This window comes from Pseudomonas cremoricolorata DSM 17059 = NBRC 16634, from assembly GCF_000425745.1.
GTDB lineage: Bacteria > Pseudomonadota > Gammaproteobacteria > Pseudomonadales > Pseudomonadaceae > Aquipseudomonas > Aquipseudomonas cremoricolorata.
In genome coordinates this window covers 55,368-95,743 of the sequence record NZ_AUEA01000017.1, presented here as the reverse complement: position 1 = coordinate 95,743, position 40,376 = coordinate 55,368, and the positions used below count along the sequence as shown (strand labels likewise).

Below are 40,376 nucleotides of genomic sequence, written 5' to 3'. Positions count from 1 at the left end.
CCAGTGTTGAGGTGCGTAATGCTGCTGGCGCCGTCATCGGTACCGGCGTAGTCGGCGCCAACGGCGCGTTCGTCATTGCGTTGGACGGTGCAGTAGAAGCTGGCCAAGTCATCGACCTGGTGCAGACCGATGCGGCCGGCAATGCCTCGCCAGCTATCGATTTCACCATTCCCGCGACTCCTGCCCCTGCCACTCCAGCCGAGCTTGCACTGAGCGCCGACGGCTCCGAGCTGAGCGGCGTTGCAACGCCCGGAAACCGTGTCGAGGTACACGCTGCGGACGGCACTTTGCTAGGCAGCGCAATCGCCGCTCAAGACGGCTCCTTCACCCTCACCTTGGTGCCAGCACAGGCCAATGGCGAGGCGCTGGAAGTGTTCGCGGTTGATGTGGTCACCAATCAGGCCTCGATCCCCGCCAGCCTCACCGCTGCGGATATCACTCCGCCGGTGGCACCGTCTGAATTGGGCGTTAGCGCAGACGGCACTGTGCTCACAGGTCGCGGTGAGCCGGGCAGTACGGTGCGAGTCGTCGATGCCCAGGGCACTGCGCTGGGCACAGCAGTCATCAATGCGACGGGCAGCTTCGCCATCACCCTCGACCCACCGCAGACCGCAGGCCAGCGCCTGCAAGTCAGCGCCGAGGACGCTGCCGGCAACCTTTCCAACAGCGCGGCCATCACCGCGCCGAACCTGGAAGCCCCGGTCGACGACACGCCACCTGCGGCGCCCACGGGCCTGGTGATCAATGCCGGTGGCAGCCAACTCAGCGGTCGCGGCGAAGCGGGCACCAGCGTCAGCGTGCGTGATGCTCAGGGCAACCTGATCGCCAGCGCGACGGTCGCCGCCGATGGCAGTTTCTCGGTCACCCTCAGCCCTGCCGTCACCGATGGCAGCACGCTCGAGGTGCAACTGAGCGATGCGGCCGGCAATGTCTCCGAGGCCACTTCGATTACCTCACCCGACCTCATCGCGCCGGCGCAACCCACCGCGTTGACACTGCTCGACGGCGTGACGCTGACCGGCAGCGGCGAACCCGGCGCCACGGTGCAGGTGCGTGATGCCACAGGTGCGCTCATCGGCAGCGGCCAGGTCGGCGCCGGCGGCACGTTCAGCGTCACCCTCGATGCGCCGCAACGCAACGGCGAGCTGCTCGACATTCGCCTGGTCGACGCCGCCGGCAATAGCTCCACCCCGCTGCAATTCCAGGCGCCGGACACCACGGCCCCTGCGGCCGTCAGCGATGTGGTGGTCAGCGCCGACGGGCTGAGCGTGTCTGGCGATGGCGAACCAGGCGCCACGGTGCAAGTGCGTGATGCCGCGGGCAACCTGATCGGCAGCGGCACGGTCGGCGCCAATGGCAGCTTCGTGCTGGAGCTGGACAGCCCGCTCGCCGCTGGCCAGGTGATCAGCCTGGTTCAGACCGACGCGGCGGGCAATGCCTCGCCGGCCACCGACTTCAGCGTGCCGAGCACCCCAGCGCCCGCCACCCCCGGCGATCTGCTGCTCAGTGCCGATGGCAGTTCGCTCACTGGCAGCGCGACCCCCGGTACCCGCGTCGAGGTGCGCGGCGCCGACGGCACGCTGCTCGGCAGCGCCGTTGCAGGTGCCAATGGCGCGGTCGCCATCAGCCTGACGCCAGCCCAGCGCAACGGCGAGAGCCTGGAAGTGGTGGCGGTCGACCCGGCCACCGGACAGAACTCCATCCCCGCCACCCTCACAGCCCCGGACACCACCGCGCCGGACGCCCCGGCGCAACTGCTGGTCAGCGCCGATGGCAGCAGCCTCAGCGGCCGCGCCGAAGCGGGCAGCAGCATTCGTGTGACGAACGCCCAGGGCGAATTGATCGGCACCGCCCAGGCCGCCGCCAACGGCACCTTCAGCGTCACCCTCGACCCGGCGCAAACTGAAGGCCAGACCCTGCAGGTCAGCGCCGAGGATGCCGCTGGCAACGTTTCGAACAACGCCAGCATCACCGCGCCGAACCTGGAAGCGCCAACCGACGACACGCCTCCTGAAGCGCCGACGGGCCTGGTGATCAACACCGGCGGCAGCCAACTGAGCGGTCGCGGCGAAGCGGGCACCACGGTTACCGTGCGCGACGCCCAGGGCAATGTGATCGCCAGTGGCGTTGTCACTGCCGAGGGTGAGTTCAGCATCACGCTCGATCCGCCTGTGATCGACGGCAGTCGCCTGCAAGTGCTGCTCACCGATGCTGCGGGCAACGACTCCACCCCGGTGTCGTTGAGCAGCCCCGACCTGACCCCTCCGGCGCAGCCAGGCGACCTGCAACTGGTCGACGGCAGCGTGCTCAGCGGCACGGGCGAAGCCGGTGCGCAGGTGCGGGTGCGTGACGCCAACGGAATCCTCATCGGCCGCGGCCAGGTGGACGCCGATGGCCGCTTCGAGCTGGTTCTGGATGTGCCGCAGCTCAACGGCGAAACCCTGGACATCCGCCTGCTCGACGCCGCCGGCAACAGCTCGACGCCGCTGCTGTTCCAGGCCCCGGACATCAGCTCGCCCGACCCGGTCAGCGACATCGTGGTCAGTGTCGACGGCAGTCTGATCGGCGGGCGTGGCGAGCCGGGAGCGGTGGTGAGCGTGCGTGATGGCAACGGCCAGCTGCTGGGCACCGGCGTGGTTGGCATCGACGGCAACTTCGTCCTGACCCTGGACCCTGCGGTGCAGGCAGGCGCCACCCTGACGCTGGTGCAGACCGACGCGGCCGGGCTGACGTCGGACTTCGTCAACCACCTGGTGTCGGCAATCCCGGCCTTGCCGAGCCCTGGCGATCTGCTGTTGGCAGAAGACGGCAGCAGCCTCAGCGGCAGCGCGCCCGCTGGAGTGACCGTGCAGGTGCGTAACGCCAATGGCGAGACGCTGGCGAGCGTCGTGGTCGGTGCCGAGGGCACCTTCACGCTGCCGCTCAATCCGCCGATTGCCGACGGTCAGCCGTTGCATGTGGTGGCGCTGCACGCCAATGGCAGCAGCTCGCTGCCAACCCCCATTACCGCGCCCGACCTCACCGCGCCGGACGCGCCGGTCGAACTCAGCGTCAGCGCCGACGGCAGCCTGCTGATCGGCCGCGCCGAGCCTGGCAGCCAAGTGCAGGTGCGCGATGCCCAAGGCACTCTGCTCGGCTCCGGCACCGTCAATGGCACCGGTAGCTTCGTGGTGAGCCTCGAACCGGCTCAGGTCGACGGCCAGGCATTGCAGGTCAGCGCCACCGATGCGGCGGGCAATACCTCGCTCAGCGGCAGCGTCAGCGCACCGGACCTCAGCCTGCCGGTGGACATCACCCCGCCCGAAGCGCCGACCGCGCTGGCGATCAGCAACGACGGCAGCCGCGTCTCCGGGCGCGGCGAACCGGGCACCGTGGTGCGCGTGCTGGATGCCCAGGGCCAGGTGTTGGCCGAAGCGGCAGTCCCGGCCAATGGCGAATTCACCGTGCAGTTGCAGCCGCCGGTGATCGACGGCAGCCCGCTGCGCGTGACCCTCACCGATGCCGCCGGCAACAGCAGCAGTGCGCCGCTGACTGCGCCGGATTTGGTCGCGCCTGAGCCTGCCGCTGATCTGCTGCTCAGCGATGGCCAGACCCTCACCGGCAGCGCCGAAGCGGGCGCGCGGGTCGAGGTCCGCGACGCCGATGGCGAGCTGCTGGGCAGTGCCTTGGCCGATGGCGACGGACGTTTCAGCCTGACCCTGGACACGCCGCTGCGCAATGGCGAGACGCTGACCGTGCAGGTCATCGACGCCGCCGGCAATCGTTCGACCACGCTCGACTATGCAGTGCCCGATACCACGCCTCCAGCAGCCGTCAGCGAAGTGCAGATCGACCTCACCGACAGCGTGCTGGCCGGTCGCGGTGAACCCGGCGCCCTGGTGCAGGTGCGCGATGCCGACGGCGTGTTGCTGGGCAGTGCCGACGTGGCGGCCGATGGCAGCTTCCGGGTGACGCTCGATCCGCCGGTTACCGCAGGTGCGGTGCTGAGTGCGGTGCAGCAGGATGCTGCCGGTAACGTATCGACGGCGCTGGAGTTCAGCGTGCCGCCAACCGTACTGCCGGCCAGCCCCAGCGACGTGCAAGTCAGTGCCGACGGCAGCAGCGTCAGCGGCAATGCGTCAGCCGGCAGCGAGGTGCAGGTGCGTGATGCCGACGGTACGCTGATAGGCAGTGTTCAGGCCGGCGCCGATGGCCGCTTCGACATCCCCCTCGAGCCACCGCTGCGCAATGGCGAATCGCTGAGCGTGGTGGTGCTCGACGCTGCGGGCAACAGCTCGCTGCCTACCGCCACTCAAGCCCCGGACACTACTGCGCCGCTGCCAGCCAGCGACCTGCAGCTGAGCGCCGATGGCAGCACCCTGAGCGGTCGCGGCGAAGCCGGTGCCCGCGTCGAGGTGCGCAATGCTCAAGGCGAACTGCTTGGCAGCGCCAGCGTAGCCGACAACGGCAGCTTCAGCCTGACCCTGCAACCGGCGCAGATTCAGGGTCAGCAGCTGGATGTCAGCCTCACCGATGCCGCGGGCAACAGCTCGGCGCCCAGCAGCGTCACCGCGCCCGACCTGCTCGGCCCGTTGCAGCCCTCGGCCATCGTGGTCGATGCCAGCGGCAGCCTGCTCAGCGGCGTCGGCCAGGTTGGCTCGACCCTCACCGTGCGCGGAGCTGACGGCGAAGTGCTCGGCAGCACTACGGTCGGCGCCAGCGGCCGCTTCGAGATCAGCCTGGAACCTGTACAGCGCAACGGCCAGCAGCTCAGCGTCGAAGCCAGCGATGCCGCCGGCAACAGCGCTGAAGCGGTCACCATCACCGTGGCCGATACCCAACCGCCAGCGCCGGTCGAGGCGCTGCAACTGAGCGCCGATGGCCTGCAAGTCAGCGGCCAGGGCGAGCCGGGTGCCGTGGTCAGCGTGCGCGCCGCCGATGGCAGCGTGCTGGGCGCGGCGCAGGTGGATGCCGACGGCACCTTCACCGTGACCCTCGACAGCGCCCAGCGCAACGGCCAGGCGCTGACCGTGGAACAGCGCGATGCGGCGGGCAATGTCTCTGAGCAAGTGGCGTTGCAGGCGCCCGACCTCGAAGCGCCAGCGGCGCCGAGCGAACTGCGGCTGTCGGCCGATGGCACTACCCTGACCGGCCTCGGCGAACCGGGCACGAGCGTGACCGTGCGCAATGCCGAGGGCCTCGTCGGCAGCGCCGAAGTCGGCGCAGACGGCCGCTTCAGCGTGACCCTGACACCCGCCCAGCTCAATGGCCAGGCCCTATCCACCACCCTCACCGATGCTGCCGGGAACGTTTCGCCGCCCGTTGAGCTGACCGCTCCCGATCTGCAACCGCCGCTGGCTGCCGATGACCTGCAGCTCAACCCTGCCGGCACCCTGCTCAGCGGCAGCGCCGAGCCGGGCAGCCGGGTGGAGGTACGCGATAGCGCCGGCGCCCTGCTGGGCAGTGCCGTGGTCGATGACGACGGCCGCTTCAGCGTGAGCCTGCCCGCACAGACCAACGGTGAAGTGCTGGCCGTGCAGGTCATCGACGGCCAGGGCAATGCCTCGCCCAGCGCCAGCTACACCGCCGCCGACACCACCGCGCCCGATGCGCCAAGCGAACTGCAGATCAACGCCAGTGGCTCGCAGATCAGCGGCCGTGGCGAAGTCGGCAGTGTGGTCGAGGTGCGCAACGCCGCCGGCGTGCTGGTCGGCGAAGGCCTGGTACTCGAAGATGGCGCGTTCCTGATCAACCTCCAGCCTGCGCAAGACGATGGTCAGGCCTTGCAGGTGACCCTGCGCGATGCCGCCGGCAACACCTCCGAAGCAGCCGACCTGACGGCGCCCAACACCGCGCCGCCAGAGGCGCCCGCCAGCGCCACGGTAAGCCTGGACGGCAGCAGTGTGAGCGGCAGCGCTCCGGGCGCCAGCCTGGTGGTGGTGCGTGACGCGGCTGGCAATGAGCTGGCCAGCGCGCCGGTGGCGGCCGATGGCAGCTTCACTGTCACCTTGCCGAACCCACTGACCAACGGCGAAGCGCTCAACATCGTGGCGGTCGATGGCGGCGGCCTGAGCTCGGCCGAGTTGCCGGTCAATGCCCCCGACACCACCCCGCCGGCAGCGGCGCAGAATGTACTGGTCAGTGCCGATGGCAGCAGCATCAGCGGCAACGCCGAGCCTGGCAGCACGGTGATCGTGCGCAATGCCGGTGGTGATCTGGGGCAAACCACGGCGGCCAGCGATGGCAGCTTCGTGCTCACGGTAGAACCGCCGCTGCAACCCGGTGACAGCGCTGAGGTGGTGGTCATCGACCAGGCCGGTAACGAAACCCTCGAGCCGGTCGGCGTCAGCGTCCCACCTGCAGAAGTCATCGACACCCCCAGCGCCTTGCAGATCAGCCTCGACGGTTTCAGCCTCAGCGGCCAGGCCACTGCGGGTACGGTGGTCAGCGTCAGCGCCGGTGGGGTTGCCCTGGGCAGCGCCACGGTGGGCAGCGATGGCAGCTTCCTGGTGTTCCTCGAGCGTGCTCAGCTCAACGGCGAGGTGCTGCAGGTCAGCGCCCGTGCAGACAGTGGCGCGGTCTCGGAGCCTGCAAGCATCACCGCGCGTGACATCACCCCGCCGGATGCACCGCTGCAAATCGTCGTCGAGCGCGATGGCTCGGCCCTGACCGGGCGCGGCGAAGCCGGGGCGACGGCCAGCGTGCGCGACAGCGCCGGCAATCTGCTGGGCACCGGGTTGGTCGATGGCGACGGTGTGTTCCGCATCGACCTGCAACCGGCACCGGTCAACGGCGAAACCCTGCTGGTGCGCCTGAGCGATGCGGCGGGTAACGCCTCGCCAATCAGCAGCGTGCAGGCGCCGGACATCACCCCACCGCAGGCAGCCACGGCCCTGGCGCTGAATGACGCCGCCACCGTGCTCAGCGGTCGCGGCGAAGTCGGCGCCAGCGTCAGCGTGCGCGACGCCGACGGCGTGTTGCTGGCAACCGGCACGGTCAATCAGAGCGGGCAGTTCCAGATCACCTTGCCCAACGCGCAGATCAGCGGCGCGCGCTTGCAGGTCACCCTGACCGACGCTGCCGGCAATATCTCTGACCCTGCCAGCGTTGCCACCCCCGACCGTACGCCACCGGCTGCGGTCAGCCAGCTCAACCTCAGTGTCGACGGCAGCCAGCTCACCGGCACTGGCGAGCCGGGGGCCAGCGTGCGCGTGCGCAATGCCACAGGCGCGGTGGTTGGCAGTGCTACGGTCGATGCCGACGGTTACTTCAGCATCACCTTCACCCCGCCGCAGAACAGCGGCCAGCCCTTGGGTGTGACCCAGGTCGATGCTACGGGCAACGTATCCCCAGCGGTGACGCTGAGCACCCCCGACCTGCAAGCCCCTGCCGCACCGAGCAACCTGGTGCTCAACAACGATGGCCTGACCCTGCGCGGCGTGGGTGAAGCCGGCAGCCAGGTGAGCGTACGCAATGCCCAGGGCGCACTGATCGGCACTGGCCAGGTGGCCGCCAATGGCAGCTTCACCCTGACCCTGGACAGCGCCCAGCTCAACGGTGAGGCACTGAGCGTGGTGCTGACCGATGCCGCCGGCAACGTCTCCAACGCCACACCGCTGCTTGCACCCGACCTGACGCCGCCGGCGGCGCCCGATGACCTGCTGCTGGCAAGTGGCGGCCTGCAACTGTCTGGCAGTGCCGAGGCAGGCAGCACGATCACCGTGCGCACGGCCAGCGGTGACGTGCTCGGTACGGTCACGGTGGCCGGCAATGGCACCTTCCAGCTCACGCTGGACAGCGCCCAGACTAATGGCGAGCAACTGTCGATCACCGCCACCGATGGGGCGGGCAATGTCTCGCCGGTCGCCAGCCTGACTGCGGCCGATACCACGCCGCCGGCGCTGGTCACCCACCTGGCGGTGGCCGCCGACGGCAGCAGCCTGAGCGGTCATGGCGAGGTCGGCGCGACCGTCACCGTGCGCAATGCCAACGGCGAGGTGCTGGGCAGCGCCAAGGTCGATGCCGACGGCCACTTCCTCGTCACCCTCACGCCGGCAGCGGCACCGGGCACGACCCTGAGCGTGGTGCAGGCCGATGCCAGCAACAATGTGTCCCTGAGCGAAACCTTCACCCTGCCTGGCGTGCTCGCCCCCCAAGTACCTGAAGCGCTGCAACTGGCCGCCGATGGCCTGAGTGTCAGCGGCCAGGGCAGCGTCGGCAGCCGTATCGAGGTGTACGGCCCGACCGGCGTGCTGCTGGGCAGCGCCGAGGTGCGCGCCGATGGCAGCTTCACGGTGAACCTGCAACAGCCTCAGGCCAACGGCGAGCGGCTGGAGGTCAGCGCGCTCGGCGAGGACGGCACGCGCTCGCTGCCGGTGCTGCTGCAAGCGCCGGATACCACTGCACCGCAGCCGCTCAGCGAGCTGCGCCTGTCGGTCGATGGTCTGGTGGTTACGGGTCGCGGCGAAGCGGGTGCGCAGGTGAGCATCACCGGTAACGGTGGGGTCATTCTCGGCAGCGGCCAGGTGGGCGCCAATGGCCGCTTCAGCGTTACCCTCAACGGCGCGCAGATCAACGGCGAACGCCTCGATGCCAGCCAGACCGACGCCGCCGGCAATACCTCCGACAGCGTCAGCCTGCTGGCGCCCGACCTGCTGGCCCCCGAGCCTGCCGACAACCTGCAACTGAGCGCTGGCGGCAGCCTGCTGCAAGGTACCGGCGAAGCCGCCGCGCGGGTCACGGTGCTGGCCGCCGATGGCAGCGTGCTCGGCACTGGCACGGTACGCCTCGACGGCACCTTCCAGGTTGCGCTGCTGCCGCATCAGGCCAATGGCGAAACCTTCGACGTGGTGCTCACCGATGCCGCCGGCAACCGCTCGGCCGTCGCCGAGTTCACTGCCCCCGACACCACCCCGCCGGCCGCACTCAGCGAGGTCAGCGTCGCGGCTGATGGCGCCAGCCTCAGTGGCCGTGGCGAGGTCGGTGCGCGGGTGACGGTGCGCAATGCCGATGGTGAGATCCTTGGCAGCGCCACGGTCGATGCCAGCGGCAACTTCAGCCTGGTGCTCGACCCACCGCTGGGCAATGCCGAAGTGCTGAGCCTGAGCCAGGCCGATGCCGCCGGCAACGTCTCGCCGGTCATCACCCTGACCACCCCAGACTTCACTCCACCGGCGGCGCTCACCGAGGTGCGTATCAGCGCCGACGGCGCGGTGCTGACCGGCCGCGGTGAACCCGGCGCCAGCGTCACCATCAGCGACGCCGCTGGCGTGGTGATCGGGCGTGGCGTGGTGCAGGCGGACGAGACCTTCCGCGTCGAACTGACCCCCGCGCAGATCAACAACCAACAGCTCAGCGTGGTCCAGGCCGACCCACCGGGCAACCTCAGCGAGGCGGTGCTGATCATCGCCCCGGATCGCACCCCACCACTGGCGCCGCAGGAACTGCGCCTGAACGCCGCCGGCGACCTGCTCAGCGGTACTGGCGAAGCCAACACCACGGTGCGCGTCAGCGTCGCCGGGGTCGAGGTCGGTCGTGCCACGGTAGGGGCCGATGGGCGCTTCAGCGTTGCTCTGGACACGCCGCTGCGCAATGGCGAACAGCTGCAGGTGACTCTGGAAGACGCCAGCCAGAACCTGTCGCTGCCCACGCTGCTCGACGCCCCCGACCTCACCCCACCGGCGCAGGTCGTGGCCAGCCTCGACGCCGAAGGCACGCGCCTGAGCGGCAGCGGTGAAGCCGGCGCCCGGCTGACCGTGCTGAACAATTTCGGTGATCGGGTCGGGCAAGGCACGATCGACGCCGAAGGCCGCTTCGTCGTCGAGCTCACGCCAGCGCAGCGCAATGGCGAAGTGCTGAGCATCATCGCCCAGGATGCCGCGGGCAATCCGTCGCAGCCGTTGCTGCTGACCGCGCCTGACCTCACGCCACCTGCGCAACTGCAGGATCTTTCCCTCAACCCCACCGGCACCACCCTCACCGGCAGCGGCGAGGTGGGCAGCACGGTGCGCGTGCGCGGCGCCGACGGCAGCCTGCTCGGCGAGGCCGTGGTGCCCGCAGGCGGCGCCTTCGTCATCACCCTGCTGCCGCCCCAGGCCAACGGCCAGACCCTGAGCGTGAGCGCCGCCGACGCGGCGGGCAACACCTCGACGCTACAGACCGTGGTGGCCGCCGACACCACCGCACCTGACCCGGTCAGCAACCTGTCGATCAACAGCGCCTATGAGGTGCTGGTCGGTCGCGGTGAAGCCGGCGCCACGGTGCGTGTCGTGCAGGCCGGCGCCTTGCTCGGCAGCGCCGAGGTCGGTGCCGATGGCCGCTTCCAGGTCAGCCTCAGCCCGAAAGCCAACCCCGGCGTCGAGCTGGCAGTGACGCAGACCGATGCCGCCGGCAATACCTCAACGGTGGTGCCGTACACGACGCCACTGGAACCGGTGCCGGCCACACCGACCCTGGTGAGTCTCAGCGTCGATGGCCTGGTGGTCAGCGGACGCGCCGCGGCGGGCAGCGAAGTGCGCGTGGTCAACGCTGCCGGGACACTGCTGGGTTCAGCCCAGGCCAGCGCCGCCGGCACCTTCACGGTCGAACTCAACCAGGCTCAGCTCAACGGCCAGCGCCTGGACGTCAGCGCCCGCTCCAGCGGCGGCGAGTCGCAGCCCTTCGTGCTGATCGCCGCCGACGTCACTGCGCCGGCGCAACCGCTGGTCACCGCGCTCTCGGCCAATGGCCTGGTGCTCAGCGGCAGCGGTGAAGCCGGAGCCACGGTGACCGTGCGCAGCGCCAACGGCACCTTGCTCGGCACGGCAGTGGTCGGCCTGGCTGGCACCTTCAGCGTCGATCTGGCCAGCGCGCAGCTCAATGGCCAGGTGCTGAGCGTGCGCCAGACCGATGCCGCAGGTAATCCATCACCCGTGCTCAGCTATACCGTGCCGGACGTGCAGGCGCCCCTGGCACCGAGCAACCTGCAATTGCTCGACGGCGGTAGCCGCCTGAGCGGTGTCGGCGAAGCCGGCGCGCGGGTCGAGGTGACCGGTCGCGGCGGCGTGGTGCTCGGTTCGACCACCGTGGCCGCCAACGGGCAATTCAGTCTGGTGCTCAACGCGGTGCAGGCCGATGGTCAGGTGCTGACCGTGCGCCAGACCGATGCCGCCGGCAACACCTCGGCCAGCACCAGCCTGACCGCGCCCGATACCACGCCACCGGCATTGCCGAGTGCCACCTTGAATGCCGCCGGCACGCTGCTCAGCGGCAGCGGCGAAGCGGGTGCCCGGGTCATCGTGCGCAGCAATGGCAGCGTGGTCGGGCAGGCCGTGGTGGCTGCCAACGGCACCTTCGTGGTGACCTTGAGCGCCGCGCAGATCAACCACGAAACCCTCAGCGTCAGCCTCACCGATGCCGCTGGCAACGTCTCGCCGGTGCTGACCCTCACCGCGCCGGACATCACCCCACCGGCCATCGCCGGCAACCTGCTGGTCAACGCCACCGGCAGCGAGCTCAGCGGCACTGGCGAAGTCGGTGCCCGCGTCACCGTGCGCGGGGCCGATGGCAGCGTGCTGCAAAGCGGCGTGGTGATCGGCGCCGATGGCACCTTCCGCATCACCCTCAACCCCGTTCAGGACAACGGTCAGCGCCTGAGCGTGACCCTCACCGACCCGCGCGGCAATGTCTCGGGCATCGCCACGGTGGTGGCGCCGGACGTCGATGCCGACCGGCCAGTGGTGGCCAGCGACAACCTGGTCACCGCCGTGGTCAACCTGGCGCCGGTGACCAGCAAGCTGCCGACCATCAACGACAGCTACACCCTGCTGGTTGGCCTCAACACCACCAAGGCCTTCACCTGGAGCGTGGCCGCCGGCACCACCGTCAACCCGACCCTGACGCTGGCCGTGGACAATCTGGTGGGCGTGCTCAACAACCCCACCTTCACCTTGCAGGTGAAGAACGCCGCCGGCGCCTGGGTCGATGTTGCCACGGGCAGCAATTCGGCCCTGCTGACGCTGATTCTGCTGCCCGGCGTCGGTGTACGGGCCGAAATCGGGGCCCTGCGCGCCGGTGACTACCAGTTGCTGGTGACCTCGGGCGGGCTGGGCGTGGTGACCACGGTCAACACCCGGCTCGACCTCGAGGTCACCAGCCTGACCCAATTCACCGGCAGCGGCGTGGTCAAGAGCGGCAACGTCATCACCGACCCAGGCACCGATGGCACGCCGGACATTCTCGGCCCGGACGACGGCGCGGTGCTGCAAGTGCTCAAGGGCGGCGTGTACGTCAATGCCGGCGCCGCCACCAGCGTGCAAGGCCTGTACGGCACCCTGGTGATCAAGGCCGATGGCAGCTACACCTACACCCCAAGCGGCACTCCGGCCAGTGTCGGCAAGGTCGACGTGTTCAGCTATCAGCTCAGCCACCCCAACGGCAAGAGCGACACCGCCAACCTGTACGTGCGCATCGACAGCCCGCAGGCCACGGAAATCTGGAGCGACAGCAACCTCGGCGCTCCGGCCACCGTGGTCGATGCGGTGGACGATGTCGGGCGCAGCACGGTGAGCCTGACCAACAAGCTCACCCCTGGTAGCCAGGCGTTCGATCCGATCAGCCTGGCCGGCCTGGCAGGTACGCGGGTCGGCACGGTGACGCATACCGTGGCCAGCAATACCACTGCCGACCTTGAGGTCAACCTGACCACCAACAGTCTGCTCAACCTGGGCAACAGCATCACCTTGGAGCTGAGCAAGCTGGGCAGCAACGGTCGCTATACGGTGATGGAAACAGTCAGCGGTAGCCAGTTGCTCGACCTGCTCGGCAGTGGCGGCAAGAGCCACGTGTTCCGTAACCAGACGGCAGGCACTTATCAGGTGGCGATCAAGGCGGCCGTGACGCTCGGCCTGAGCGGCTCGGTGACAGCCAGCCTCAACACCACCACCAAGTCGCTCACCGAGTTCGTGGTCAATACCGCCACCACTGCCACCGGCAACCTGCTGAACGGCGACACCCTGGGTTCGAACCTCACCACCCTGAGCGTGCAAACCGCCGCCAACAGCTATGCCCTGCCCGGTTACAACGGCGTCAGCGTGGCCGGGCTGTACGGCACGCTGCTGGTGTTCGCCGATGGCAGCTACACCTACACCCTCAAACCCGGCCTCAGCGCCGCGGTGGTCGGCCAGGTGGACACCTTCAACTACGCCCTCACCCACCCCAACGGCAGCAGCGACACGGCGCAGTTGAAGATCACCATCGCTACCGGCGCTTCAGGGGCACGGATGCTCGAAGCCCAGGCCGACGAAGGTAGCGAGGCCGTGGTGCTGGCGGCCCTGGCCGATCAGCAGGACGACGGGCAAGACGCCGTCGCGTCCGCTGCTGCGACGCCGGACACGGATGATGAACCGGCGTCGGCCGCGCAAACCCTCGACGATGAGCAGTTGGCCGAGGAAACCGGCTTCGCCAGCATCGGTGCGGACAACGCCGACACCACGCTGCTGTGGCAAGGCGGCGATGCCAGCATCGACCTGGCCAGCCTGGTCGGGGAAGTGCACGACCTCGAAGTGCTCGACCTCAACGCCAGCAGCGCGGTGAGCCTGAGCCTGACCCTCGACGACGTGCTCGCCGTCACCCACGAGCAGGGCAACAACTTGCTGATCAAGGGCGACGACGCCGACACCGTGCGCTTCGGCGATGCCTGGACCCTTACCGGCCAGCAAGTCGCTGCTGGCATCGACTACAACCAGTACACGGCCGAGGAGGATCCGAGCCAACAACTGTGGGTACAGAACGGCATCCATGTGGTCTAGCGGATGCCAGCCGGGCCATCGATCGAGGGCGGCACGCTGCGCTCCGATGGCCCAGGCGAACTCAGCCCTGGCGGCACAGACTCCACACGACGCCCGCAGGAACATCGACAACGCCCATCAGCGCCGCCTGACTCCCCATCAGGGTGACAGAACGCCGACTTGCCACCTTACGCTCAGCCAAGGCGCCGGGTAGACTGCGGCACTTGGCCAGCCCTGCCTCAGCACTCGCCAAACGATCTGTAACAGGGCTGTTACCGGGCTGCCGCATGCTCACGCGCGTGCTCGCAGGCCATTGATCAACTGCCCATCCCCAAGATCAGCAGCCCCCCATCCAGCAGGAAGCGCTCATGGATAGCATCGTCGTCGCCGGAAAGAACACCGCCCAATCGTCGAACACTGCATGGGGGAACCTCACGCTGAGTCAGCCCAGCGTGGTGCAGTTGCCGGTATCGCCACAGTCTCTGGCTTCGGTCAGTCGCAGCGGGCAGGACCTGGTGCTCAACCTCAAATCCGGCGAGCGCATCACTATCGCCAAGTTCTTCGTCGTCGATCAGGACGGGCTGGGCAACGACCTGGTCTTCGCTGGCGACAATGGCACCTTCTGGAAGGCGTCCTACGATGCCGACGCCTTCAGCGGCTTCACCTTCGACGAGGTCAGCTCCCCTGACGCCCTGCTGGCAGACCCCGCCGAGTCCGGCGGTGGCCTGTCGGGCTTGGCCATCGCCGGCCTCGGCCTGCTCGGCGTCGGCGCTGCCGTGGCCGCTTCGCACAGCGGAGGCGGCGGCGGTGGTCATCATGACGAGCCCAGCGCCCCCCAGGCGCCCGCGCGGCCGACCGACCTGCTGGTGTCGGCCGATGGCCTGCGCCTGAGCGGCCGCGGTGAGGCCGGCAGCACGATCAAGGTGCGCGACGCCGCCGGTAGTCTGATCGGCAGCGGTACCGTGGCTAGCGATGGGCGCTTCGACCTGGCCCTGGACACGCCACAGGGCAAAGGCGAGGCGCTGGCCGTGGAGCTTTCCGACGCAGCCGGCAACGTTTCCGAATCGGGTACCGTCAACGCACCGGACATCACCCCGCCCACCGCTCCCACCGACCTCACCATCGATGGCGCAGGCGTGCTGCTCAGCGGCCGCGCCGAAGCGGGTTCGACGGTCCAGGTACGGGCCGCCGACGGTAGCCTGCTGGGCAGCGCCGTCAGTGCCGGCGACGGCACCTTCAGCGTGACCCTGCAACCACCGCAAACCACCGCTCAGGTGCTTCAGGTCAGCGCCACCGATGCCGCCGGCAACACCTCCGCACCCAGCACCGTCAGCGCGCCTGAGGTGGTGACTCCCCCTGACACCAGCGCACCCGATGCCCCGCTCGACCTGCTGATCAGTGCCGACGGGCGCCAGTTGAGTGGCCGCGGCGAAGCAGGCAGCAGCGTGACGGTGCGCGACGCCCAGGGCGAGGTGCTTGCAAACGCCACGGTTGCAGCCGATGGCAGCTTCTCGGTGGTGCTCGACCCGGCCGTGATCGATGGCAGCAGCGTGCAGGTCGAGCTGACGGATGCCGCAGGCAATGTCTCTGAACCGACTTCGGTGGCTTCCCCCGACTTGACTGCCCCTGGGCAGCCAAGCGGTCTCGCGCTGGCCGACGGCGTCACCCTCACAGGTAACGGCGAGGCGGGCGCGGACGTGCAGGTGCGCGACGCCTCTGGTGCCCTGATTGGCAGCGGTGTGGTCGCGGCGGATGGGCGATTCAGCGTCGAACTCGACCCGGCGCAGGCCAATCACGAAATCATCGATATCCGCCTCGCCGACGCGGCAGGCAACGTATCGCTGCCGGTGAAATTCCTGGCACCGGATATCACCCCGCCGGCTGCACCCGCAGAGCTTGCCGTCAGTGCTGACGGCGCGGTACTGACTGGGCGTGCCGAGCCGGGCAGCACGGTGCGAGTGGTCGATGCCCAGGGCACCGAACGCGGTACCGCGCTGGTCAATGCCGCGGGCAGTTTTGCCGTGCCACTCGATCCGCCGCAAACGGAAGGTCAATCTTTGCAGGTCAGCGCTGAAGACGCCGCAGGCAATGTATCGCCAGTCAGCTCGGTGATCGCGCCGAACATCGAACCGCCGATCGAACAGACCCCGCCCGAAGCCCCCACCGACCTGGTGATCAGCCTCAACGGTCGTGAGATGTCGGGCCGTGGCCAGGCCGGCACGATCGTGAGCGCGCGCGATGCCACAGGTACGCTCATTGGCGCGGAGCAGGTGGCTGCGGACGGAACGTTCAAAATGGAACTGGAACCTGCGGTGATCGACGGCAGGACCTTGAGCGTCGACGCTACCGACGACTCTGATCGTGTCTCCGAGCCTGCGACGGTGGTCGCGCACGATCTGGTTGCGCCGATAGTTGCATTGAACCTTGCCCTGGCAGACGGCGTGACGCTGACAGGCAACGCCGAGCGGGGAGCGACCGTGCAGGTGCGCGATACCGCGGGTGCACTGATCGGCAGTGGAGTGGCCGGTGCTGACGGGCGATTCAGCGTCGTACTCGACCCGATCAAGGCCAATGGCGAATACATCGACGTGGTAGTGGTCGACGCTGCCGGCAACGCGTCGGTGCCCACCGTGATCTCGGCACCAGATATCACGGCACCGGATGCCGTGACCGAGATGGTGGTCGCCGGAAACGGCCTGGCCGTTTCCGGCCGAGGCGAAATCGGCGCAACCGTCGAGCTTCGCGATGCACAAGGCTCGCTACTCGGTAGCGGGCAAGTGGAACTCAATGGCGCATTCGTGATCCGCATTGCCGACACCGTCATCACCACCGGTGACGTGCTCACGGTGATACAGACGGACCGCGCCGGCAACGTATCGCCTGCCACCGACTTCACGGTGCCAGCCACCCCGGCACCGGCAACGCCAACCGATCTGTTCCTCAAAGGTGGCACAGGTGACGAACTGACTGGCCTGGCCACGGCAGGAAATCGCATCGAAGTGCGCAGTGCCGACGGTACCCTGCTGGGCAGTGGCATCGTGGCGCAGAACGGCTCGTTTTCGGTGGCGCTGGTCCCCACGCAGCGCAACGGTGAAGTCCTGCACGTGGTGGCGGTCGACACCGCGACCGAGCAGCCGTCGATCCCCGCCCGCATCGAGGCACATGAGAGCACAGCGCCGGTCAAACCGTACGATCTGGTGGTGAGCGCCGACGGCACGTTCCTCACCGGGCGGGGTAGCCTGAATAGCAAAATTGAGGTCTACAGTGCTCATCACGACCTGCTGGGCAGTGTCTATGTGGGTGCTACCGGCAGCTTCGCGGTGAGATTCGAAGGGGGCTCACTAGTCAAAGGAGAGACGCTCCAAGTCAGGGCACAGGGCTACGAGGGCTACGGGTCACCACTCGCTTCGGTCAGTGCGCCGAACCTCGACGCGCCGCAAAGCACGACCGCGTTGCACACCCAAAACACCCTGCTGGAGACTGCCCAGGGGCAGGAGCTTGCAGAACCTCGCGAGACTGCGACCTTCACCCAGGCACAAGAAACCCAGGCCGAGGTCACTGCCGCTACGCCGCTGCTGGCCGCCGTGGTCGACCAGCAACCTGATGAGCACGCTGGCGAGACGGCGCAGAGCGAGGCACCCGGCTTCGCCAGCATAGGTGCGGACAACGCCGACACCACGCTGCTGTGGCAAGGCGGCGATGCCAGCATCGACCTGGCCAGCCTGGTCGGGGAAGTGCACGACCTCGAAGTGCTCGACCTCAACGCCAGCAGCGCGGTGAGCCTGAGCCTGACCCTCGACGACGTGCTCGCCGTCACCCAGGATCAGAGCAACACCTTGCTGATCAAGGGCGACGAGGCTGACACCGTGCGATTGGGCGATGCCTGGAGCCTCACCGGCCAGGACGTCACCGATGGCATCGTCTATAACCAGTACACGGCCGAGGAGGATCCGAGCCAGCAGCTGTGGGTACAGAACGGCGTCCATGTGGTTTAAGGACGCCCGCAAGGCCGCCGGGCCCGGCGCCCGGCGTTCAGGGATGAAACGCCAGTAAGGGAATACCGTGAAGCAAGGTTGTCTGCTGTCACCGCTGTTGCCGGGGGCCTTCGCGCTCCTGGCCTGTTTCCATCACCCGGCTGCCATGGCAGCCGAGGATGCCGACCCGGCCCTGCGCCAGATCGGCCCCTCCACCCTGCACGACCCCGCCGCCGCGCTGCCGGCACGGCCGGCGCTGGCGCAGGCCGGCGCCGATTCTGCGGGCCTGGGGCTGGCCGAAGCGGTACTGCAAGCGGTGCAATGGCATCCCAGCATCGCCCAGGCCGTGGCCGACCTTGATCGCCAGGGCGAAGGCATCACCGTCGCTCGCGCCGGTTACTACCCACAGATCTCTGGTGGCCTGCGCGGCGGCTACGACTCCGGCTACGGGGGCGACCGCAACAGCCAGGCGCTGAACCTGTCGCTCAAGCAGATGCTGTACGACTTCGGCAAGGTCGACCATGCGGTGGACGCTGCCCGCGCTGCCGCAGCGCGGGCCCAGGCCAACATCCTGCTGGTGGTCGACGAACTGGCGCGAGAAACCGCCTACGCCTGGATCGAGACCCGTCGCTACGCACAACTGATGAGCATCGCCCGCGAGCAGATCGCAGGCGTCGGCGACATCGTCGGCCTGGCCCGACAGCGCAGCGACATGGGTGCCAGCACCCGCTCCGATGTGGTTCAGGCGCAGTCGCGGGCCGATGGCGCGCAAGCGGTGTTCGAGGAGTACCAGGCGCAGCACCAGCGCTGGCGTTCGGCGCTGGCGACGTTGCTCGGGCGGGTGTCGCCGCCGGCGTTGGCCGACGAGGCACCTGCGCAACTGCAACAGGCCTGCAAGCGTCCGCTGGAAAGCGATGATCGCCTGCCGGCGGTGCTCATGGCCCTGGCGCTGCGCAGCCAGTCCCAGGCCGAGCTGGCCCAGGCCAAGGCCGAGGCCTACCCGACGGTGTCCCTGCAACCGCAGCTCAACCACTACCTGGACAACGACTACAACCGCGACAACCGCCGCCTCGACCGCACCCAGGCGGGCATCTACCTCAACGTCGAGGTGCCGATCTACCAGGGTGGCGCCATCGACGCCCGCAGCCGCGCCGCCGGGCATGCCCTGAGCGCCGCCGACTCGGCCGAAGACGCCGCACGCCTGAGCGCCCGCCGCGGCCTGGCCGAAGCCCAGGCGCAGACCGCAGGGCTCGGTCGACGCCTGCGCGCATTGCAAGCGCGGCAAAGCAGCATCCAGGAAGCACGCATGCTCTACGGCCGGCAATACCTCGATCTCGGCACGCGACCACTGCTCGACCTGCTCAACGCCGAGCAGGAAATCTATCAGTCACGCTTCGACATGGCCGGCACGCGCTCCGACCTGCTGCGGCTGAACATCGACTGCCTGTACAACAACGGCGCACTGCGCCCGGTGCTGGGCCTGGAAGGGCGCAGCCTGCAAGGGGTTGAGATCCTGCCATGAACGACACCGTCCAGATCACCCACACCCCGCCGCCGGCCGCCGAAGAGCGCGCCGACCTCACGCCGTGGCTCGAATGCATGCTGCAGGTGGCGCGCCACTACCGCCTGGATGTGTCGCCGCAGCGTATTCGCCTGGCCGCCGCCGAAGATGCACGGCCACTGGACGACATCCTCCGGCACATGGCGCGCCAGGCAGGGCTTACCCTGCGCTTCGTCGCCTTCGACGCCAAGGCCCTGCGCCAGTGGCGTACTCCTCTGTTGCTGGAGCTGGACGATGGCCAGCTGGCGGTGGTCGAAGCGGTGACCGAAGACGACCACCTGGCCCTGTCCTTCGCCGGTGACCAGGGCCTGACCAGCCGCCTGCACCGCGACCAGCTACAAGGACGCATCACCCGCGTCGCCCTGCTGCGCCCGGCTCGGCCGCTGCGCGACGTGCGCACCGATGACTACACCGCGCCCTACGACCGGCACTGGTTCGCACGCATCGTGCTACGCGACATCCGTCCATACGGCCAGGTGATGCTGGCTTCGCTGGTGGCCAACGTCCTGGCCCTGGCCGGTGTGCTGTTCTCCATGCAGGTCTACGACCGGGTGATTCCTGCTGAATCCCTGCCCACCTTGTACGTGCTGTTTGGCGGCGTAGTGCTGGCGCTGCTGTTCGACCTGACCATGCGCCTGCTGCGCCTGAAGGTCACCGACCTGCTCGGCAAGCGCGCCGATTTACGCATCTCCGATCTGGTCTACGGCCATGCCTTGCGCCTGCGCAACTCGGTGCGACCGAAATCCACCGGCTCGTTCATCTCGCAGTTGCGCGAACTGGAGCAGATCCGCGACCTGATCACCTCAAGCACGGCTACGGCATTGGCCGACCTGCCGTTCTTCCTGCTGTTCCTCTTCGTGTTCTGGCTGATCGGCGGCGTGCTGGTGGTGATTCCGCTGGTGGCGCTGGTGCTGATGGTGCTGCCGGGCATCCTCGCCCAGCGCCGCCTGGCGCGCCTGGCCAATGCTTCGATGCGCGAATCGGCGCTGCGCAACGCGATGCTGGTAGAGAGCGTGCAAGGGCTGGACGAGATCAAGGCCTTGCAGGCCGAGGCGCGCTTCGAGCGGCAGTGGAACCAGTACAACGCCGCTTGCGCGCACAACAGCCTGCGTCTGCGTACCCTGACCAACGGCCTGGTGACCTGGACGCAGAACATCCAGGGCGCGGTGTTCGCCGTGGTGGTGGTGGTCGGTGCGCCGATGGTCATTGCTGGCGATCTGACCACCGGTAGCTTGGTGGCGGCGTCGATGCTGGCCTCGCGGATGATGGCGCCGATGGCCCAGCTGACCCACGTGCTGACCCGCTGGCAGCAGGCCAAGGTAGCGCTCGAGGGTATCGACAAACTCATGCAGAGCCCGGTCGATCACCCCGAGGGCGAAGCGCGGGTGCACCTGCCGGCGATTCGTGGCGAATACCAACTGCGCCAGGCGGTGTTTCGCTACAGTGCCGAAGCCGCGCCGGCGCTGAGCATTGGCCAACTGCGCATCAGCCCTGGCGAGCGCATCGCCGTGCTGGGGCGCAACGGCGCCGGCAAGTCGACCCTGCTGCAGGCGTTGGGCGGCGCCATGGACCTGATGCAAGGCGAAGTCAGCCTCGATGGCATCGCTCTTGCGCATCTGGACCCTGCCGACCTGCGCCGCGATGTCGGCCTGTTGGCCCAGCATGCCCGGCTGTTCCACGGCACCCTGCGGGAAAACCTCAGCCTCGGCGCCGGCCAGGCCAGCGATCAGGAACTGCTGACGGCGCTCAGCGCCACCGGCGCGCTGGAGTTCGTGCGGCAACTGCCCAAGGGCCTGGAGCATCTGATTCTCGAGGGCGGCCTGGGCCTTTCCGGCGGTCAGCGCCAGGCGCTGGTGCTGTCGCGCCTGTTGCTGCGCCAGCCGCAGGTGCTGTTGCTCGATGAACCCACCGCCGCACTGGATGACGTCACCGAACGCAAGCTGCTGGATAACCTCGAGCGCTTCTGCCAGGGCCGCACGCTGATCATCGCCACCCACCGCCTGAGCGTGCTGCAACGGGTCGATCGCATCCTGGTGCTCGATGGCGGGCGCATCGTCATCGACGACCAGCGCGACGCCGCCCTGGCTCGCCTGCAACAAGGAGCCCAATCATGAGCCGCGACAGCCTGCCCGCATCCTACCTCGACGGCCAGGATGATCACGCCGTGCTGCGTGCCGGGCGGATCATCATCGTCTGCGCGCTGATGCTCGCCGCCTTCCTGGCCTGGGCGGCGTGGTTCGAGGTGGTCGAGGTGTCCACCGGCACCGGCAAGGTGATTCCCAGCTCGCGGGAACAGGTGATCCAGTCGTTCGAAGGCGGCATCATCGCGCAGATGAACGTCGCCGAGGGTGACCGCGTGCAGCGCGATCAGGTATTGGCCCAGCTCGACCCGACCAAAAGCGAATCCAACGTCGGCGAAAGCGAGGCCAAGTACCGCGCCGCTCTGGCCAGCGTCGCCCGGCTGCGCGCCGAAGTCAGCGGCAAGCCGTTGCAGTTTCCCGCCAGCCTGGCCGACTCCACCGAGCTGACCGAGGCGGAAACGGCGCTGTACAAGACCCGCCGCCAGGGCCTGGAACAGACCTTGGCCGGTATTCAGGATTCGCTGCGCCTGGTGCGCAGCGAACTGCAGATCACCGAGAACCTGGCCAAGCTCGGCGCCTCCAGCCGCGTCGAGGTGATTCGCCTGAACCGCCAGCGCTCGGAACTGGAGCTCAAGGCCACCGAAGCCCGTTCGGACTACCTGGTACGCGCCCGCGAAGAGCTGGCCAAGGCCAGCGCCGAGGCCGACAGCCTCAAGGCGGTGATCCGCGGACGCAACGACTCGCTGACCCGCCTGACCCTGCGCTCGCCGGTGCGCGGCATCGTCAAGGACATCGAGGTCAACACCCTCGGCGGCGTGGTGCAGCCGGGTGGCCAGGTGATGAAGATCGTGCCGATGGACGAACGGCTGCTGATCGAGGCGCGCATCTCGCCGCGGGACATCGCCTTCATCCACCCCGAACAAGCCGCCAAAGTGAAGATCAGCGCCTACGACTATTCGGTGTACGGCAGCCTCGACGGTCAGGTGGTGGGCATCTCGCCAGACACCTTGCAGGACGAGGTCAAGCCCGAGATCTACTACTACCGGGTGTTCATCCGCACCGAGCACGACAGCCTGCGCAACAAGGCCGGCAAGGAATTTGCCATCACCCCCGGCATGGTCGCGACGGTGGATATCCGCACCGGCGAGAAGACCATTCTCGATTACCTGATCAAACCGATGAATCGCGCGCGGGAGGCGTTGCGGGAGCGGTAGGGGGTGGTGGCGGCGATGCCGGTCATGACGAGGCTGAGCCGCTGAGCGGCGGCGACCGGGGAAACCTGAATCATTAGGCTGTTCAAAGCCATCTTAATGACTGATCGCGACAACATCGGCCAAGCGTTTTTTGTACACCAATCGCTCAGGCGACACAGACCGCGACTGTAGCCGGCCGGAGAGGAGGTGCTTGTAGGGCCGTGCGCGCAGCGCACCCGAGGCGCAGCCGAGGACGCGAGGTGTTAGGGTTGCACAGCAACCCTTGCCCGCGCTGGCCTGAAGAGTGCCGGAACGCAGGGGACCCGAAACGGAGCGCAGCGCAGTGCAGGGCCGGCTGGTGGAGCATAGGGTTTTGCCGACTTTTGCCCTCAAAAGTCGGTCGCCGCCAGGCGAAACCGGGCCGTGAGAACAACCCGACACTTTCTGGTTTTGACCATTCAGTCAACAGGTTCATGTCCCATCACCTCGGGAGCTTGGGGAATGAATTGCAGTGTCTGGCCGACCTCTCCAGGCAATCTAAATAACGCAAGGCAGGCACGACCGGACATCGCCCGCTAAAGCCCCCCGTCCTCGCGCCGATAACCAGACATTCCCTCTTTTTGCAAAGGTCGCCCGATGGCCTCCCAAACCGCCCGTGCCGACTCGCTGTCGCTGCTGTTGTTCACCCTGCGCAGCGGCAAGCTGATGGCGATCAACCTGCTCAAGGTCAGCGAAATCATTCCCTGCCCGAGCCTGACTCGGTTGCCCGAAGCCCACCCCCATGTGAAGGGCGTGGCGACCCTGCGCGGCAATCCACTGTCGGTGATCGACCTGGCCCGCGCCATCGGTGAACGGCCGCTGGAGCAGCCCGACGACGGCTGCCTGATCGTCACCGAGATCAGCCGCTCGCGCCAGGCCCTGCACGTGCAGACGGTGGTGCGCATCATTCATTGTCGGGCCACCGACATCAAACCGCCGCCCTATGCCTCGGGCAGTCGCTCGTTCATCACCGGCGTGACCCGCGTCGACGACCAACTGGTGCAGGTGCTGGACATCGAAAAGGTCATCCACGGCATCGCCCCGCCACCGCCGGCCCCGGCGCCGCAATCGCTCGACGAGGACGCCGCCAGCCTGTTCGCTGCCGCCAATATCCTGGTGGTCGACGACAGTCAGGTGGCCCTGCAGCAGTCGATCCACACCTTGCGCAACCTGGGTATCGACTGCCACACCGCGCGCAGCGCCAAGGAAGCCATCGAGTTGTTGCTGGAGCTGCAAGGCACGGCGCTGGAAATCAATATCGTGGTGTCGGACATCGAAATGTCCGAGATGGACGGTTATGCGTTCACCCGCACCCTGCGCGAGAGCCCGGATTTCAAGCACCTGTACGTGCTGCTGCACACCTCGCTGGACAGCACCATGAGCGGCGAAAAGGCCCGCCTGGCCGGGGCCAACGCGATTCTGACCAAGTTCTCCTCGCCCGAGCTGACCGAGTGTTTGCTAGTAGCGGCGCGCAGCGTGGTATTCGCCGAGCATTGAGCCTTCTGATACCTGGCGACATAACCGTGGGGTTGCTGACTGACACGGGTCGGGCATAATTCAACGTCTTCAGATGAATGAGCCGGTATCGCGTATGAAGTTTTTCTGCTCCATCCTGATCACCTGCGCCCTCGCCAGCGGCGCTGCCCATGCCTCCAGCAGCCAGGCCTGGAACGAACACCGCCAACTGATGCTCAAGAGTTGCCTGGCCGCCAGCCAGTTCAAGGATGCCCACGCCCGCGGCAAGCCAGCCGAGTTCGACGACCAGGTCGGCTACAGCGCCATGCTCATCGAAGGCGTATACCCGCAGAAATACATGAAGGGCCGCACCGGCACCGAGCTGTGCCTGTACGACCGCCGCGTGCAGAAGGCCTTCGTCAGCGAGTGGACCGCGGGCAAGTCGTGAGCGCCGCGTTGCGCTTCGCCTGCACCGGCTGTGGCAAGTGCTGCAGCGGCCACCATGTGCCGCTGACCCTCGAAGAAACCCGCCAGTGGGCCGCTCGCGGCGGCCAGGTGATCGTGCTCATCGAAGGCTTTGTCAGCGATGGGCCAGGCATGCCGGTCGAGCAGCGCGAACACGTGCTGCGCCGCTCGCTGGCGGTGCCCTGTGGGGCGGGCGAGGTGCGTGTGTCGGTGACCTTCGCCGCGTTCAACCCCGGACGCTGCCTGCACCTGGACGCTGCCGACCGCTGCGGCATCTATGAGGATCGGCCATTGGTGTGCCGCATCTACCCCATGGAAATCAACCCGCACATCCCGCTGCGTCCCGAAAACAAGGACTGCCCCAGCGAAGCCTGGGAGCAGGGCCCGCAGTTGATCCACGGGCAGATCGCCGTCGACCCGCACTTGCGCGCCTTGATCGAAGCCTCGCGTCAGGCCGACCGCGACGACATCGCAGCCAAGGTCGCGGTGTGCCAGGCCCTGGGCATGACCACCAGCGCGCTCAAGGGCAATGGATTCACCGCCTGGCTGCCAGACATGGCCGCTCTGGCCAACGCCTTGCAGCAGGACGTGCCCGCCTGCGCGCAGGCATGGCAACTGCACATCGAAGACCCGGCCATCAGCCATGACCTGGCCGCCCTGGGCGTACAGCTCACCGCACAACCCTCCGCGCATTACGCCTTCATCGGCTTCTGACACCGCCTGCGCCGCTCAACGACGCGGGTTTGCCGTCGATCGTGCGGCGAACGGGCCGGTATCTTTACCTTTTCTGCAACAGTGCTTATTCAACCTGACGCTGTTTCCGCCCCTTTCCAGGGACTACCGTAGTGGCGTTCACATAGCACTTGCCAAGCAAGAAGGTAGTTACATCATGTCCAACAGTATGGGTCTTGCCAGCGTCTTCGTTCTGTCTTCGGTGTTGTTGTCGCCCCTGGCCTTCGCCGAAGAGTCCCCGGTGTTCGCCGCGCGCAACCAAGCCGTGGCCGAACACGCCGAAGCGCTTTTCGCGCAGCAGCGCGACGTGGCAAAAGACGCGCAGCAGACCGCTTCGAAGGTTCAGGCGGACGATCACGTCGACAGCTGATCACAGCGCGCACGACACGCCGGGCAGTTTTCCTGCAACCTACGGTTGCACTGAGTCCCCCGCGTGTTAGCCTGCATGGCCGCTGCCAGACAGCGGCTTTTTCATGTTCGCGCAGGCGCAGGGAGGCGGTTATCCAGCAGGGTGAAAGCATCTTGGCGTGCTGTTCGACGTCACCTGCAAAGGAGCTCTCACCGGTGCTGTCCGCGTTCCGCTACACCCCGCTATTCGTTGCAATGGCTGCAACGATGCCTGTTCATGCCTTGGCCGACGATGCCCCCCAGGAAGGCTTCGTGGCCGGCTCTTCGCTGAACATCAAACTGCGCAATGCCTACTTCCATCGCAACCAGCTCGACGCGGGCGTGCATGACAACCGCGAGTGGGGCCAGGGTGCGGTGGCGCGCTTCGAGTCGGGCTATACCGAGGGCACGGTGGGTGTCGGTGTCGACGCCTTCGCCATGCTCGGCCTGAAGCTCGATGGCGGCGGCGGCCATGCCGGCAGCAGCATCCTGCCGCTGAACCAGCGCAGCGATGGCGAACTCGGCGCCGCGCCGCGCTCGTTCTCCACCGCCGGCGCGGCGCTCAAGCTGCGCGCCTTCGACACCGAGCTCAAGGCTGGCGATCTGTTCATCAACAACCCGGTGATCGCCGGCGGCGAAACCCGCATGCTGCCGCAGACCTTCCGCGGCGTCAGCCTGAGCAACACCTCGCTCGACGGCCTGCTGCTCGAAGCCGGCCAGGCCAGCTTCACCAAGCCCTACAACCAGAGCGGCCACCGCCGTATCGACAGCTTCTATGCGAGCCTGCCAGAGGGTCGTCACAGCGACCACCTGAACTGGGCCGGCGGCACCTGGAGCGGCACCGATGCTTTCAGTGCCAGCCTGTACAGCGCAGAGCTCAAGGACATCTGGCGCCAGCACTACCTCAACCTCGAATACACCTACGTGGTCAACGATCAGCTCAGCCTCAACCCCGGGTTGAACCTGTACCGCACCGAGGACACCGGCAAGTCGCTGCTCGGTGACATCGACAACACCACCTTCAGCCTGCACCTGATCGTCGCCGCCGGCGCGCACAGCGTCACTGCCGCCTACCAGCGGGTCAATGGCGACACGCCGTTCGACTACATCAACCAGGGCGACAGCGTGTTCCTCGACAACTCGCGGATGTACTCAGACTTCAACGGCCCCCACGAACGCTCGTGGAAACTGCAGTACGCCTACGACTTCGCCGGCCTCGGCGTGCCGGGGCTGACTTCGACCGTGTCGTACTCGCGCGGCACCCTCGACCTCACCCGAGCGAATGCCGACAGCGTTGGCTATGGCAGCTGGTACAGCGCCGATGGCAAGGATGCGCGGCACTGGGAGCGCGACCTGGATGTGAAGTACGTGGTCCAGCAAGGCGCTGCCAAGGACCTCTCGGTGTTGCTGCGCTATGCCAGCCACCGCGGTAGTCGCGGCTATTCCTCGGTCGACCGGGACAACGACGAAGTGCGGGTCATCGTCGATTATCCGATCAACGTGTTCTGAGTCATCTGCCGCCCTGGCGCAGCCGTTGCGCTTCGCCGCGGCTGGCGTCACGGCGGTTGGTGCGAGGGTGGCTCAGGCGCATTGACATCCTTGGGTCATGCTCCGGTAGTGGTTGTCCGACAATCTGCGCTTGCCTAGAATGGCGCCTTCCTTCACCGCAACCCCGCACGCTTTGCAGGGTTATAGAACCGTGAGCCTGCCGTTGCCCTCGCCTAGCGCTTTGTTCGCCGTGTTCAAGTCTCGTCCGGAGCTGTCGCTGAGCCTGGGTAGCTGCCTTGCGGTGCTGGCCATCGTCAGCATCGTCGGCTACCTGTTGGCGCGCGAGCGCGATGGCGTCGAGCAGGCGGCGATCCGCGGGTCGAACAACATCGTGCAGCTCATCGAAAGCGACATCCTGCGCAACGTCGAGCTTTACGACCAATCGCTGCGCGGGGTGATCTGGGGCGTCAAGCACCCGGAGCTGCTGCGTCTGCCGCCCGAACTGCGCCAGCAGATTCTGTTCAGCCAGGCCTTCACCACGCCAGTGCGCGGCGACATCCTCTGGCTCGATGGCAACGGCGAGGTGCGCGGCGACTCCACCAGCAGCACGCCACGCCAGGCCAATTTTGCCGACACCGCGCCGTTTCAGACGCACCAGCGCCAGCCGGGGCTCGGGCTGTTGATCAGTCCGCCGTTCAAGGCGCGCCTGGGCGATCTGGACTGGTGCATCAGTTTCACCCGGCGCATTTCCGGCGAGCATGGCGAGTTTCTCGGCATCGCTGCCGGGGCGCTGCGCCTGTCGTACTTCGACGAGCTGTTCAAGCGCCTGGACGTGGGCGAAGACAGCAGCGTCAACCTGTTCAACCTCGATGGCCAGTTGCTCGCGCGCCAACCTGTCCGCCCGGGCGACCCGCAGGTGGGCAGCAACTACGGCGCACGGCCCAACTTCCAGCGCATCATCAGCGAGCACAACGGTAGTTTCATCGCCCCTTCGGCAGAACGTAACGGCGAGCGGCGCATGTACACCTTCGCCAAGGTCGCCGACCTGCCGCTGATCGTGCTGGTGGTGCATTCAGTGGATGAAGTGTTCGCGCCCTGGCGACGCACGGCGATGCTGGTCGGGGGTGCCACAGGCGTGTTGTGCGTGGCGATCCTCTGGCTGAGCCTGCTGCTGGGCCGCGAATTGCGCCGGCGTCAGGTGGCCGAACAGAACCTCGAAGCGCTGGCGGCCACCGATGGCCTGACCGGCCTCGCCAACCGCCGACGTCTGGATCAGGTGTTACGCCAGGAATGGGCGCGCGCCCAGCGCAATGCGCAGCCGCTGGCGGTGCTGATGATCGATGTCGATGACTTCAAGGCCTTCAACCAGCGCCATGGCCATGCCGGCGGCGACCATGCCCTGCGCGAGGTGGCGCTGACCCTGCAGCGCTGCATCAGGCGACCTGCCGATCTGGCGGCGCGCTATGGCGGCGAGGAGTTTCAGGTGGTGCTGCCGGAAACCGACCTGGCCGGCGCCTATTGGCTGGCAGAGCGGATTCGCCAGGCAGTGGCGGCGCTGCCGCCGTTCGGCGGTGATAGCACTCCGGTTACGGTGAGCATCGGCATTGCCGTACACACAGCACAAACCCAGCAAGATCTGACGACCTTGCTGGGCTTGGCGGATGAAGCGCTCTACCGGGCTAAGGCTGCAGGCCGTAACCGGGTAGAGGGTGCGCTGGCTTAGGAGCGAGCGCGGGCCTGATCACGCAGGGCTTTGACCTGGTCGTGGTTACGCTGCACGCCGTCGAGTTGCTTTTGCACCAAGTGGTAAGCCCTGGTCGCGTTGGTGTCTACAGAACCGGTGGTGGCGGCGACTGGCGCAGTGGTAGTAGTACCCAGTGGCGCAGTGGTGGTACCCAGTGGCGCAGCATGGCCGGTGGCACCCAGCGGCGCTGCGTGATTGGTGCTCGCGCCGAGCTTGACCAGCTTCTCGCGGGCGTCCTTGTAAGCCTTGAGCGCATGGTCTTCACCGCGCTCGACTTCGTTCAACACCGCCTCTTCGTCCTTGCCGGTGAACAGCGACTTGAGGTTGACCCAGCCACGGTGCAGGTCGCCAGAGAAGCTGGTGGAAGTTTCGGGATCGCCGCCCAAGTGGCTGACTTCGGCCTGAAGCTCGCTGACGGCATCGCCGCATTCGATGGCGCGTTGTTCGAAGAACGCTTTGAGTTGCGGGTTCTTCACGTCATCGGCCGATTCTTTGAAACCCTTCTGACCGTCCTTGCTGTATTCGATCAGGTCGTTGAGGACGTCGATTACATCTTTGTTCGGATTGCTCATGGCTCAAACTCCTTGGCACTGGTTTAGTCCTAGGAATGGAGCAGCCTTCGTGCCAGCTTTCAGCCCCACATAAAACCCTTAAATATCAGCAAGCTATACGGAAGTGGCGTAACGCCATGCGTCGCGTTATGCATGATCGGTGTTGGGAGGTCGTGCAGTTTGCAGTATGGTCGGCGCCTTACTGTTCAGAGTGCCAGCGATGAAACCTGAAACCTTGCAACTGCTGGTCACCCGCAGCATGCCGTTCGGCAAGTACCAGGGCCGGCTGATCGCCGACCTGCCCGGGGACTACCTGGCCTGGTTCGCCCGCAAAGGCTTCCCGCCCGGTGAACTGGGCGGGTTGCTGGCGTTGATGCACGAGATCGACCACAACGGCCTGATGGAGCTGCTGACCCCATTGCGGGGCCAGCGCGGCTGACGTCGCCTCAGCCCTTGACCGGCGCCACGACCATCTCCACCGGTTCGCCCTTCTTGATCAGCGCATAGATCAGCGCCGTCACCAGGCTGCCGGCGACGATCGCCAGCAAATACAGCAAGGCATGGTTGATGGCGTTGGGAATCAGCATGACGAACAGCCCGCCGTGGGGCGCCATCAGCTTGCAGCCGAAGTACATCGATAGCGCGCCGGTCAGCGCACCACCGGCGATGCTCGCCGGAATCACCCGCAGCGGGTCCTTGGCGGCGAAGGGAATGGCGCCTTCGGAAATGAAGCACAGGCCCAGTACGAAGGCCGCCTTGCCGGCCTCACGTTCGCTCTGGGCGAACTTGCGCCGGGCGATGAAGCTGGCGATACCCAGGCCAATCGGCGGCACCATGCCCGCCGCCATGGTGGCGGCCATCGGCGCGTAGCTGGACGACGCCAGCAGACCGACCGAGAACGCATAGGCAGCCTTGTTGATCGGCCCACCGAGATCGACGCACATCATGCCGCCGAGCAGCACCCCGAGCAGAATGGCGTTGGTGGTGCCCATGCTGTCGAGGAACTGCGTCAACCCCTCGAGCATCGCCGCCACCGGTTGCCCGACCACGTAGATCATCACCAGGCCGGTGAACAGGCTGGCCAGCAGTGGAATGATCAGAATCGGCTTGAGCGCTTCGAGGCTGGTGGGCAGGCGTACCCATTGGGCAATCGCCTTGGCGCTGTAGCCGGCAAGAAAGCCCGCGACGATACCGCCAATGAAGCCGGCGCCCAGGGTACTGGCGAGAAGCCCGCCGATCATCCCCGGGGCCAAGCCGGGTCGGTCGGCAATCGACCAGGCAATGTACCCCGCCAGCAGCGGCACCATCAGTTTGAACGCGGCGTCCCCTCCGATCATCATCAACGCTGCGGGCAAGGTGCCCGGCTCTTTGTGGGCATTGATGCCGAAGACGAACGACAGCGCGATCAACAAGCCACCGGCCACCACCATCGGCAGCATGAACGACACACCGGTGAGCAAATGCTTGTACACCCCGGTCTTCTCGGCCTTGGCCGGCTCGGCGCTGGCTGCGCCGGCGCTTTCCTGCTTGCCCTCGGCCAGGGCCTTGTCCAGGGTCGCTGCGGCCTGCTTGAGGGCGATACCGGTGCCACAGCGGTAGATGCGCTTGCCGGCGAAGCGGGCCGTCGGCACTTCGATGTCGGCCGCCAGCAGCACCACATCGGCTTCAGCGATGGCCTCGGCCGGCAGTGGGTTACGCGCGCCCACCGACCCTTGGGTTTCCACGGTCAGCTGGTAGCCCTTGAAGGCCGCCGCTTGCTGCAAGGCTTCGGCGGCCATGAAGGTGTGCGCTACCCCGGTCGGGCAGGCGGTGACCGCCACCAGCTTCGGCGCTGCACTGGCCGGCGCGGCCTCGGCAGACGTGCTGGTCAGCGCGCTTTCGTCCAGCACCTGGGCATTGGCGGCAGCCTCGTCGAGGAACCGCTCACGGTCGGCCAAGGCCTGGGCCGGGGTGCTCTGGTAGACGCGCTTGCCGATGAAGCGCTGCACATCCAGCGCGCCGGTGGCGATCACCAGCACCCAGTCGGCCGCGGCGATCTGCGCTTCGCTCAGACGCTGCTCGGGGTGCTCGGGGTCGGCGACTTCGACGCTGACGCTCCAGCCGCGACGGTGCGCTTCGGCAGTCAGCAGGCGTGCGCTGAGTACGCTTGAGACCTGCCCGTTGGGGCAGGCAGTAACGATGGCGATATTCATCGGCGGGCCTCGGGTTGTTCGGTGATGTGCACGGCCGCTTGCAGACGCGCCAGTTGTTCGCGGTCGCGGATGCCGAAGCCGACCTGGGTCACCGCCTGCGCGGCGATGGCGGTGGCGCGGCGCAAGGTCTGCGCGGCCGGCTCGTCCTGCAACAGCCCATGCAGCATGCCGGCCACCAGCGAATCGCCGGCGCCGACGGTGCTCGCTACCTGCACGGCGGGCGGCTGCGCATGCAGCGTCGCGCCGTGGGAATACCAGCTCAGGCCCTCTGCGCCGTTGGACAACACCAGGTGCTCGACGCCCGCGTCCAGCAGGCGCTGCACCAACGCCTGGCGGGCAGCGGCATCGGGCACCGGCTGACCGAGCGCCTCGGCGAGCTCTTCGAAGTTGGGTTTGACCAACCATGGCGCGCAGGCAAGCCCGACGCGCAGTGCCTCGCCGCTGGTGTCGAGCACCACCTTCGCGCCCTGCCTGCGCAGTTGTTGCAGCAACTGCTCGAACCACGCGAGGGTGATGCCCCGCGGCAGGCTGCCGGCCACCACCACGGCATCGAACTCGGGCGTCAACTGCTCGAGGCGCCGCAGCAGCGCGCTCTGCGCCGCGACATCGACTTCAGGGCCTCGGCCGTTGATGTCGGTGACCCGGCCATCGGCTTCGACCAGCTTGAGGTTGCTGCGGGTCTCGCCCGGCACGCGCACGAAGTGGTCGGCAAAGCCGCGCCACTCGATCAGCGCTTCGAACGGTTGCAGATTGTCGCGGCCGAGAAAGCCCGCCACGCTGATCTCATGGCCAAGGTCGGCCAGCACCTGCGCGACATTCAGGCCCTTGCCGGCGGCATGGCTGTGCTGCGCGTGGCTGCGGTTGACCTGGCCGGGGCGCAGGCTGTCGAGGCTGACGGTGAGGTCCAGCGCCGGGTTGAGGGTCAGGGTCAGGATCTTGGCCATCAGTTGTGCTCCACCAGCGCGCGCACCGAGGCGGCGCTGTCTTGTTGCAAGGCGGCCTGTGCCAGGGCGCGGGCGGCTTGGAAATCGGTTTCACGGATCAACGCCTTGACCTCGGCGATGCTGCGCGCGGCCACGCTCAGTTCATCCACCTCGAGGCCCAGCAGAATCGCCACCGCCTGGGCATCGGCAGCCAGTTCGCCGCAGACCCCGACCCATTTGCCGTGGGCATGGGCGGCGCGCACGGTCATGTCGATCAGTTGCAGCACCGCCGGGTGCAGGCCGTCGGCCTGGGCCGACAGGCTCGGATGGCCGCGGTCGATGGCCAGGGTGTATTGGGTCAGGTCGTTGGTGCCGATGCTGAAGAAGTCCACTTCGCGGGCCAGTTGCGGCGCCAGCAGCGCGGCAGAAGGCACCTCGACCATGATCCCGACCTGCAGGTCGGCCACCGGTATCTCCAGGCGCAGGCGCTCGACCATGGCCTTGGCTTCGCGCCATTCGTGGATCTGCCCGACCATCGGGAACATGATGCGCAGCGGGCGGTTGTCGGCGGCGCGCAGCAGGGCGCGCAGTTGCTCTTCCATGATCTGCGGGCGCTGCAAGGTCAGGCGCACGCCGCGCACACCGAGGAAGGGGTTCTCTTCGGCAGCGATGGGCCAGTACGGCAGCGGCTTGTCGCCGCCCACATCGAGGGTGCGTACCACCAGCGGGCGACCGCCGAGGCCGTCGAGCACACGTCGGTAGTCGGCCTCCTGAGTGGCGGCATCCGGCGCCTGGGCGTGGCCCATGAAGATCAGCTCGGTGCGCAGCAGGCCAATGCCTTCGGCGCCTTGCTCGACGACCTTGTCGATACCCGCGGTCTCACCGACGTTGGCGAACACCTCCAGGGCATGACCGTCGCGGGTCACCGCGGGCTGATGACGGTCGACCCAGGCCGCCTGCAAGCGCTGCTCGCGGCGATCGCGCTCCGCCAGGGCCTGCTCGATTTCGGCGGCAGACGGCGCCACGCTGACCCGCCCGCGCTGGCCGTCGAGCAACAATGCCGTGCCCGCTTGCAGCGCAAGGATCGTCGCGCCCGTGCCGACCACTGCCGGAATGCCCAGCGCGCGGGCAACGATGGCGCTGTGCGCGGTGGCCCCGCCGTAGGCGGTGACGATACCGGCGACCCGCGCAGGATCGAGACGGGCGACATCGGACGGGCCGACTTCGGCCATCACCAGCACATAGGGCTGTTCCGGCTCGATGGCCTGCTGCACGCCGCACAGCTGCTGCAACACGCGCCGGCCGATGTCGCGCAGGTCGGCGGCGCGCTCGGCGAGCAAGGTGTCGTTGAGCGCTTCCTGTTGCCGGGCGGCGCTGTCGATCACCGCCATCCAGGCCGCTGGCGCGCTTTCACCCTCGGCAAGACGCTGCTGCACCTCATCGACCAAGGCCGGGTCGGCGAGCATTTCCTGGTGGGTGATGAAGATTTCGCCGATGGCCTTGTCGCTGCGTGCGATCAGCGCTTGCAGCTCGTCATCCACCGCCGCCAAGGCCTGTTCGAGGTGCAGTCGCTCTTCGCTCGGCGAGGTGCCGCGCAGCGGATAGTCGATGTCGCGCTCGACCTTCACGTGCGCCGGCCCGGTGGCGATGCCCGGTGAAGCCGACACGCCCTGAATCACGCTGCCGGCCGCCGGCGCCGTCACCTCGGCCACCACCGCAACGGGCGCAACCGCGGTATCGACCTGCGCCTCCTGCACTGGCTCGACTTCCTCGCCCAGGCCCTGCTCGATGGCCTGCAGCAGCGCCGGCAAGGCGTCGTCGGCGATCTGCGCTTCGGCCAGCAGCTCGAGGGTCTGGCCGCGGCGGGCGCCGAGGCTGAGCAGCTTGCTCAGGCTCTTCACCGAAACCGCGGCCTCGCCGCTGTCGACCACGCGCAGGCGAATCTCGCCGTCGAAGCTTTTCGCCAACTGCGCCAGCACCTTGGCCGGCCGCGCATGCAGGCCGTGGGCGTTGGCCAGGACGATGCGGGCGCTGGGCCAGTCCGGGATGACTTCACCGCCAAGCACTTCCAGTACGGTGCGGCTGCTGGTGGCCTGGTAGAGGGTCTGCCCGCGGCCTTCGATGAGCACTTCGCAGAGCCGTTCGAGCAGCGCCTGGTGCGCGGCGCCCAGGCTGGCCAGGCAGAACAGCCCACGCAGGGGTTGCTCGCGGTAGCGCAGCGGCTGCTGCGGCGTAATGAAGGCCAAGCCCGGTTGCAGCACGTGGCGCTCGCTGTGCAGCCACCACAGGCCATCGCCCAGCGGCAGCGGTTCGGCCTGTTGCAGCGCGGCGGTGAAACCCGCTTCGGCGCAGCCGGCACGGCGCAACAGGCGCGCGCCGCGCCAGCACAGTTCGTCGAAATCGTCGGCGGGCAGGTTGAGGCTGACCAGTTGCGCATCCAGCGCCAGTTCGCGCGGGGCGCCTTGCAACAGCTTGAGTAGCGCCTCGGGGGAGCTGGCGCGGCGCAGGGCCTCGGCCAGGTCGGTCTCGCCCAGGGCGCGGGTCAGCAGTTGCAGCAAGCGCAGGTGCTCGTCGGAACGCGCGGCGATGCCGATCGCCAGGTAGACGATCTGGCCGTCGCCCCAGTCGACGCCCTCGGGGAACTGCAACAGGCGCACGCCGGTGCTGAACACCAGGTCGCGGGTCTGCGGTGTGCCGTGGGGAATGGCGATGCCTTGCCCGAGGAAGGTCGAGCCCTGCGCTTCGCGGGCCTGCAGACCTTGCAGATAGCCTTCAGCGACCAGTCCATCGGCCACCAGCCGTTCGGCCAGCAGACCCAGGGCCTGGGATTTGTCAGCCGCTACCTGGCCCATCGCTATCTGCTCTTTGACGAGCTCGAGCATGACCTTCTCCTTTTGCAGCCCCGCGCCGGGGCCGAGGTATTGTTGTGGATGCATGAGTATGGATGATGGCGCAGAGCAGGCAGTGTGCCAGTCAGCAATAGGGCCGCGCGCCGTGCCATCGCGTTTCAGAAGGGCTAAAAACCTGGCAGTAATCACCCGCTGAAACGTTTAACCTGAACCGGCGGCCACGTTACTCGATAATCTGGCGGCGAAAAAGCCCCAGACTGTCGGACAATTGCGACGTTGGTCGTCTGCGCACCCTGGCGTGTCTGGGTAACACTAGCGGGCACGGCTGCGGATCCAGCCCGTTCATAAGAAGGAACCTTCGGTGAAACTCAGCGATATCGCCCGTCTGGCTGGAGTGTCAGTGACCACTGCCAGTTACGTCATCAACGGCAAGGCCGAGCAGCAGCGCATCAGCAGCAGCACGGTGGAACGGGTGCGGGCGGTGGTCCAGGCCCATGGCTTCATGCCCAATCCGCAAGCGGCCGGTTTGCGCAGCCGCCATACGCGCACCCTCGGTTTCATCCTGCCCGATCTGGAAAACCCCAGCTACGCGCGTATCGCCAAGCAACTCGAGGCCGGCGCGCGGGCTCGTGGCTATCAGCTACTGATCGCCAGCAGCGACGATCAGCCCGACAGCGAGCGGCAGTTGCAACAGCTGTTCCGCGCCCGCCGCTGCGATGCGCTGTTCGTCGCCAGTTGCCTGCCGCCGGACGATCACAGCTACCGCGAGGTGCTCGCCAACGGCCTGCCGGTGATCGGCATCGACCGCAGCCTCGACCCCGCGCAGTTCTGCTCGGTGGTCAGCGATGACCACCAGGCCAGCCTGCAACTGACCCGCAGCCTGCTCGACAGCGCCCCGCAGCGCATTGCGCTGATCGGCGCGCGCCCGGAACTGTCGGTCAGCCAGGCCCGCGCAGCCGGCTTCGACAGCGCCCTGCAAGGGTTCGATGGCGAGGTGCGCCGCTATGCGGGCGAAGCCTTCAGCCGCGCCTGTGGTCAGCGCCTGATGGACCAGTTGATCGATGAACTGGGCGGCCTGCCCGATGCGCTGGTGACCACCTCCTACGTGCTGTTGCAAGGCGTGTTCGATGCCCTGCAATGCCCTTCCGGCAGCGGACGGCATGTGCAGCTGGGCACCTTCGGCGACAACCAGTTGCTCGACTTCCTGCCGCTGCCGGTCAACGCCATGGCCCAGCAGCATGGCCTGATCGCCGCCGCTGCGCTGGAACTGGCCTTGGCCGCCATCGAAGAAAAGCGCTACGAGCCGGGCGTGCACGCGGTGCCGCGAACCTTCAAGCAACGTATCCGCAGCGCCTGAACATGCGCCTGATCGACACCCACACCCACCTCGACTTTCCCGACTTCGACAGCGATCGCGAATCGCTGTTGAGCGCGGCCAAGGCGGCGGGGGTCGAGCGGGTGATCGTGCTGGGGGTCGAGCAGGCCAACTGGCAACGGGTGTGGGATACCGTTTGCGCCCACCCGGGCTTGCATGCGGCGCTGGGCCTGCACCCGGTGTACCTTGAGGCGCATCAGAATCAGCACCTCGAGCAACTGCGCGGCTGGTTGCAGCGCCACCGGGGCGATCCACGCCTGTGCGCGGTCGGCGAGTTCGGCCTGGACTTCTACCTGCCCGAGCTCGACCGTCAGCGCCAGCAGTACTGGTTCGAAGCCCAATTGCAACTGGCGCTGGAATTCGAGCTGCCCGCGCTGCTGCATGTGCGCCGCAGCCATGCCGAGGTGATCGCCACGCTCAAGCGCCATGGGCTGCCGCGCGGCGGTATCGTGCACGCTTTCGCCGGCAGCTTCGAAGAGGCGCGTGAGTACATCAAGCTGGGGTTCAAACTGGGCCTGGGCGGCGCCGCGACCTGGCCGCAGGCGCTGCGCCTGCGGCGAACCCTGCCGCGTCTGCCGCTGGACAGCATCGTGCTGGAAACCGACGCCCCGGACATGGCCCCGGCGATGTTTCCGGCGCAACGCAACAGCCCGCTGCACCTGCCCGATATCGCCACCGCGCTGGCCGAGGTGATGGGCATCGAGCGCGAGCGCCTGGCCGAGGCCAGCAGCGCCAACGCCCGGGCGCTGTTCGGCTGGGACGATTGACCCCCCTCAGCCAAGCAACGTGCACAAGGCGAACGCCACGTACCACAGCACGGCACTGCGCAGCAGCAGGTCCCACAGGCTGTCGAGGCGCTGGTTGGCCTGATCGGCGCTGTCGTGCTCAGGAATGTCGTCTGCCACCCGGCCCAACTGCGCCACCCACGGCTCGGCGCGCAGCTGGCCGTTGAGCAGTTCATGCAGCATCACCCGGCTCACCGCAACGAAGTTGCCGACCAGAGCGAAACTGATGCCCAAGGCACGTACCGGCAGCCAATCGAGCCAGTGCCGCAGGCGCTCGGCCAGGGCCTGCACGGTCACCTGCCGGCTATGTTCGAGGGTCAGCGCCAGCAGGCGGTAGGCCAGCGCCGCAGCCGGGCCCAGCAGGAAGTACCAGAAGATCACCGCGAAGAAGCTTTGGTACGCCTGCCACAGCAGGTGCCCCTGCACCTGGCGCGACAGCTCGCCAGGCTGCTCGGCGCGCAGATCAAGGTCACGTTCGGCGACATGCAGGGCGCCCTGGTCATCGCCGCGCCGCCAGGCATCACGCAGTGGCCCCAGCGCAGCCTTGGCATCGCCTCGGCCCAGGCTGTACAGCAACACCAGCAGGTGCACCGGCAAGGCCAGCAAACCGTAGGCGACCGGCTGCAACACATGAAGCAGCAACGCCAGCAGCAGCACCGGCGCCAGCACGCAGATCGCCAGGGTCAGCCACGGCCGAGGCTGGCGCCCGCGTTCTAGGCGCAGCAGCTCGCCAACGAAGAACCCGTCGCGCTGCACGCGCCGGCGCAGGGCCGAGAACTTTTCGATCCACAGCACCAGCACCAACACCAGAAAACTCATGCTCTGCCCTCCTCTTGGGTCAACCCGGCGCGGTAGCGCGACCAGTCGAATGCCGGACCCGGATCGCTCTTGCGCTGCGGCGCGATGTCACTGTGGCCGCAGATGCGCGAGGCATCGATAGCCGGCCAGCAGGCCTGTATCTGCCGGGTCAGTCGCGCCAGTGCCTGATACTGCGCATCGCTGTAAGGCAGCACATCGGTGCCCTCGAGCTCGATGCCGATGGAAAAGTCGTTGCACCCCTCGCGGTCGGCGAAGCGAGACACCCCGGCATGCCAGGCGCGGTCGAGTAACGACACGAACTGCGTGACGCCACCGTCGCGCTCGACGAACAGATGCGCCGAGACCGTCAGGTGCTCGATGGTCTGGAAAAACGGGTGCTCGCTGGGATCGAGGCGATTCTGAAAGAACTGCTGGACTTTGCCGGTGCCGAAGCAGCCGGGTGGCAGGCTGATGTTGTGAATCACCAGCAAGGACACTGCCTCGCCCGCAGGACGGGCGTTGCAGTTGGGCGAAGGGCAATGGCTGACGCCGGAAAACCAGCCGCTGTCACGGTCCAGTTGCATGGGGGCATACCTGAAAGACGCGATGGGGCGCCCAGTATGCCGCGATGCCTTTACCCTGGGAATCATCGCCGCCGGCCATCTGCGCGGCGCTGTCAGTTCAGTGCAGCGGCCCGGCGCGCAATTGCTTGAGGGCCAGTTGCAGCGCACGTTCGAAGACTCGCCCGGTTTCCAGCAAGCGCACCTCACCTCGCTGCAGCGCCTCGAGCAGCTCAGCCCGGCGCCACTCGCGCACCTTCACCCCAGCCTGATTGGCAAATACGTAGCGGTCGCTGCCTTCTACCCGGGCCAGCAACCGGCAGCGCATGGGCGTGGCGCGCTGGCGTACTTCGATCCAGGTGCCAATGCGCAGCTGTTGCAGGCTCTTGAGCGCCGGATCATCGGCCTCCAGCAACACAGCGCCTGGCGGCGTCGGTTGCTCGGCCAGACGAATCGAGCGGCGAACGGTGATCAGGCGCAACGGGCCGTGGCTGGCGGCGGGCTGCGCGGGCGAGCGATAGGCCTGCAGGTGCAGGCGTTCGAGCTGTACGAAAAAGTCGCGCAGGCTCGAGGAATCGAGGGCGACGCTGTTCAGGCCTTCGCGCAGCGCCTTGAGCAGCGCTGGTACCTTGGCCACCAGACGCCGGCTGGCCGGTGCGTTGGGCACGACACTGGTCAGCAGGTCATCGACGGTGCGCAATGCGCTGTGCCAGGCCGGCGACGACTCGCCCTGCTTGAGCCAGGCCATCAGCAACACCTGGCTCCAGGCCTGGGCCAGCATCTCGAGTACCACGCTCGGTACCGCGCGACCGTGCAGGCGCTGGTTGAGCGCCGCCTCCACCGCCTGACGCGCGTGCTGCATGCGCAGCCTGCCCTGCTCGGCGTCGCGCGCACGCTGCTCGAGCAGATCATTGCGCCGACGCTCTTCCAGGCTCAGGGCAACAAAGGCATTGAGATGCTTCTGCACATCGGCGCCATCGTCGGCAAAGTCGTTGAGCACCCGCTGCACCGCACCGTCCAGGCGCAGGTACAAGTCGTCGGACGCCTGGTCATCGGCTTGCCAGCCAATCGCTGCGGCCGCCAGCTCATCGAGCAAGCGCCGCGCCGGATGGCTGGAACGGCTCAGCAGGCTCTTGTCGAGCAGCGCGACCTTGAGCAACGGCAAGTGCAGCCGAGCCAGCAGTGCGCGCATGCGCGGGTGCAGGTCGGCGTCGTGTTCGATGGCGGCAAAGATACGCGCCATCAGGTTGATGGTGTCTTCATCGTCATGGCTGAGCGCGCGGCGCTGACCGCTGCGCGCGGTGATCTTCAGCAGCAAGGCCTGCAACTCGTCGCCCAGGTCACTGGAAGCGGCACTGGCATGCCGTTGCAGGTGCGAGAGCATGCGCGACAGATCGTGCGCGGCTACCGCAGGCACCTGTTCGGGGGAGCGCAGGCGTGGCGTCAACTGCCCGCGCAAGGGTGCCAGCAAGGGTTGCA

20 protein-coding genes and 1 pseudogene (1 of these 21 only partly in view) are annotated in these 40,376 nt (G+C 67.4%); 14 read left to right on the top strand and 7 right to left on the bottom strand.

Annotated features, from left to right (window positions below; genetic code table 11):
- Positions 1-11: 11 nt before the first annotated feature.
- From H618_RS0118070 to H618_RS0118015, 11 genes and pseudogenes are all read left to right on the top strand, one after another.
- Positions 12-13,766, top strand: a pseudogene (locus H618_RS0118070) (BapA/Bap/LapF family large adhesin); the annotation flags it as partial.
- Between the two features lie 347 nt (positions 13,767-14,113).
- Positions 14,114-17,740 carry an Ig-like domain-containing protein gene (locus tag H618_RS0118065; RefSeq protein WP_028696404.1) on the top strand — a complete coding sequence of 1,209 codons (3,627 nt, stop codon included), beginning with the start codon at positions 14,114-14,116 and terminating at the stop codon, positions 17,738-17,740.
- A gap of 67 nt (positions 17,741-17,807) precedes the next feature.
- Positions 17,808-19,241 (top strand): TolC family outer membrane protein, encoded by a 1,434-nt coding sequence (locus H618_RS0118060; RefSeq protein ID WP_028696403.1) that lies wholly within the window; start codon positions 17,808-17,810, stop codon positions 19,239-19,241.
- Positions 19,238-21,394 carry a type I secretion system permease/ATPase gene (locus tag H618_RS0118055; protein WP_028696402.1) on the top strand — a complete coding sequence of 719 codons (2,157 nt, stop codon included), beginning with the start codon at positions 19,238-19,240 and terminating at the stop codon, positions 21,392-21,394. The genes H618_RS0118060 and H618_RS0118055 overlap by 4 nt, the downstream gene beginning before the upstream one ends.
- Complete coding sequence (locus H618_RS0118050; RefSeq protein ID WP_028696401.1) at positions 21,391-22,575, top strand: HlyD family type I secretion periplasmic adaptor subunit; 1,185 nt, start codon at positions 21,391-21,393, stop codon at positions 22,573-22,575. Before H618_RS0118055 ends, H618_RS0118050 begins: the two co-directional genes overlap by 4 nt.
- A 615-nt stretch (positions 22,576-23,190) precedes the next feature.
- Positions 23,191-24,090: a chemotaxis protein gene (locus H618_RS0118045; protein ID WP_028696400.1), complete on the top strand. Its 900-nt coding sequence runs from the start codon at positions 23,191-23,193 to the stop codon at positions 24,088-24,090.
- Positions 24,091-24,184: 94 nt separating this feature from the next.
- Complete coding sequence (locus tag H618_RS0118040; RefSeq protein WP_028696399.1) at positions 24,185-24,496, top strand: hypothetical protein; 312 nt, start codon at positions 24,185-24,187, stop codon at positions 24,494-24,496.
- Entirely contained in the window at positions 24,493-25,227 is a 735-nt protein-coding gene (locus H618_RS0118035; protein ID WP_028696398.1) for a YkgJ family cysteine cluster protein, read from the top strand. Before H618_RS0118040 ends, H618_RS0118035 begins: the two co-directional genes overlap by 4 nt.
- Positions 25,228-25,402: 175 nt before the next feature.
- Positions 25,403-25,615: a hypothetical protein gene (locus H618_RS0118030; RefSeq protein WP_028696397.1), complete on the top strand. Its 213-nt coding sequence runs from the start codon at positions 25,403-25,405 to the stop codon at positions 25,613-25,615.
- A 194-nt stretch (positions 25,616-25,809) separates the two neighbouring features.
- Entirely contained in the window at positions 25,810-27,141 is a 1,332-nt protein-coding gene (locus H618_RS0118025) for an OprD family porin (protein WP_028696396.1), read from the top strand.
- A 202-nt stretch (positions 27,142-27,343) separates the two neighbouring features.
- The gene (locus H618_RS0118015) at positions 27,344-28,843 is read left to right on the top strand and encodes a sensor domain-containing diguanylate cyclase (RefSeq protein ID WP_028696395.1); all 1,500 of its coding nucleotides are present in this window, start codon (positions 27,344-27,346) and stop codon (positions 28,841-28,843) included.
- On the opposite strand, the gene H618_RS23520 is transcribed toward H618_RS0118015, so the two are convergent.
- A complete protein-coding gene (locus tag H618_RS23520) occupies positions 28,840-29,436 on the bottom strand; it encodes a ferritin-like domain-containing protein (protein ID WP_028696394.1) in 597 nt (198 codons plus the stop codon). The genes H618_RS0118015 and H618_RS23520 overlap by 4 nt on opposite strands.
- Positions 29,437-29,635: 199 nt before the next feature.
- Here H618_RS23520 and H618_RS0118005 point away from each other — a divergent pair, with 199 nt between their 5' ends.
- A complete protein-coding gene (locus H618_RS0118005) occupies positions 29,636-29,854 on the top strand; it encodes a DUF3820 family protein (RefSeq protein WP_028696393.1) in 219 nt (72 codons plus the stop codon).
- 7 nt (positions 29,855-29,861) lie between these two features.
- Here the strand turns inward: H618_RS0118005 and H618_RS0118000 are convergent, their stop codons facing one another.
- The 3 genes from H618_RS0118000 to ptsP are packed head-to-tail and all read right to left on the bottom strand — an operon-like array spanning position 29,862 to position 35,412.
- A complete protein-coding gene (locus tag H618_RS0118000) occupies positions 29,862-31,607 on the bottom strand; it encodes a PTS fructose-like transporter subunit IIB (protein ID WP_028696392.1) in 1,746 nt (581 codons plus the stop codon).
- Entirely contained in the window at positions 31,604-32,551 is a 948-nt protein-coding gene (gene pfkB / locus H618_RS0117995) for a 1-phosphofructokinase (RefSeq protein ID WP_028696391.1), read from the bottom strand. Before pfkB ends, H618_RS0118000 begins: the two co-directional genes overlap by 4 nt.
- Positions 32,551-35,412, bottom strand: coding sequence for a phosphoenolpyruvate--protein phosphotransferase (gene ptsP, locus H618_RS0117990; protein WP_028696390.1), 2,862 nt, complete (start codon positions 35,410-35,412; stop codon positions 32,551-32,553). Before ptsP ends, pfkB begins: the two co-directional genes overlap by 1 nt.
- 328 nt (positions 35,413-35,740) lie before the next feature.
- Here ptsP and cra point away from each other — a divergent pair, with 328 nt between their 5' ends.
- Together cra and H618_RS0117980 are read left to right on the top strand one after the other, a co-directional pair.
- Positions 35,741-36,736, top strand: coding sequence for a catabolite repressor/activator (gene cra, locus H618_RS0117985; protein WP_028696389.1), 996 nt, complete (start codon positions 35,741-35,743; stop codon positions 36,734-36,736).
- Between the two features lie 2 nt (positions 36,737-36,738).
- Positions 36,739-37,521: a TatD family hydrolase gene (locus H618_RS0117980; protein ID WP_028696388.1), complete on the top strand. Its 783-nt coding sequence runs from the start codon at positions 36,739-36,741 to the stop codon at positions 37,519-37,521.
- Positions 37,522-37,527: 6 nt separating this feature from the next.
- Here the strand turns inward: H618_RS0117980 and ampE are convergent, their stop codons facing one another.
- The 3 genes from ampE to H618_RS0117965 all read right to left on the bottom strand — a co-directional run.
- A complete protein-coding gene (ampE, locus tag H618_RS0117975) occupies positions 37,528-38,358 on the bottom strand; it encodes a regulatory signaling modulator protein AmpE (protein WP_028696387.1) in 831 nt (276 codons plus the stop codon).
- Entirely contained in the window at positions 38,355-38,921 is a 567-nt protein-coding gene (gene ampD / locus H618_RS0117970) for a 1,6-anhydro-N-acetylmuramyl-L-alanine amidase AmpD (RefSeq protein ID WP_028696386.1), read from the bottom strand. Before ampD ends, ampE begins: the two co-directional genes overlap by 4 nt.
- A gap of 97 nt (positions 38,922-39,018) precedes the next feature.
- On the bottom strand, positions 39,019-40,376 hold the 3' portion of the coding sequence (locus H618_RS0117965; RefSeq protein ID WP_028696385.1) for a DUF1631 family protein. It continues 784 nt past the right edge of the window; only the last 1,358 of its 2,142 coding nucleotides appear in the window; its start codon lies beyond the right edge, outside the window — the gene reads right to left on this strand; its stop codon occupies positions 39,019-39,021.

Coding starts and splice junctions, on each gene's coding strand:
- H618_RS0118045 (WP_028696400.1), top strand. CDS start 23,191: ATGGCCTCCCAAACCGCCCGTGCCGACTCGCTGTCGCTGCTGTTGTTC.
- pfkB (WP_028696391.1), bottom strand. CDS start 32,551: ATGGCCAAGATCCTGACCCTGACCCTCAACCCGGCGCTGGACCTCACC.
- H618_RS0118050 (WP_028696401.1), top strand. CDS start 21,391: ATGAGCCGCGACAGCCTGCCCGCATCCTACCTCGACGGCCAGGATGAT.
- H618_RS0118000 (WP_028696392.1), bottom strand. CDS start 31,607: ATGAATATCGCCATCGTTACTGCCTGCCCCAACGGGCAGGTCTCAAGC.
- H618_RS0118055 (WP_028696402.1), top strand. CDS start 19,238: ATGAACGACACCGTCCAGATCACCCACACCCCGCCGCCGGCCGCCGAA.
- H618_RS0117980 (WP_028696388.1), top strand. CDS start 36,739: ATGCGCCTGATCGACACCCACACCCACCTCGACTTTCCCGACTTCGAC.
- H618_RS23520 (WP_028696394.1), bottom strand. CDS start 29,436: ATGAGCAATCCGAACAAAGATGTAATCGACGTCCTCAACGACCTGATC.
- H618_RS0118040 (WP_028696399.1), top strand. CDS start 24,185: ATGAAGTTTTTCTGCTCCATCCTGATCACCTGCGCCCTCGCCAGCGGC.
- H618_RS0118005 (WP_028696393.1), top strand. CDS start 29,636: ATGAAACCTGAAACCTTGCAACTGCTGGTCACCCGCAGCATGCCGTTC.
- ampE (WP_028696387.1), bottom strand. CDS start 38,358: ATGAGTTTTCTGGTGTTGGTGCTGGTGCTGTGGATCGAAAAGTTCTCG.
- ptsP (WP_028696390.1), bottom strand. CDS start 35,412: ATGCTCGAGCTCGTCAAAGAGCAGATAGCGATGGGCCAGGTAGCGGCT.
- ampD (WP_028696386.1), bottom strand. CDS start 38,921: ATGCAACTGGACCGTGACAGCGGCTGGTTTTCCGGCGTCAGCCATTGC.
- H618_RS0118030 (WP_028696397.1), top strand. CDS start 25,403: ATGTCCAACAGTATGGGTCTTGCCAGCGTCTTCGTTCTGTCTTCGGTG.
- H618_RS0118065 (WP_028696404.1), top strand. CDS start 14,114: ATGGATAGCATCGTCGTCGCCGGAAAGAACACCGCCCAATCGTCGAAC.